The sequence below is a fragment of the Mangrovibacter phragmitis genome, from assembly GCF_001655675.1.
Classification (GTDB): Bacteria; Pseudomonadota; Gammaproteobacteria; order Enterobacterales; family Enterobacteriaceae; genus Mangrovibacter; species Mangrovibacter phragmitis.
Window position 1 is genome coordinate 57672 of the sequence record NZ_LYRP01000004.1, and the last position, 57671, is coordinate 115342.

Below are 57671 nucleotides of genomic sequence, written 5' to 3' on the forward strand. Positions count from 1 at the left end.
CGGAAAGATCATTATTGGCGTAACGGAAACGCTGCGCTTTGCACAAACGCACACCATCAATGATAGAGGCATGATTCAGCGCATCAGAAATAATGGCATCTTCCTGCCCCAGCAAGGTTTCGAACAACCCTCCATTCGCATCAAAACAGGAAGAATAGAGAATGGCATCTTCCATTCCGAGGAATCCAGCCAGTTTCTTCTCCAGTTGCTTGTGGTTGTCTTGCGTACCACAAATGAAACGCACGGACGCCATACCAAAACCATGGGTATCCATCCCACTTTTCGCAGCGTCAACCAATGCCGGGTGATTCGCTAATCCAAGATAATTGTTTGCACAAAAGTTAATGACCTGGCTACCACCCGCCAGAGTGATATCAGCCTGCTGCGCAGAAGTGATAATACGCTCTTCTTTAAATAAGCCTTCTTTACGTGCCGTTTCCAGGTTCGCTGCTAACTGTTGGTAAAAATCCCCTCGCATCACCATTCTCCAGAGATGAAAAAATTTGGCATATATTACCGAAACCTGGCACTTTAAACGAGATGACACAACAGTGTTTACGCACTTTGCAGCATAAATCACGTCTTAATGAAATCCGGAATTACTGCCAGTTGAAAAAATGGAAACCACTGCGCAAACAGCAAACTAAACGCAATATATGCGCATAATTGAAGGACACTGACTGATGTAATGATATGATTAGTGCAATTTGTGTGGGCGCGTAGCGCAGCTCCACTTCAAAACAGGTAAAGGTTACGCATATGATTATTGTCACTGGTGGCGCCGGTTTTATCGGCAGCAATATTGTTAAGGCTTTGAACGATAAGGGCTATCGCGACATCTTAGTGGTAGATAACCTGAAAGATGGTACGAAATTCGCCAATCTGGTGGATTTGGATATTGCCGATTATATGGACAAAGAAGACTTCCTTATCCAAATCATGGCTGGGGAAGAATTTGGCGAAGTAGAAGCGGTGTTCCATGAAGGTGCCTGCTCATCCACCACTGAGTGGGATGGCAAGTACATGATGGATAACAACTATCAGTATTCAAAAGAATTACTGCACTACTGCCTGGAACGTGAAATTCCCTTCCTTTACGCTTCATCCGCAGCGACCTATGGTGGCCGCACATCTGATTTCATTGAGTCGCGTGAATATGAACAGCCGCTAAATGTTTACGGCTACTCTAAGTTCCTGTTTGACGAGTATGTTCGCCAAATTTTGCCTGAGGCTGATTCTCAAATCGTTGGATTCCGTTATTTCAATGTTTACGGTCCACGTGAAAGCCACAAGGGCAGCATGGCAAGCGTAGCCTTTCATCTGAACACGCAACTGAATAAGGGTGAAAACCCGAAACTGTTTGAAGGTAGCGATAACTTCCGTCGCGACTTTATCTATGTTGGCGATGTTGCCGCTGTTAACTTGTGGTTCTGGGAAAATGGCGTTTCTGGCATTTTCAACTGTGGCACAGGCCGCGCAGAATCATTCCAGGCGGTTGCCGATGCAACTCTGGCATGGCACAAACAAGGCAGCATTGAATACATTCCGTTCCCGGACAAACTTAAAGGCCGTTACCAGGCTTTTACGCAAGCCGATCTATCCAATCTGCGCGCTGCTGGTTATGACAAACCCTTTAAGACTGTCGCGGAAGGGGTAACCGAATATATGGCCTGGTTAAACCGTCAGGCATAATGGTTATCAGGGCATGAAAATTTTGGTAACAGGTCCATCCTGGGTCGGCGATATGATGATGTCGCAAAGCCTTTATCGCACGTTGAAGGCACGCTACCCACAGGCCGTGATCGATGTGATGGCACCAGCATGGTGCCGTCCACTTTTATCACGCATGCCTGAGGTGAATGAGGCAATCCCCATGCCTCTTGGTCATGGTGCTCTGGAAATTGGCGAACGGCGTAAATTGGGTTTAAGCCTGCGCAACAAGGGCTATGACCGCGCTTATGTGCTACCTAATTCGTTTAAATCAGCGTTAGTGCCGTTCTTTGCCAATATTCCTCAACGTACTGGTTGGCGTGGAGAAATGCGTTACGGAGTATTGAATGATATCCGCTCCCTGGATAAACAAGCATGGCCGTTAATGGTGCAACGCTACGTTGCTCTGGCTTATGAAAAAAGTGCCATGCATTCAGCACAAGACTTGCCTCAGCCCTTGTTATGGCCGCAACTTCAGGTCAATGACGGTGAAAAGGCACAGGTCAGGGCCCAATTTAATCTGGAAAATGAACGCCCTGTCGTTGGTTTTTGTCCGGGAGCTGAATTTGGCCCGGCGAAACGCTGGCCACATTATCACTACGCAACCCTGGCCGGTAAACTCATCGACGAAGGCAAGCAGGTTGTTTTGTTCGGTTCGGTAAAAGACCACGAAGCTGGGCAGCAAATACGGGAAGCCCTGAACGATGAACAACGCCAGTATTGCCGTAACCTCGCGGGTGAAACAGCATTAGAACAAGCTGTTGTGTTACTGGCAGGCTGTGAGTCCGTTGTCACTAACGATTCAGGCTTAATGCATGTTGCCGCCGCCCTGAATCGTCCGCTGGTTGCATTGTATGGCCCCAGTAGCCCGGACTTCACACCACCATTGTCTCACAAAGCACGGGTTATAAGGTTGATTTCCGGTTACCACAAGGTGCGTAAAGGCGAAGGCGAACAAGGTTATCACCAGAGTCTGATAGATATTGCGCCCGAACGCGTGCTGGCTGAATTAAACGATTTACTCAAGGAACAGGAAGACTAAATGCAGGTATTGATTGTCAAGACATCATCAATGGGCGATGTGCTGCATACATTACCTGCACTGACAGATGCCTGCGACGCAATACCGGGTATCCGTTTCGACTGGGTGGTGGAAGAAGGTTTTGCCCAAATCCCAGGGTGGCATACCAGTGTGAATCGGGTTATTCCTGTGGCTATCCGCCGCTGGCGTAAAGCCTGGTTTTCATCTGCTGTTACTGAAGAACGTCATGCGTTCCATAAACAAATCCAGTCTGTTCAATATGATGCAGTTATTGATGCCCAGGGGCTTCTAAAGAGCGCCGCACTGGTTACCCGTCTTGCCCGTGGTCCCAGACATGGGATGGACTGGCGTAGCGCCCGTGAACCTCTGGCCTGCCTGTTTTACCAACACCGCCATACCATTGCCCGCCAACAGCATGCGGTGGAAAGAACGCGTGAGTTGTTTGCCAAAAGCCTTAATTATGAGAAACCGCATCACCAGGGTGACTACGCGATTGCACAGCACTTCCAGACACAGACAGTGAGGGATACAGAGCAGTATATTGTTTGTCTGCATGCCACAACGCGAGATGATAAGCACTGGCCTGAGTTACGCTGGCTTGAGTTTATCCAGTTGATGCGCGGCACTGGATGCAAAATTAAACTACCATGGGGTGCAGAGCATGAAAGGTTGAGAGCTGAAAAATTAGCCCAGGGAAACCCACATGTTGAAGTCCTCCCAAAATTATCACTGGAGGAGGTCGCTAAAGTTCTGGCGGGAGCATGCGCCGTTGTGTCTGTCGATACCGGGCTTAGCCATCTAACTGCGGCTCTCGATCGCCCCAATATCACACTTTTTGGCCCAACAGACCCTGCTTTAATTGGGGGATACGGAAAAAATCAGCATCAAATAATTAGCAAAACCAGAGAGATGGCTGATATTTCTGCATCGCAGGTACTCCGTACCCTATGGGAACTTCATCTACCTTTTTTCGTGAAACCATAATAGATGAGCTACGTATTCCTTTTTATTCTGCTTATACCTGTAAAACTGTTTAAGAAGCTGTTTTATAAACCCACAGGCAAAACACTCATCATCCAAACCGCGAAAATTGGTGATTTCGTCAATATGACGCCATTACTGGCATGGTGCGGGAAAAGTGATGTACTGATTAGCTCTGTGATAGCACCACTGGCACAACGCGACAATACTATAGATACACTCTATTTTATTGAGCAAAAAAAACAGTCACTGGCCGCTAAATTACGCTTTGCCGTTTATCTTATGAACCGCTACGAACATGTGTATTTACTACACCCAAATAGTGTTAATTTATTCTTTGCAGCGGTCTGTAACGCACCTGATAAACAGTTTTTATCTATTTATACGCGCCGTTGGTATCACGGGATTTTCTATACCACAGCTAAAGGTGTGGTTGAACACACCAAAATGTCGCTGACAGTGACAAATTACCTCAAACTGGCAGACAGATCCCTGACCTGGCAAGATGCGCCCAAACACGCGACACGCCCACTTTACCATCCCGCAAATCACGCGCCTGAATTTGACTTAACAGGTGCAGTAAAAATAGGTCTGAGTATTTCAGCAGGCAACAAAGCAAAAACTATTCCCCCCGCTACCTGGTCGCTCATTTTCGATAAACTGGCAGGAATGCCATGCGTTTATTACATTTTTGGTGCCAGCAATGAACAACCCTGGCTTGACGACCTGATGCGTCATACGGAAAGTAAGCCCAATCTGGTTAACATGATTGGTAAAATTGACCTTGAAGATGTTCCATGGGCTATTTCACAAATGGACTGCTACATTGCCTCCGATTCCGGCAATGTCTATATTGCGGATGCAGTAGGCACACCAGTTATTTTGTTATATGGTCCTTGTTGCCCTCACGAGCAACGTCCATTGGGTAACGTTTTGCTTATTGGGGATGATTCCAATATAAAATCTTTTGTGTTTGAAACACGCTACTACTTTGATAAACCTCGTGAAGAGCTGTTTGCACTGAGTAGAGATGATTTGGACGCCATTGAGAATTTTGTTGCAAGTTGTACTTCTAATGAACATCACACCCGCTATTCACATTCATGAGTAGAGATATGGCACCCTTTCTGAGCATTATTATTGCCGCGCATAATGGTGAAAAGACATTATCAGAAACACTGCAAAGTTTACTGGATGCCAGCCGTACGGTTGCAAACGAAGTGGAAATTATTCTTGTAAATGATGGCTCATCTGACGGAACACAGGAAATTATTGATAATTTCGCGCCTCCTGGTATATCGGTATTATCACTTCATGTAGAATTCTGCAATATCGGGAAAACCCGTCAGGCGGCTATTGAAAAGGCTTCAGGCAAGTATATTACGATGCTTGACAGTGATGATTTATTAATCAAAAATAGCCTTGATGATATTGTTCCTTTTCTCAGAAAACATTCTCCTGATATGTTTTTAACCCATCTGGAAGAAATTCGGGATCCGGCAAAAATAACACATTTCTGGCCTGGATTGTCTCCTGTTGCATTGTCCCGGGATGAGACAATACGGCGTTTTCTGATTCATAAAGACTTCCAGGCACACCTTATTGGGCAGTTTATTCTTCGTTCCCATTACCTGGCTGAACCAATAGCCCCCATGACTTGCTATGAGGATTTTTTTGTGTTCCCCGCTATAGTCATGCGCTCTCAAAACATCTGGTTTCAAAAGCAAGGACATTATTACTACATTAAGCGGGAAAATAGTCTGTCCAATGATCTCGATAATGTTAAAATCCAAAATCTGATTATCTGTACAGAAAAGATGCAGAACATCTTCCCTGGCAAATTTCATTGTCTGGTTCTTTGCCACTGGCTGGATATCCTGGTTAAACAAAAGCAATGGCTAACAGAAGCACAAACTGAAGCCGTTTCACGTCAGGTGCAATCTCTCTTTTCTTTCAGTTTTTTTCTGTCACCCAATGTCAGGTTCAGCTACAAGAAAAAGGCCCTAAAATATTTATGGAAAAACTGAATAAATCTCTGTTATTTATGATTTATTTTCTTAGTGTAGCCTCGGTATCGGTTGCACTTATCAGCTCCGGGTATCAGCGTAATCTGTTCTATATAGCTATTTATTGCAGCCTGTTAGGATTGATACTCAACTTTCGAAAAGTAAAATTTTCTTTTTCCAGCATCTCTTTCCCGATAATTATCCTGGGTCTGGTTAAAATTTGTTGGTATCTTCTCTTCCAACAAAAACATGGAGATTTAAATTTTTATAATGATTACCTTGATGGTGGCAAAAAACTACTTCTTGGTGGTTTTTTAGTATTTTATGCTGAGCAGTTTATAAAAGAATTAAGGACTGTACAGTATAAAAACATAGGATTAGCCATTCTTTTCTGTGGTTTTGTATCTGCAACTGCTTATGGCTTCTTTCAGGCGTTTAACCATATTAACCGGGTAGAAATGGGGATTAACCGCCCAACAATTGCCGCTTATGTCTATTCCACTTTTTCAGTTTTTATTATTTTTGCATTATATACACTACGTAGCAAAATTGGGTATATAATTGCAGGCGCCACTATTATAGTTTCTTATTGTCTCATAATCCTCACTGGCACCCGGGCGGCTATGATTTGCTATTTATTCATGGTTGCATGCCTGACATTATACCACTTTAGAAAAATTCATATTAAATCACTGCTTATCGTCAGTGTTCTTGTTGCTGTTTGTTTTGCAGCATTGTACAAGCCTTATATTAAACCCAAAATAGACCAAACGCTGAACGAAGTGAGTGATTATCAGGAAGGCAACGATAATACCTCACTGGGTGCCCGATTCTCTATGTGGGCAGTTGGTGTACATGCATTTGTAGAGCACCCTGCAGGTCAGTCCATGGGAACGCGCGCAGACACCACTATAGCGTATGTAAAACAATACCCACACTACCAGTCTTCACTCCATTACCTGAGTATTCACTTGCACAATGAGTTTATTGACAGCCTGTCATTACAGGGATTAATGGGCGGGTTATCATTACTTTTTTTCTACGTAATGCTGATTTACACCGGTATAAGGAGACAGTTGCCTGTTTTATTATTCAGCGCTGGCTTTATGATTTTGTATGGCATTACTGATGTGCTGTTAATCAGTTCAGAAGCTATTCAATTCTACATTATTATTATTTCGTTAGGGCTACTTTTCCCCCGGGAAACGCCTAATCCTGTTCAACCGGTAGCAAATTCTCATCTCGATATACAATAGCTCTCAGATCTACAGACAATCCGCATACTGATAGTGCGGATTGTCATACTGCAAGTATATATTCCACTATACAGGGCATGCAGTAGCACGTTTTCGGTTGGCGTAAAATTCAGCCAGTGTCATCCCTTGTGTGCGTTCAGCGAGCCAGCCAAATAATTCTTCCAGGTCGTGATACAATTTGTTAATAGAAGCTTCATCCTTAAATGTCGGGCTACCTCCAGGCATAAACTCAGATGAATGCAGCATGAATTCAACATAATCATTTCCCTGTGCAAGGGTATCACATGCTACCATTTTCATCGTTTCAAGATTTTTCCCATCAGGGCGTAACCAGTAAACCGAAGGACTACGTCTCCTTCCACGCAAGTTATCATACCCTTGTTTCAAAATATTCAGCCAGGCAGAATGCTTATATTGAATACTCATTGGCACTTCCAGCAATGAAGACTCGCCCGCCTGGTGTATCTGTTGAGGATCAATAAAATAAGCGCTGGTTGGGAAGTTTCGGTAATTAGTCCCACCCTGCCCATTTGGGGCACCCGGAGTAAAACGCCAGTCAACCCGAGGAGTAACCGAACAGTCCACCTGGTATCCTGACTCGATCAAAAGCTGAGCATAACGTGAATCAAAAGCCCACCGCCCTGCACGATGGCTGAGCATTTTGGTCTGGAAGGTGTCTTCCAGCAACCGGGTCATAAACAAGACTTTTTCCCGTAAAACTGAATCGGGAAATTCAATAAGATAGGGTTGATAACGCCAGTCATCTCCAGTGAGATCATAATCCGGTGGACTGTTCCAGGCATGCAGGTGCATCCCCACTTCCCCCTGCCCACGAGCAATCACATCGGAAGCGAATTCAATGTAGACAGGATCAACCGCCATTTCATAGTTAGTCAGCCAGACGGGTTTAAAACCAAATTTCTCGCAAAGAGACTGAAAACGCGGCAGAAATTTGGCATTCTCCGTAGTGATTTGATGATGATTTTGCCAAAGGTTATCCCCTTCAGTATCAATGGTGATGATAAATGCCGGTTTTTTCATAACAGTGCAGGAGTCCATTGAAAGTATGTTGCTAATGTTACGCACAAGTGTTGTTAACGCCAACAATACTCGATTGATAGAGGGGAATGATAGCCACACCAGGCCACGTCTATTAGAATTGGCACAAGTAAACTACAGAAAGATATTATGAGCACATCGATTTCTTCATTTGTGGGCAAGCCAGATATCCGCGTTCTGGTCATTAAACTCCGCCACCATGGCGATATGCTGCTGATGTCACCCGTGCTGGAAACCCTTCGGGCTCAATGGCCGCAAGCAACTATTGATGTTCTGCTGTATGAAGAAACCCGGGAGATGCTCTCCGCTCTGCCATCTATAAATCACATCTATGGCATTGACCGGAAGTGGAAAAAGCTGGGGACTCGCCAACATCTTACCAAAGAATGGCAACTGCTAAAGCAACTGCGTAAGCAGCATTATGATCTGGTACTCAACCTGGCAGACCAGTGGCGTAGCGCTCTGGTTACAAGATTCACCGGCGCGCCAGTACGTATTGGTTTCGGCTTCAACAAGCGCAAAGGGCATATCTGGTCCTGTTGCCATACCCAGTTGGCCTCCGTTTCCGGGCACCAGAAAATGCACACTGTAGAGCAGAATTTGTCCATTTTTGCACCTTTTGCTATTCCCACAGTCAGTGATGTCAAAATGGCCTGGCCCCCAACCGCCTGGCAGGCCGTCGAGAATAAACTAAAAGCGCTGAATGTTTCAGCGCCGTATATCATTATCCAGCCGACCTCTCGTTGGTTTTTCAAATGCTGGAGTGAAGAAAAAATGGCGCAAACCATTTGCGAACTACAACAACAAGGTTTCCCTATTATTCTCACTTCAGGGCCAGATGAAAAAGAACGGGCAATGATCGCTGAAATCCAGGCAAACTGCCCTGTTGAAGGCGTTTACTCCCTTGCCGGTGAATTAACCTTGCAGCAATTAGCCGCATTGATTGACCATGCAAAATTATTCATTGGGGTCGATTCGGTTCCCATGCATATGGCTGCTGCCTTACATACCCCATGTATCGCGCTATTTGGCCCTTCCAAACTGCAATTCTGGCGCCCCTGGCAAGCAACAGGAGAGGTCATTTGGGCTGGCGACTACGGTCCATTGCCAGACCCTGATGCCATAGATACACACACCAGCGAACGCTATCTGGATGCCATTCCTGCAGAGGCCGTTATTAATGCAGCAAGGAAATATCTCTGATGAAACCATACCGTTTAGCCATAGTCAGGCAAAAATATCGCCCGGATGGTGGCGCTGAGCGTTTCGTTTCCAGAGCGCTGGAAGCGTTGGAAGGCGAGAATCTGGAGTTAAATGTTATCACCCGGGAATGGCAGGGTGAACGAAATGAAAACTGGCACATTCACATTTGCAACCCTGCCAAATTGGGACGCATTAGCCGTGAGCGAGGGTTTGCCCGTTCGGCCAGAGAACTATGGCTGAAGGAAAAATTTGATCTGGTACAAAGCCATGAGCGAATTGCCGGTTGTGATATTTACCGGGCTGGCGATGGCGTACATCAACGCTGGTTAACCCTTCGCGCACAAACATTACCAGCCTGGCGGCGCGCATTATTGATGAACGATCGGTATCACCGTTATGTTGTTGCTGCCGAGCGAGCGATGTATCAGTCACCGCAACTGCGTGCCGTTATTTGTAATGCTGAAATGGTGAAACGGGAGATCATAGAAACTTTTGGTTTTCCGGAAGAAAAAATACACGTCATCTATAATGCTATTGATTCCTCCCGGTTTTTACCTGCGACACCAGACGAGCGCCAGGCATTGCGGGATAATTTAGCGATACCTCACCAGGCTGTCGTACTGGTTTTTGTTGGGTCCGGATTTGATCGTAAAGGGTTAGCCAGTGCTATCAAGGCCATAGCCCCAACTAACCGTTATTTGCTCATTGTTGGGCAAGATAAAAATGAACAACAGTACCGGAAACTTGCTCAGTCTCTGGGATGCCTGGAGCGAATTCGGTTTATGGGCGTACAAAAACAAACATTACCGTTTTACCAGGCCGCTGATGGGTTGTTATTACCAACAAAATATGACCCATTCCCAAATGTCATTCTCGAAGCAATGGCGTGTGGTTTACCTGTCATAACCACCCCAACATGTGGTGGTTCTGAATTTATCGTAGATCAGGAAAGTGGGTTTATTTGTGGTGCACTGGATATCAACCAGCTAACACAAGCTGTAAGTGCGATACCATCATTGAATAACGACAACAAAATGGGGGAACTTGCACGTGTCCGGGTTAAAAATGAGACACCGGCAAGGCTTTCGCAGCAATTAATTACGCTGTATAAAAATTTACTGGAATGATGATGCGTATCCTGATGATTATCGATGGGCTACCCGGTGGTGGGGCCGAAAAAACAGTGCTGACGCTGGCCCGAGGATTACTGGAAATGGGGCACCGTGTCTCCATTTTTTCACTGCGCGACGTTTGTGATTACACCATTCCTGACGGCGTTGATTTTCACATTATCCAGGATACCTGCCGCACACCCTGGCGTAAACTAACTGAGCTAAAGCGGCGCGCTCAGCTACTGGATGATGCTTACCAGACAGCAGAGCAAATAGGCGGGGAATTTGATCTTATCTGCTCTCATCTGCACAAAACAGACCGTATCGTTTCCTATACGAAAGTGATTCCACGCCATAAACTTTGGTTCTGCATCCACGGCATGTTTTCGTTTTCTTATCTGGCGCACAAGCGGGGTTTCTCGCGCTGGCTGAAAATGACAAAAATCTGCCGGGTGTATCGGGGGGCGCAAATTGTGGCTGTTTCGCAGGCCGTACTGGATGATTTGACAGAAAATCTGGCGATTAAACCATCCCGCAAGTGCGTCATTTATAACCCTTTTGATATCGCGCATATTCAGGCGCTGGCCCTGCAACCTTGTGAGTTTTCCGGCCAGGAATATTTGATTCACGTAGGGCGTTTTCATGAGCTTAAACGCCATGACAGGTTAATACGTGCCTATGCTAAAAGTGGTATTCAGGCTCCATTGGTATTAATGGGGAAAGGCTCCCCAGACAGAATCGAGTATCTTAAATCACTGGCGGTCAATGCCGGTGTTGGAGACAGGGTGCTATTTAAATCGTTTGAAACTAACCCCTATCCATGGATTAAACATGCCAAAGAGCTCGTGTTAAGCTCAGATTGCGAAGGGTTTGGCAATGTACTGGTTGAAGCGATTATCTGCCAGACACCTCCGGTCAGTACCGACTGCCCTGGTGGGCCTTCTGAGATATTAACTGGTGAATTATCCCGGGGGCTGGCACAAATGAATGATGCCGATCTTGCCAGGGCAATGAGGGATATCTGGGAAACACCTCCCAGAATCAATACAGATACGATTGAGAATTATAGTATCCGAACCATTTGCCAGCACTACCTTACACTGGCACAACGTTAAATCAGGTATTTTATGCACCACGCTACATGCCCACAACTCAGTGTTGTGGTCGCCGTCTACAATGGCGCCGCTTTTTTGGAACAATTTTTCCAGTGTCTTTCGGCACAATCTATTGATGATATGGAAGTTATCATGGTGAATGATGGTTCAACTGATAACTCTGTGGATATTATTCACCAGTGGCAGCCACAGTTTGCCAACATGAAAATTATTGATCAGGCAAACCAGGGCGTATCTGTAGCACGTAATACTGGCCTGGCAGAGGCAACAGGGCTTTACTTGTCATTCCCGGATATTGACGATTACTTTCGCCCGGGTATGTACCGCCGTATGCTGGATATGGCACAGACAGGAAATTTAGATGTTGTTACCTGCAATGGTAACTATATCTGGGAAAATAATAAAAAACCGAGCAGGCCAATTTTCCCAAAAGACAAATTGCAGTCAACCGGCGTGCTCACCGGAGCCCAATGGCTAAAACAAGCTCTCGACTCCCGGAAGTTCCTGCATGTTACCTGGCTTAACCTCTACCGCCATGATTTCATTCGTGCGCATCATTTCTCTTTTGAGCCCGGCCTGCGCCACCAGGATATTCCATGGACAACAGAGGTACTGCTGGCGGCGGATCGTGTGCAGTATACTGACGAGCAATTTTATGATTATTACATTCACTCAGCGTCGGTTTCGCATATGCCGGACAACGATGACACACTGATCCGCTCAGCCCGCCATTACATGAAAATTTTGCAGATGCTGGATGAAATTAATCAGCGCTACCCGGAAAAAGTGCAACATATTCCAGCTTGCCGCTGGCAAATTGCCAAAGAAGGGCTGGGTATTCTGCATACCTTCTTCAATATGAAGGACCCACAAAAACAACGAATGATAGTGCAAGAATTTTTCGATACGGGTGTGTGGAAACTGGTGTGGCGCAACGCACACAGCCTACGGCTACGCTGGCGCTTAGGCCGTCGCTATTTCCGGTTACGTAAAATTTTACAGTCACCGGCCTGATTCGCATAATTACTGAGCATTGCCAGGGCATCAGCCCATCACTCGTAGCCCTGGCGTTATTCGTAATAGCGTCAATAAAAATAGCTTTAACCAGGGTAAATGCTTAGAATTTGCCCCGGCAATAAATGAAAAACCGGATATTAGTTTGGAATTACTATATACCTTTCTACTCTACCTTATTCAGCCATTTGTTTGGCTAAGGCTTCTGCTACGCAGCCGTAAAGCCCCGGCGTACCGGAAACGCTGGGCCGAACGCTATGGTTTTTGCAGTGGGAAAGTCGCCCCAGAAGGTATCCTGCTGCATTCAGTTTCCGTGGGTGAGACACTGGCAGCCATCCCGCTGGTGCGTGCTCTGCGCCACCGTTACCCAGCCTTACCCATTACCGTTACCACCATGACGCCAACCGGGTCTGAACGGGTTATGTCTGCATTTGGCAAAGATGTCCACCATGTGTACCTGCCTTATGATTTACCCGGTTCAATGAACCGCTTTCTGGATACAGTTCGTCCCAGGCTGGTCATTGTGATGGAAACAGAGTTGTGGCCGAATATGATTTCTGCCCTGCACGCACGCAAAATTCCCCTTGTGGTGGCGAATGCCCGTATGTCGGAACGCTCAGCAAAAGGTTATGGTAAGCTCAGTGGCTTCATTCGGCGGGTTCTTGGCAAAATTACCCTGATAGCGGCACAGAACGACGAAGACGGTAACCGTTTTTTGGAATTAGGCCTCAAACGCAGCCATCTTGCCATTACCGGTAGCCTGAAATTCGATATTTCCGTTACACCAGAACTGGCTGCCAGGGCAGTCACACTACGCCGCCAGTGGGCTCCACGCCGCCGGGTGTGGATAGCAACCAGCACCCACGATGGCGAAGAACAAATTATTCTGGAAGCACATCGTCAATTACTGGCAAGTTTTCCAGGCCTACTGTTAATCCTGGTGCCCCGCCACCCGGAACGTTTCCGCGATGCCGAAGAAATGACGCAAAAAGCCGGGTTCAGTTACACACTACGCAGCACGGGTGAGATCCCGTCAGGCAGCACTCAGGTAGTGATTGGTGACACCATGGGCGAACTGATGCTGCTCTATGGTATTGCCGACCTGGCTTTTGTGGGTGGTAGCCTGGTGGAACGTGGTGGGCATAACCCGCTGGAGCCTGCAGCACACGCAATTCCAGTGCTGATGGGTCCACATACCTTTAATTTCAAGGATATTTGTGCCAGGTTACAGCAGGCAGATGGCCTGATAACCGTCACCGATGCTGCATCACTGGTCAAAACGGTCTCCGGCTTGCTGAACGACGAAGACTATCGTCTGTGGTACGGCCGACATGCCGTTGAAGTGCTGTATCAAAACCAGGGTGCATTACAACGCCTGTTGCAACTCCTTCAACCTTATCTTCCTCAGCGGAGCCACTAATGGCATACCGGTTATCCGTTGTTATGATTGCCCGTAATGCGGCAGATACGCTGGAAGAGTGCCTGAAATCAGTAGACTGGGCTGATGAAGTGATTCTGCTGGATTCAGGCAGTACCGACAGCACCATGGCGATTGCCGCCGCTCACGGTGCTGTTGTGCATTCATCACCCGACTGGCAAGGGTTTGGCATTCAACGCCAGCGCGCCCAGGGTTACGCTACGGGCGACTACGTTTTGATGATCGATACCGATGAGCGCGTTACACCTGAATTAAAATCAGCAATTCAGTCGGTGCTGAATAACCCGCCCGATGAAACAGTGTATGTCATCAACCGGCGTAACTTGTTTTTGGGGCGTTTTATGCGCCATAGTGGATGGTATCCAGACCGTGTAACCCGCCTGTATGCCAGGGAGAAGTACCAGTACAACGGCAACCAGGTACATGAGTCACTGGATGCTCCCGGTGCGCCGCAAACCCGATTGCAGGGTGACTTTATCCACCTCACCTGCCGCGACCTGGGTGCCTTTCAGGCCAAACAACTGCAGTACGCCACCACCTGGGCCCATGAACGGCATCAACAAGGTAAGCAAACCTCTGTCATCAGTATTTTCACCCATACAATTGGGGCATTTGTGAAGACGTTACTGCTGCGGGGAGGTGTTCTGGATGGAAAACAAGGCTGGATACTTGCAGTTGTTAACGCACAGTATACCTTTAACAAGTATGCTGAATTATGGGCTATTAACCACGGTTACACGGAAAAACAGCCATGAGTGTACGCGCGATATACCCCGGCACATTTGACCCAATAACCAATGGTCATATCGACATTATCACCCGGGCATCCAGGATGTTCGACACATTGATCCTGGCTATTGCCGCAAGCCCCGGTAAAAAACCGTTGTTTTCACTGGCTGAACGTGAAGCACTGGCAAAAGACGCTACTGCTCATCTGTCCAATGTCCAGGTAATGGGGTTCAGTGAATTAATGGCAGAATTCGCCCGCCTGCAAAATGCTCAGGTACTGGTGAGAGGCGTTCGCGCTGTGGCTGATTTCGAATATGAAATGCAACTCGCTCATATGAACAGCCACCTGATGCCCGGGCTTGAAAGCATTTTCCTGATGCCATCGCGTGACTGGTCTTTTATCTCTTCATCACTGGTCAAAGAAGTGGCGAGGCATCATGGCGATGTCAGTGCTTTTCTGCCTCCCAATGTGCATCAGGCATTGTTAGCAAAGATAAACACTAACAACCCGGCTCCCTGAGGGTTTAATGCTGGCAACACGGGCACCAAAAAGTTGTACGTTGCCCGTGTTTACCACTTTTAATCGCTGTCCCGCACTGGCGGCATAATTCCCCTGCCCGGCCATAAACCTGCAATTCCTGAGCAAAATACCCGGGCTTACCGTCCGTTTGCAGGAAATCGCGCAGTGTTGTTCCGCCCTGCTCAATTGAGTGGGCCAGTACCGCTTTAATTGCCTGAGTCAGACGTTTCGCATCCTCTGGCGATAACGAATGTGCCACCCTGTCCGGGTGTATACCCGCAGCAAAGAGTGATTCACTGGCATAAATATTCCCTACTCCCACTACGAGCTTGTTGTCCATCAACCAGGGCTTTACCGCGATTTTTTTACTTCGGCTTTTCTGATACAGGTATTCAGCATTAAACACCTCTGTGAGCGGCTCAGGCCCTAAATGAGCCAACACAGGGTGCCCTTCCAGCTCTGAAGCCCATAACCACGCGCCAAACCGGCGGGGGTCGGTATAACGCAGGCACTTACCGTTAGATAAAATGACATCAACGTGGTCATGTTTTTCTGGTGGCGCATCCTGCGGCAAGACACGCAAGCTGCCAGACATACCAAGATGGACGATTATCCAGCCCGTAGGGAGCTCCAGTAGCAGGTACTTCGCCCTGCGCTGCACACTCAGTACAGGCACATCACTCAGGCGATAAATTTCATCAGAAACCGGCCAGCGCAGGCGTCCATTGCGAACTTCAACAAACTGAATCGTCGCGCCCACTAAATGGGGTTCAATTCCACGTCGGCTGGTTTCAACTTCTGGTAATTCGGGCATGGCATCCTCTTTGGTCTTTCAGTTTTACCTTGTGGCGGCAAAACCTGTTCACAAACGCATCTGGCAAACAGACACCAACATGTAAGCCAGCACCATGATGATATGGGGATTGAAGGTGGGAAATTCCAGGCATAAAAAAACGGCCCCGAAGGACCGTTTCTCACAAAGCCACTAAAATTATTTAATTTTAGCTTCTTTGTATACAACGTGCTTACGAACAACCGGATCGTATTTGTTCAGTTCCAGTTTTTCGGGTTTAGTACGTTTGTTCTTCGTGGTGGTATAGAAATGACCAGTACCAGCAGAAGAAACCAGCTTGATCTTCTCGCGAACACCTTTAGCCATGATTTAATTCCTCTTAGTACTTCTCGCCACGGGCACGCAGATCAGACAGAACTGATTCGATGCCTTTTTTATCAATTACACGCATACCTTTAGCAGATACACGCAGGGTTACAAAACGCTTCTCGCTCTCTACCCAAAAACGGTGAGAGTGCAGGTTCGGCAGAAAACGGCGTTTAGTCGCGTTCAGTGCGTGTGAACGGTTGTTACCGGTCACCGGACGCTTGCCAGTAACTTGGCAGACTCGGGACATGTCTATTCTCCAAAAATCAAATTAGCTCGAGCTTCGTAAAGGGTATCGGCAGCCTCGTCAGGCCTGTGCTGGCCTGGTCTTCCGGTTCAATGTGAACTCGTGATGCCAGGCCCAATTGCCAAACCCGAGATTCTCAAAGGTGGCGTAGTATACGCTGACTCAGGGATGTGCTCAAGTCCCGAACAAATAAAGATCCCGGAGGATCGCGTAAATTGCCCTAAATCCACCCTCTTTCTGCGAAAGAAACGGTCTCTCCACGCCCAATAACCAGATGGTCAAGCACACGAATATCCATAAATTGGCAGCTTTCTACCAACCTTTGGGTGATTAACTGGTCAGCGCGGCTGGGTTCGGCCCGGCCCGATGGGTGATTATGAGCGAAAATAACACTCGCTGCATTAAGTTTAATGGCCTGGCGCACCACTTCGCGCGGATAAACCTCAACATGGGTGAGTGTTCCGGAAAACATTCTCTGATGTTCAATCACTCTGTTATGGTTATCCAAAAACAACACCATGAAAATTTCCCGCTCCTCTGATGCCAGCTCATTTTGTAAAAACTGCCGGACAACATGAGGATTATTCAGCGTATCCATTTCCGCCAGAGCGGATGCGTGAAAGCGGCAGGCCAACTCAGTAATCGCATTCAGTTCGGCATATTTCGCCACCCCAATTCCGCCCACCTTGCGAATTTGAGCCAAATCAGCGCTTAATAAAGCCCTGAGAGAACCAAAATGAACCAGTAACTGGTGTGCCAACGTCAGCACATGCACACCACGCTTGCCAGTACGTAAAAATAATGCCAGAAGTTCTACATCCGTCAGCGCTTTCGCACCATATTTCATGAGTTTCTCTCGCGGGGGAAGCCCTGCCACATTCTCCATCACACCTCCTGTTGCCACGCCTGCACGTCAAACCGGTGCCACAATGCCACCAGCATCTCTTCCTGGCGAATGGACAATACGCTGGCTGCGAGCCTGTACGCAGAGAATCAAGGGCAGTAAAACCTCGTTTGCATGATTTGTGGTAACATGCCGCATCTTATTTTCATACAGACGGGAACATCACCATGGGCTTGTCCGGTAAAAAAATTGTCCTGGGTATTAGTGGCGGCATTGCTGCCTATAAAACCCCTGAACTGGTACGCAGGTTGCGCGACCATGGCGCAGAAGTGCGTGTTGTTATGACCGAAGCGGCAAAAGCGTTCATCACCCCACTCACTCTGCAGGCCGTATCCGGGCACCCGGTATCAGAAAGCTTGCTGGATACTGCAGCAGAAGCAGCAATGGGGCATATTGAGCTGGGCAAGTGGGCAGACCTGGTGATTCTGGCTCCGGCCACAGCTGATTTAATTGCCCGGGTGACTGCCGGCATGGCAAATGACCTGGTCAGCACAATGTGCCTGGCGACACCCGCCCCTGTTGCCGTCGTCCCGGCCATGAACCAGCAGATGTTCCGGGCCACAGCTACCCAACAAAATATTGAACGCCTGGCCGAACGTGGGTTACTTATTTGGGGCCCGGATAGTGGTAGCCAGGCCTGTGGCGATGTAGGGCCAGGCAGAATGCTTGACCCACTGGTAATAGTTGAAATGGCAGAGCAACATTTCAGCCACAGCCAGGACCTGAAAGATCTGAATATCATGATAACAGCAGGCCCAACGCGTGAACCCCTGGATCCCGTAAGGTATATTACCAATCACAGTTCCGGGAAAATGGGTTTTGCTCTGGCTGCTGCCGCAGCAAAAAGAGGGGCCAATGTCACTCTGGTCAGCGGGCCGGTATCACTCCCCACTCCGCAAGGCGTACTGCGTGTTGACGTAACAACCGCGCAGGAAATGAATGCGATTGTGCAGCAATCCGTGCAAAAGCAGGCAATTTTCATTGGCTGTGCCGCCGTCGCCGATTTCCGCGCCGAACAAATCGCTGCGGAGAAAATAAAAAAACAAAGTGATGAAGACGGGTTGATCATAAAAATGGTAAAAAACCCGGATATTATTGCTGGCGTGGCCGGGTTAACGGAAAACCGCCCTTATGTTGTCGGGTTTGCTGCCGAAACAAGTAATGTGGAAGAATATGCCCGGCAAAAACAAACCCGCAAACACCTGGATTTAATCTGCGCAAATGACGTTTCTGTTGCAGGCCAGGGGTTTAATAGTGATATGAATGCGTTGCACCTCTTCTGGCAAGATGGGGATAAAGCGCTGGCGTTAACCAGCAAAACCCAGCTTGGTCAATTGTTACTGGACGAGATCATTACCCGTTATGATGAAAAAAATCGACGTTAAGATTCTGGACCCGCGTGTTGGCCAGCAATTTCCCTTGCCAACTTACGCCACCTCTGGCTCCGCCGGGCTCGATCTGCGCGCCTGTCTTGATGAGGCTTTCGACCTCGCCCCCGGGCAAACCACACTGGTGCCGACCGGGCTGGCTATCCATATTGCAGACCCTTCGCTGGCGGCAGTAATTTTACCGCGCTCCGGGCTTGGTCATAAACACGGTGTTGTGCTGGGTAACCTGGTTGGCCTGATTGATTCCGATTATCAGGGGCAGTTAATGGTATCGGTATGGAACCGTGGGCAAACCACTTTTACTGTCGAGCCCGGTGAGCGCCTGGCACAAATGGTTTTTGTACCGGTCGTACAGGCTGAATTTAATATTGTTGAAGATTTTGCCACTACGGATCGTGGAGAAGGCGGTTTCGGCCATTCTGGCCGCCAATAATAATCCAGGGACAGCCCCGCCAGACATCAGTAATTCGATGATGGCCCCGCAGGAAAATCAGCCTGCGGGTCAGGATTAATGTGTGGGCATTACCTGGTCATTGCTTATTTCAGGGGTATTTTAGAACATGGCAGAAAAACAAACGGCGAAAAGGAATCGTCGCGACGAAATACTGCAGGCGCTGGCCCAAATGCTTGAATCAAGTGATGGCAGCCAACGTATTACCACAGCAAAACTGGCTGCCACGGTGGGTGTTTCTGAAGCCGCACTTTACCGCCATTTTCCCAGCAAAACGCGCATGTTCGATAGCCTTATCGAATTTATCGAAGACAGCCTTATCACTCGTATCAACCTGATATTGAAAGATGAAAAGGATACCACCGCGCGTTTAAGGCTGATCGTGCTGCTTATTTTGGGGTTTGGCGAACGCAACCCAGGGTTAACCCGCATTCTTACCGGCCATGCATTAATGTTTGAACAGGACCGGTTACAGGGGCGTATTAATCAATTGTTTGAACGTATTGAAGCCCAACTGCGCCAGGTGATGCGGGAACGGAAAATGCGTGAAGGAGAAAGCTACACAGTAGATGAAACGCTGTTAGCCAGCCAGTTACTGGCTTTTTGCGAAGGCATGCTGTCACGCTTTGTACGCAGCGAATTTCGTTACCACCCAACAGATGATTTCGAAGCGCGCTGGCCGTTGCTGGCCGCTCAGTTGAATTAAAAAAAGGGCCCTGAAGGCCCTTTTTACTGGTGAGGTTTACACCCCATATTGTTCGCGATATTCACGAACCGACGCCAGGTGTTGAGCCATTTCTGGCTTTTCTTCCAGCCAACTGATGACGTCTTTCAGGGTAATAATGGAAATGACTTTGCAGTGGTAATCGCGCTCCACTTCCTGAATAGCCGAAATATCGCTACGCCCACGTTCCTGGCGGTCCAGCGATATCAGCACCCCGGCAAGGGACGCACCATTCGCCTGAATAATCTCCATTGATTCACGAATAGCTGTACCTGCAGTTATCACATCATCTACCAGCATTACCCGGCCTTGCAGAGCGCTGCCAACCAGGTTTCCCCCTTCACCATGGTCTTTTGCTTCTTTGCGGTTAAAGCAGTAAGGCACATCCCGCTCATGGTGTTCCGCCAATGCGACAGCAGTGGTTGTCGCAATAGGGATCCCTTTATAAGCCGGGCCAAACAGCAGGTCAAAATCAATACCGGAGTCCACCAGCGCCTCAGCATAGAAACGCCCCAAAAGTGCCAGATCACGCCCGGTATTAAACAGCCCCGCATTGAAGAAATAAGGGCTGATACGCCCGGATTTCAGGGTAAACTCACCAAACTTCAATACCTGCTTGTTAAGCGCAAATTCAATAAACTGGCGCTGATACGGTTTCATGGATTCGCTCCTTACTGTAGCAATTCTGTTCATGCACGCAGGTGGGACATCTCTGCCACAATGCGCCAACCCGCGGGCAAAAAAAAGGCGACTCACAGGCCGCCTGAAAATTAATTTTCTAACGCCGCCTTCTGCGACGCGATGATAGATTCGATTCCCCCACGAGCCAAAGCCAGCAACGTGAGAAGCTCTTCATGGCTGAACGGCTCGCCTTCAGCTGTGCCCTGCACTTCAATCATGCGCCCGTCTTCCATCATGACCACGTTCATGTCAGTTTCGGCAACTGAATCTTCCACATACTCCAGGTCACAAACTGCTTCACCATTCACGATACCTACCGATACTGCGGCAACCATCCCTTTCATTGGGTTAGCTTTCAGTTTGCCGTTTGCCACCATAGCGTTCAGGGCATCTGCCAGCGCCACACAGGCACCAGAAATAGAGGCAGTGCGTGTTCCACCATCAGCCTGCAGGACATCGCAGTCCAGCGTGATGGTGTATTCACCCAGCGCTTTCAGGTCTATTGCGGCACGCAATGCACGGGCGATAAGGCGCTGGATTTCCATAGTGCGCCCACCCTGCTTGCCCTTGGCTGCTTCACGCGCGTTACGGGTGTGAGTGGCACGCGGCAACATACCGTATTCTGCGGTTACCCAACCCTGGCCCTGGCCTTTCAGAAAGCGGGGGACGCCTTCTTCTACCGTGGCGGTACACAGTACTTTGGTATCGCCAAAAGCCACCAGAACAGAGCCTTCAGCGTGTTTGGTGTAATGGCGAGTAAGAGTGACGGGGCGTACTTGTGTGTTACTACGGCCTGCTGGACGCATGAGTCTTCTCCGGTCAGAAACGAATGTGGCTGCGCATTATACGGACTTCGCGACCTTATTCCTATCCTGATGGGAGCATGCTGGCTATAATCCCCTCATCCATTTATAAAATTGGTTACTGATATGATCCGTAGCATGACCGCCTACGCCCGGCGTGAAATTAAAGGCGATTGGGGCTCAGCCTCCTGGGAACTGCGCTCAGTCAACCAGCGCTACCTCGAAACCTACCTGCGCCTCCCGGAACAATTTCGCAGTCTTGAACCCGTGGTGCGCGAGCGTATTCGTGCACGCCTGACCCGCGGCAAAATCGAATGCACCCTGCGTTTTGAGCCAGACAGCCATGCTCAGAGTGAGCTGATTCTCAATGAGGAACTGGCAAAACAACTGGTGCAGGCCGGTAACTGGGTAAAAATGCAGAGTGATGAAGGTGAAATCAACCCACTGGATATTCTGCGCTGGCCGGGCGTGATGTCTGCCAAAGAGCAGGATCTTGATGCCATTACCAGTGAAATCATGGGTGGGCTGGAATCCGCACTGGATGACTTTATCGTTGCCCGTGAAACCGAAGGCCAGGCGCTTAAAGTATTAATTGAGCAACGCCTGGAAGGTGTCAGCAAGGAAGTCAGCAAAGTGCGAGCACAAATGCCGGATATTCTGAAATGGCAGCGTGAACGCCTGGTGAGCAAACTGGAAGAAGCGTCCGTACAGTTAGAAAACAACCGTCTTGAGCAGGAACTGGTTCTGATGGCACAACGGATTGATGTGGCTGAAGAGCTGGATCGCCTGGATGCCCACGTTAAAGAAACCTACAACATCCTGAAGAAGAAAGAAGCGGTTGGCCGCCGGCTGGACTTTATGATGCAGGAATTCAACCGTGAGTCGAATACGCTGGCATCAAAATCTATCAATGCCGAAGTGACCAACTCGGCCATTGAGCTGAAAGTGTTAATCGAGCAGATGCGCGAGCAGATTCAAAACATCGAGTAAGTTCTCTCAAAACCCACTGAATTACACAAGCCCATGTTATATGGGCTTTTTTATTGTAAACACGGTAATCTCCCCGAAAAACCAGTGCATGCATAAGTGGAATTTTCTCCTAATCTGAATGCAGGGGGATTACCGTGACAACTAACCTCTAGCAGTTTAGGTCTAATCCAACTCAATATCCTGTTACTGCAGATGTAGTTCTAAGGCTTCACAACTTGCTGTTTCGGCGACAAAATTCAACTTCAACTCGCAAAACACTATGCAAGCAGTGGTATTATCGAATCCAGTTCTTAAAACCAGACAGTTAGTCCAAGTGTACGCTCATGAGTCGCTGCCATCTCGCCCGCATGATGGGTGAACAAAAGAAGCGTATTGTAGACGTTGCCAGAGAAACAGGACTTAGCCGCGCGACAATTATTATCCTCTACAGAGAAACAGCTCAAAAGGTGGATTTAGTTACGATAGAGAAACTCTGTCTTTTGTTCGATTGTGGCATTGGTGACCTACTGAAACTTCAAGCGTCAAATTCACCAGCATAGAATGAAAATCCAAGAAAGGAATTCCCGAATGCCGATAACTGAGTACCATGCAAAATATTTTGCTCACGAACTGAGTAAGCGAGGTTCACCCACTTCTATAGAAAAACTGGCGGGAACGTTGATGGATGCCAGGGTCGATCTCAACCCCCATCAAGTAGAGGCAGCGCTATTTGCTTTCAAATCACCGTTGTCCAATGGTGCGATTTTGGCTGATGAGGTAGGTCTAGGGAAGACCATTGAGGCCGGTCTTGTTCTGTCGCAAAAGTGGGCAGAAGGCAAGAAGCGCATGTTAATAGTCGTACCCGCTAGCTTGCGCAAGCAATGGAGCCAAGAACTGGCAGAGAAGTTCTTTCTTCCATCACAAATTTTGGAAGCAAAATCATTCAATGCAGCCATCAAAGCTGGCAACTTAAACCCGTTCGAAGCAAACGAAATTCTAATTTGTTCTTACCCTTTTGCAGCCAGACATGCAGAAAAGCTCATGTTGGTGCGCTGGGACTTGGTAGTTCTCGATGAAGCCCACCGCCTGCGCAATGTCTACAAGACACAGAATAAGACTGCGCGGGCCTTGCGCACGGCATTGACCAATGTGCCCAAAGTATTATTGACAGCCACCCCGTTACAAAACAGCCTGATGGAGCTTTATGGCCTTGTTAGCTTCATAGATGAATATGCTTTTGGTGATGAAAAATCCTTCCGCAGCCAATATTCTCGGATGACGTCTCCGGAACAATTCGGTGAGCTGAAAGGTCGATTACAGCCATTTTGTCACCGCACTTTGCGTCGCCAAGTGATGGAATACGTCAAGTACACAAACCGGCAACCCATCACGCAAGAATTCAGGCCCAGTGACGACGAGCAAGCCCTGTATGATATGGTCTCAGATTATTTACAGCGTCCTTCCCTTTTTGCACTGCCAAACGCTCAGCGAAAACTGATGACGCTAGTGCTTCGCAAGCTGCTTGCCTCTTCGACCTTTGCAATTGCAGGGGCACTGGATTCGCTAGCGAATAAGTTACAACGCCAATTGAAAGACAATGAGCAATTGGTCAATCGACTCGAAGGGCTGGAAGCAGACTTTGAAACGCTAGAAGAATATGAAGATGAGCTAGAGATAGAAGAGGAACAACAGCCCCTGTCTGCCGACGACATTGCTGCGATTGAAGAAGAAATCGCAGATCTGGCCGCATTTCGTGAACTAGCCGTTTCTATATCCGAGAACGCAAAAGGAATGGCATTAATTGACGGCCTAAAGGCCGGGTTTGATAAAGCAACCGACCTCGGTGCCGAGCAAAAAGCCATTATTTTTACAGAGTCTCGCCGCACACAAGATTACTTAGTTCGATTGCTCAGCGAAAACGGATACGCCGATAAGCTGGTGTTGTTTAACGGTTCTAATACCGATGAGCAATCAAAGGCGATCTATAAGGCGTGGATAGAACGGAATCAAGGTTCAGACAAGATAACAGGTTCTCGAACAGCCGATATGAGAGCCGCATTGGTTGAGCACTTTCGCAATACCGCGCAAATCATGATTGCCACTGAAGCCGCAGCAGAAGGTATTAACTTACAGTTCTGCTCATTGCTGGTGAACTACGATATGCCGTGGAATCCCCAGCGAATTGAACAGCGTATTGGCCGTTGTCACCGGTATGGACAAAAACATGATGTGGTGGTGATTAACTTCCTCAACAAAGCCAATGCAGCCGATCAACGTGTTTATGAACTACTCGATGAGAAATTTAATTTGTTTAGCGGTGTCTTTGGCGCTAGCGACGGTGTACTGGGAGCTATTGAATCCGGGATAGATTTCGAGCAACGCATTGTTGAAATTTATCAAACTTGTCGAGAACCAGGGCAAATCGCTTTCCAGTTTGAAGAACTACGTAAAGAGCTGGACGAGCAAATCAACCAAGCGATGGACGATACAAGACAAAAACTGCTGGAAAACTTTGATGCTGAGGTACATGACAAGCTCAAAGTTAACCTTCAGGAGAGTAAGGCTTATCTCGATAAATACAGCCAATGGCTATGGGAAATAACTCGCTTTGTACTTGCCGAACATGCAGATTTCAGTCTGGCAGAGCAAAGTAAAAATTATCGATTTGAATTAACCCAACTTCCAAATGGCGCGAATCCAGCGATTCCCCTTGGAATTTATGAGATTGGCAAAGATATTGAAGAGGCCCACGTCTATCGATTAGGTCACCCTCTTGCCAAGCAGGTAGTTCAACAACTCACTGAAGTAAATACCCCAGCGGCGTCTTTGCAATTCGACCTAACAAATCATCCACAGCAAGTAAACGCCTTACAAGCAATGGTTGGACAGACTGGCATACTGTCTTTACACAAGCTGGCTATTACTGGCGCAGATACCGAAGAGCATTTGGTCTTTGTCGGCGTCACCGATGAAGGTGAAATGCTGAATGCAGATCAAATGCGCAGGTTGTTTAGTCTCAATGCAATTAATTTGGGGCCAGCAGAAATTGCCGATACGTCTGAACAATACGAAGCGCAAAAACAACAGATTCTAGGGGATGTTGAAGGTCGTTATGCTGCTTATTTCGAACAAGAGATGGAAAAACTCGACCACTGGGCTGACGATAAGCGCAACGGTTTGAAATTCAACCTAAAAGACTTGGACACACAGATAAAAGATTTGAAGCGGCAGATCAGGGGCTCAAAAAATTTACCAGAAAAGCTGGCGTTTCAGCGCAAAGCGCAAAAGCTGGAAAAACAGCGGGACGAAGCGTGGCGAGAGTACGATGAACAAGCTCGTGAGGTTGAACAGAAAAAAGATAGCCTGCTCGACATTATCGAGCAGAAGCTGCAAATGAACACAACTGAACAACATGTGTTCAGTATAAGATGGAGCTTGATCTAATATGAAAGCCACCGAAGCGAAACTATTAGAATTTCTTAAAAAATCGCCTCAATTTGTTATTCCAATTTATCAGCGCACTTACTCTTGGAAAGAAAAAGAGTGCCAACAATTGTGGGATGACATTATTCGCAGCGGCAACAATGATGATATTAATGCCCATTTTATGGGATCTGTTGTCTATGTTGAAAAAGGTCTGTATTCCGTCTCATCACAAACACCGCTTTTGGTGATTGACGGTCAGCAACGCTTAACAACAATAACCCTTTTAATTGCTGCATTAACCGAAGTCATTGGTGATCAAGAACCATTGGAAGATTTCAGCCAAGCAAAATTAAAAGGCTATTACTTAACTAACCCACTTGAAAGCGGCGAGAAATTTTACAAGCTGGTATTGTCACAAACCGACGATCTGTCGTTAAAAGCCATCATCAAAGGGCTGGAGCAGCCGAACGAGAGATCAATACGAGTAGTTGAAAATTTTGAGTTTTTTAAATCAAAACTGCAAAAGATGGGCGATTTAAAACCGGTATGCAGCGGCTTAGCTAAATTGATGGTGGTCGATATTTCATTAAATCGCGAACAAGATAACCCTCAGCTCATTTTTGAGAGCATGAACTCAACGGGCAAAGAATTGAGCCAAGCAGATCTGATCCGTAACTACATACTGATGGGCCTAGAGCCAGAGCGTCAGACACACCTGTATGAACAATACTGGCGGCCAATGGAGTTAGCGTTTGGACAACAGGCATATAGTGACTACTTTGACAGCTTTATGCGTCACTTCCTTACCGTTAAAACACGTGAGATCCCCAAAATTGGCGATGTGTATGACGTGTTTAAGGAATATTCAAGACGACCAGTAGTTGCAAGCAAAGGTGTAGATGAACTAGTTAAAGAAATCAGAAACTATGCGGTGTATTTCTGCGCTTTCGCCTTAGGCAAAGAGAAGGACGAACAGTTAAAGCTGGCATTTAAAGACTTACGAGAACTGAAAGTTGATGTGGCTTATCCACTTTTGCTTGAGTTGTATTCAGACTACTCGTCTGAACTCTTGAGCCGCAGCGAATTTTTGTCTGCTGTGCGTATAATCGAAAGCTATGTTTTCAGACGCGCCATTTGCGAGATCCCAACCAACTCCATGAACAAAACCTTTGCTCGGATGGGGATGGGCCTTAAAAAGGATCGCTACCTCGAAAGCATACAAGCTTCCTTCCTGTTATTACCATCCTACCGCCGTTTTCCAAACGATGAGGAGTTCCATAGGAAAATTCAAACCAAAGATATCTACAACTTCCGCAACAAAAGCTACTGGTTACGGCGGATGGAAAACTTTGGCCGTAAAGAACGCGTTTTGGTCGATGATTACACCATTGAGCACATCATGCCGCAGGCAGACAATAACCCAGAAAAATTGCCACAGGTGTGGCGAGCTGAGCTAGGCGATGACTGGCAACGTATTTGGGAGACTTACCGTCATACCCTCGGAAACTTAACCTTAACTGGGTACAATTCGGAATACAGCAACAGTGCGTTTATCGCCAAGTGTGAGCATGAATTTGGTTTCAAATTCAGCCCTCTCAAGATGAACGAGGGGATTGCTGCCGAGCCTATATGGAACGAAGATGCAATAACAAAACGCGCTAACAGACTGGCCCACAAGGCAACTGAGGTATGGGTAGATGTCGCATTACCCAATGATATTATCGACGCCTACAGACCAACAAATGACCAAACAAGTGAATACAGCTTGGCAGATCATCCACATTTGATGACGGGTAAAATGGCTGAAATTTATCAGGTTTTCCGTAAGGCGGTGCTGGATCTGGACCCATGCGTAACAGAAGAAGTGAAAAAACTCTATGTCGCCTTTAAAGCCGAGACCAATTTTGTCGATGTAGTGCCACAGGCGAAACGCCTACGTTTATCGTTGAATATGCCGTTTGCCGAGATAGATGACCCCCGTGGTCTCTGTAAAGATGTAACCAATCTAGGCCGTTGGGGTAACGGTGATGTTGAGGTAGGCCTCGATAATCTAGACGATCTATCTCATGTCATGGCTTTGGTTACTCAAGCATTCGAACGCCAAATGGGATCTGACGTGAGCCTAATAGATTAATTTTTAGAATTTAAAAGAGTGAAAACAAGATGACACATAAGCCAGAAGTGATGAGTGGGGAAAGCCTAGATATTGCCGCTCAACGTCGTGATCAACTAAAACAATTATTCCCCGGTGTGTTTACCGAAACCAAAGATACTGGCGGCAACGTTGTGTCATCCATTGACTTTGAACGCCTTAAGGCCGAATTAGGGACCTTCTCTGATATCTACGAGGGAAGACGCGAGCGTTATGGTATGGAATGGCCGGGAAAGCGAGACTGCATGAAAGTGATCCAGGAGCCAAGCCGAGCAACCTTAAAACCCTGTTCGGACGAGTCTGTGGACTGGGATACCACCAAAAACCTATTTATTGAAGGTGACAACCTTGAAGTACTAAAGCTTTTGCAAAAGAGCTATTACGGCAAGGTGAAAATGATCTATATCGACCCGCCGTACAATACTGGCAACGAGTTTATCTATCCAGATAATTATCAGGAAACCTTAGATACCTATTTAGATTATGCCGGAATGCTGGATGATAAGGGTAGAAAGTTTGCAAACAATACGGCATCAGAGGGACGTTACCATACTAAATGGTTAAATATGATGTTCCCACGATTGTTCACGGCTAAAAATCTGCTCAGAGATGACGGAATCATTGTAATTTCCATTGATGACAATGAAGTTACTAATCTAAGGAACTTGTGCAACGATGTATTTGGTGAGGAAAATTTTGCGGCCACACTAGTATGGGACAGGAATAGAAAAAATGATGCAAAGTATTTTTCTGTTGGTCATGAGTACATGCTGGTGTACTTCAAAAATGCTGGTTACTTGCAAGAACAAGGAAAAATATTTAGAGCACCAAAAGAAGGCGTTGACGAGCTTAGAGAGTTGTTTGAAGAATGGAGAGTAAAAAACAACGAAAATTGGGACTCCGTGCGTGAGGAATTGTTGAACTATTACTCTACCATTTCCGATGACGACCCGCGTAAGCCTATAAAAAGATTCAGAAAAGTTGATGAAAATGGACCATATCGGGATGACGGAAATATAAATTGGCCGGGAGGAAATGGACCAAAGTATGAGATTTTACATCCCAAGACTAAACGCCCTTGCAAACTTCCAACTAGCGGATGGAGATATCCAAATTCCTTAAGATTTTGGGAAGAGTTTGAGAGAGGACGAATTGTCTTCGGACCGGATGAAACGACAGTTCCGAGGATAAGAACCAACTTATTTGAAAACCAAGATCAAGTGATGACAAGTGTTCATTACAGTTATGCGCAAACAGCAACAAACGAATTCGTCGAGTTATTTAATGGAAATAGAGTATTTGACAATCCAAAGCCTGTTAGTGACTTATTTCAATTAGTTAGATATTTAACTGAGGACGAAGATATAGTCATGGACTTTTTCGCAGGTAGTGCGACAACTGCTCACGCTACAATGAAAATCAATGCACAAAATGGTGAAAAAAGGAAATTTATACTTGTCCAACTTCCTGAAAAATGTGACGAAAAATCTATTCCTTACTCTCTCGGATATAAGAAAATTTCAGATATAAGTGCCGATAGAATTCGGAAAGCGGCTAAAAGGCTTAGTGAAGATTTTCCGCAGTCAAAATTTGATAAGGGGTTTCGGTATTTCAAACTTAGTGAGTCAAACTTTAAGGGATGGAGAGCAACACGCGAGGAGAATGTTTCGCAACTTCAAATAGCACTAGAACTAGCAGTGAATAATGTTGTTGTTGATGCTTCCCAAACAGACATTTTGTACGAGATTTTACTTAAAGCAGGATTTGAACCGACTGAATCAATTAAAAAGTTAGTTTTGTGTGGAAAATGTGTATTTTCAGTTGCTCACGATGCACTACTAATATGCCTTGAAGATCAGCTTACTACCGAACTCATCGACGCAGTAATTTCATTAGAACCAATGCAATTCATCTGCTTGGATAAAGGTTTCCAAGGTAATGATCAGCTAAAAGCCAACACTGCACAGGCGTTTAAAGCCCGCTCGCAAGATAGCGAAGCCGAAATGGTCTTCAAAGTTGTTTAAGGGGGGATTATGTCTTTATTAAAACTTAAATTTAATGCCACCCTCGACTATCAAAAACATGCTGTTAAGGCAGTTGTTGATCTTTTTGAAGAGCAGCCTTTAGCGCAGGATGCGTTTACTGTTTCAGTTGGACAACAGACCGGGGGCAGTCAGCTTTCATTGGACGGTGACGGATTTAGCGGTATCGTTGCCGTTTCAAACCAATTAGTACTCACACAGGAACTTCTGCTCAGAAACCTGCGTAAAGTACAGGAAATCAACAATGTTGTTCTCGCCGATGAACTGCTCAGTACCTCGCTTGACTTAGAGCTGGAAGATGAAAAAGGCACTTATAAGCTTAAAAAGCAGGTGCCGCATTTCTCGGTCGAGATGGAAACCGGCACGGGTAAAACTTACGTTTACCTGCGTACCTTATTTGAACTCAATAAAACCTATGGGTTTACCAAGTTCATCATCGTAGTGCCGAGTGTGCCGATCCGCGAAGGGGTGCTGAAAAGCATTCATATTATGCGAGAGCACTTTCGAGAGCTTTACGACCATGTTCCATTCGACCATTTTGTCTATGACCCGTCCAAACTAGGACAGGTGCGCCAGTTTGGTTCGAGTAACAAAATCCAGATCATGGTGATCAATATTCAGGCTTTTGAGAAAGAGCAAAATATTATCAACCGTGAGCAAGACAAGCTGAGTGGCAACAAACCCATCGACTTTATTCGTGCAGCTAACCCGATAGTCATTATCGACGAACCTCAGTCGGTTGAAGGCGATACTAGAAAAGACCAAACCAAGCGTTCTGAAGCCCTGCACAACCTGAATCCGCTTTGTACCTTGCGTTATTCTGCAACGCACAAGAACCCTTATAACTTGCTGTATAGCTTGGGGCCGATAGAAGCCTATGATCTTAAGTTGGTGAAACGCATTGAAGTCGCCAGCATGGTTGAAGAGCAAAGCTTCAACAATACATTCGTCGCTTTAAAAGAAGTGGATAACAAAAACGGCATTAAAGCTAAGCTACAAATTAATGTGCAGGATAAAACCGGACCAAAGAAAAAGCTGGTTACCGTTAAGCAAGATGATGATTTGCATCTTAAATCTAACTTTAGACAGGAATATCAGTTTGGTTGGCACATTAGAAACATTAGTTGTGAGCCGGGGATCGAACATGTTGAGTTCGCAAATGGTCAAGTATTACGATTGGGTGAGCAACTCGGTGGCTTAGACGGTGAGCTGATGCGAGCGCAGATTTATGAAACCGTAGAGCAGCATCTAAAGAAAGAACTTGCAGTTAAAGGTAAAGGCATCAAAGTCCTTTCTCTGTTTTTTATCGATAAAGTATCCAACTACCGCGAATACAATGACGACGGCACAACCAGTTTAGGCAAGCTGGGGCTTTGGTTTGAAGAAGCATACAACGAACTAACACAGAAACCCTTGTATCGTGGACTGTTAAATTTTCCTGTAGCAGAGGTTCACAACGGCTATTTTTCGCAAGACAAAAAAGGCATAGCTAAGGACACCACGGGCAAGACTAAAGACGATGAAGATACCTATTCATTGATCATGCGCGATAAGGAACGCTTGCTGTCTCTTGACGAGCCTCTGCGTTTTATCTTCTCCCACACAGCTTTACGCGAAGGTTGGGATAACCCCAATGTGTTCCAAATTTGTACGTTAAACGAAACCAAAAGCACTGATAGAAAACGTCAGGAAATTGGCCGAGGCTTACGTTTGCCTGTAAACCAAAACGGCGAACGTGTTCATGATGCTTCGGTGAACAGACTAACCGTGATAGCTAACGAATCATACGATGATTTCGCTAAGCAACTGCAGACTGAGTATGAGGAAGACTACGGCATAGGCTTTGGTAAATTGGGTATCAATGCATTTGCTAAGTTGGCTAATCCTGACGCTAGTCAATTTGTGAATATTGGACAAGAAGCCTCAGAAGCGATTTTTAACTCGTTACAAAAAAATGGCTATCTGGATGCAGAAGGTAGGGTGACGGATAAATTCGATCCTAAGAATCCTCACTTCATTCTCGACCTCCCACCAGAATGGGCACACATGCGACCACAGGTCACGGATGAAATAAATAAATACGTGTTTAAGAATAGAATTGTTAATGCGCGGGACAAACGCACGCTAACACTTCGTAAAAACGTTACGCTAGACCCGACATTCAGAGAGCTTTGGGAGCGCATAAGCCAGCGAACTCGATTCCGCGTGACCTTTGATACCGATGAGCTGGTTAAAGCGGCAGCTAAAGCCATTGCGGAAATGCCGCCAATTCACCGCTCACGGATAACAACTGAAGTCTATCGATTAGATACCAACAAGGCCGGGATCGAAGGGGAGCAAATTTCTGGCGGCGTGCGAGAAATAAGCCAGTCACCGGATTTGCCCGATCTATTGGCTTATCTGCAAAACAGTACTGAGCTGACTCGCCACACTTTAGTAGAGATACTCAAAAGCAGTGGCAGGTTAAAGGACTTTCTTGAGAATCCGCAAGTGTTTATTAACCAAGTTACCCAGTGTATTCAGGATGTTTTGCATCACGTGACAGTGCAAGGTATCGAGTATGAAAAGGTCGGTGGTAGTGTTTATGAAATGCACAACATCGAACAAGAGGCCGAACGCGGGATAACCCGCTACTTGAATAATCTGTACGAAGTGCAAAACCAAGATAAGACACTATTTGATTTCGTTGAGTACGATTCAGAAGTTGAACGTGAGTTTGCTAAAGCTTGTGATAATGACGAGCGGATCAAGTTTTACTGCAAACTACCCGCCAGCTTTAAGATAGATACCCCCGTTGGTCCCTATAACCCTGACTGGGCATTGGTGACAGAGGGTGAAGAAAAACTGTATCTGGTACGAGAAACCAAAAGTACACGTAACCGCAAAGAACTACGCGAGTCCGAGCAAGATAAAATTGCCTGCGGCGAGAAGCATTTTGCTGCAATCGGCGTGAATTACGATGTGGTCACGAATTTAGCAGAAGCATTGCATGGCTAATTAACTTTACAATGAAGGTGGGTTATTTTGTTTCCCACTTTCCCAGCTTTCCCACCTTAATAGGTATGAGGAGGGAAAGCTCAATGTTCTTTCTGCACAAACCAATTAAACAACTCTCTTATGGGTAGTAAATTGGGTAATAAATATAGAAAAATCACCTTACTAAAACTTAAACAATTGTTTTTATTTAACAAATTTTTTAAGTTTACAAGCAGATCCAGAATATCGAATAATATCTCAGCTAAAAATAAGAAGCCCATATCACTATGGGCTTCTTATTTAAGCTAATGGCAAATGCAGGGTTAACCGGCGATTGCCATACCGACTGTCATATGCAGGCCATAGAACACGCCGCGGCTAATCAGTTCACCTACCAGCACCAGAACAAAAGCCAGTGACAAGACAGGCACGGCAGGGTAATACCCTTTTAACTGTGGTACCACCCAACACACCAGCGCGGCGGCCAGCAACAGCAGGCTCCATGCCATCAGTGCACCATATTGCGGAACTAACGCCTGAGCTTGTTGCACGGAACTGTGAATCGTTGCCAGTTCACTCCCCTGCATTACCGCCACCACCGCACTCCCCAGCAAAGCAACCAGGGAAACCGCAGGCAACAGGCGCATACCCCAGCCTTCAACCCCCACTATGCGCAGCAGCAGATAGCCAAGTAATGGTCCACCCATCAACATAGTCAGGAAAAAGCGTAACCCAGTCCATATTGAATACCAGGTTGGCACTGTATCTATCGTGTTGTAAACCCTTACCATCATCCAGACAAACACCACACCCAGCACCATGGTTACCACCAGCCATAATGTTCGCAGCGGCTGAGAAAGCTTATTAACGACCGCCAGTAACCAGCCAATACCGCCAATAGCAAAAAAGAGTGAGCCACTGGCTATTTCATTACTCAGAGCCGAAGCGCCTATCCGGTTTAACGAGTTAAATGCCCGCATGGGTGAGCCCAGGTGCATCATGGAGGCAATAAACCCGATTCCCATCAATACCCACAGGCCCAACATTGCGAGAGTGACTCTCTTCTGCCGTTCTGCGCCGGGACTGGTACACAGCAGCACCAGTGCCATAACAATGAAACCACCTGCCACACACTGCCCCAGCACAGTAAACAGCATCAGTGGCCATTCACTCCATCCGTTACCCATTTTACACCTCCTTCGGGTTTGCCAGATAACCGCTGGTATCCCCCGTAGGGCGGCTGTTGGCGTTAGGTTTTATGACAATACTCGGTTTCGTAAAGTGTGCAGACGGCAATGGTGCAACTGCCGCCAGCTCACCATATTTCTTACGCAGTTCCTCAATTGGCCCAAAATCCAGCGCCCTGAGTGGGCAAGATTCGACACAAATCGGCTTTTTGCCTTGTGCAACACGGGAATAACAGCCATCACACTTGGTCATATGCCCTTTGGCGGCATTGTATTGCGGTGCCCCATAAGGACATGCCATATGGCAGTAACGGCAGCCAATACATACATCTTCATTGACCACGACAAAGCCATCTTCCCGCTTGTGCATCGCGCCACTGGGGCACACTTTCGTACAGGCCGGATCCTCGCAATGGTTACAGGCAATAGATAAATAGTAAGCAAACACATTTTGATGCCAGACACCGTTATCTTCCTGCCAGTCACCTCCCGCATATTCATAAATGCGACGAAAACTCACATCCGGCGTTAAGTCTTTGTAATCTTTACAGGCCAGCTCACAGGTTTTGCAACCGGTGCACCGACTGGAATCAATAAAAAATCCATACTGGGTTGTCATCGGTTACTCCTTACAACTTTTCAACCTGGACGAGGTTAGTGTGTGACGGGTTGCCTTTTGCCAGTGGTGACGGGCGTTGGGTTGTCAGTACGTTGATGCTGCCAGCCTGATCGACCCTTTGGCTATCCGGGGAGTACCAGGCTCCCTCACCCAGAGCGACAACACCGGGTAAAATACGTGGCGTCACTTTTGCCTCAATGTGAACCTCTCCCCGGCCATTAAAAATCCGCACGCGATCACCGTTAGCGATGCCGCGAGCCTGAGCATCCCTGGGGTTAATCCACATCTCCTGGCGGCAGGCGGCTTTTAAAACGTCCACATTGCCGTAGGTTGAGTGTGTGCGGGCTTTGTAATGAAAACCGGTTAATTGCAACGGCCACTGTTTTGCTAATGGGTCGTCATAGTTTTCAAACCCGGCACTGTAAACAGGCAGCGGGTCGACCACATCGCCTTTATCCAGTTGCCAGGTCGCGGCGATCTCAGCCAGTTGTGCGGAGTAAATTTCAATTTTCCCGGAAGGTGTGGTGAGCGGATTGGCCACAGGGTTCTCACGAAAAGCTTTGTACGCAACGTGATGCCCTTCAGGATCACGCTGTTTAAAAATCCCCTGTTCACGGAAAGTTTCGAAAGACGGCAAATCAGGAATCGCTTTGCGCGACAGCTCATGGAGATGGCGCATCCACTCTTCCTGAGTACGCCCTTCGGTAAATTTCTCTTCCACACCCAGGCGTTTTGCCAGGGCGCTGGTCATCTCATAAATAGTTTTGCATTCAAAACGCGGCTTAATGACCTGGTCATTAAAAATCACATAGGACATATTTCCGCAAGAGGCATCCAGCGCGAAATCCATCTGTTCAGACGCGGTACAATCTGGCAATAAAATATCGGCATATTTTGCCGAGGCAGTCATATGGCAATCAATCACCACAATCATTTCACACTTCTTCTCATCCTGAAGAATTTCGTGAGTGCGGTTAATTTGCGAGTGCTGGTTCACCAGGCAGTTACCGGCATAGTTCCAAATCATCTTGATGGGAACATCCAGTTTGTCTTTCCCGCGCACACCATCACGAATGGCCGTCATTTCAGGTCCGCGCTCAATCGCATCGGTCCACATAAACATTGAAATGCTGGTTTGCACCGGATTATCAAGCGTTGGCATCCGTTCGAATGGCACTTCATAAGACCCTTCGCGAGCACCACTGTTGCCCCCGGAAATACCCACGTTACCGGTCAAAATCGGCAGCATGGCGATAGCCCGGGAAACCAGTTCCCCATTGGAGTGGCGTTGTGGCCCCCATCCTTGAGAAATAAAAGCCGGTTTTACTGAACCGATCTCTCGTGCCAGTTGAATGATACGCGAGGCCGGAATACCGGTGATGGGTGCCGCCCAGTCAGGTGTTTTCGCCACGCCGTCGTTGCCTTGCCCAAGTATATAGGCTTTGTAATGGCTGTTTGCGGGCGCACCAGGTGGCAATGTTTTTTCGTCATAACCAACACAGTATTTATCAAGGAATGCCTGGTCGACGAGGTTCTCAGTAATCAAAACCCAGGCAATTGCCGTAGCCAACGCACCGTCAGTCCCAGGCCGGACAGGGATCCACTCATCTTCACGCCCGGCGCCTGTATCATTATAGCGCGGGTCGATAATAATCATTCGCGCATTAGATTTCTGGCGGGCCTGTTCAACATAGTAGGTCACCCCGCCACCACTCATGCGCGTTTCGCCCGGGTTGTTACCAAACAATACGACCAGTTTGCTGTTTTCGATGTCAGACGGGCTGTTACCATCTGCCCAACCACCGTAGGTGTAGTTCAGCCCGGCTGCAATTTGGGCTGTTGAATAATCACCGTAATGGTTCAGGTAGCCACCCACGCAGTTCATCAGGCGGGCAATCAGTGTTTTTCCTGGTGGCCAGGAGCGGGTCATCGTGCCGCCCAACGTCCCGGTACCATAATTAAGGTAGATAGATTCGTTACCGTAGTCTTTAATCAGGCGCTGTGTGTTGCTGGCGATAATGTCATAAGCTTCATCCCAGCTAATGCGCTTAAATTTCCCTTCCCCCCGTTTGCCCACTCGTTTCATTGGGTACTTCAGACGGTCAGGGTTATAAACCCGGCGACGCATAGATCGGCCACGCAGGCAAGCCCGAACCTGGTGCAAACCATCGTAATCATCATTGCCAGTGTTGTCGGTTTCCACATAACGGATTTCACCGTTAACAACATGCATACGTAGCGGGCAACGGCTACCACAGTTAACAGTACAGGCACTCCAGATTACCTTTTCCTGAGAGCCTGCCGGAGCAATTACATCTGCGGCACAAACCAGACGGGAAAAGGGCAAAGAAAATGCGCTACCAGCCAGTGCCAGGCCACCAATTGCAGTCCCTTTCATTAGGCCTCGTCGGCTGACTTCTGCTTCCAGCAAAGCATCAGGGGTTTTATGGCTCATAAATACTCACCTTGCTTATTTTCGTCATTGATGCAATTCAAGCGCTATATAAGAATTTATATAATGGTTTGAATTATCAGTTTATTTCTTTTTCAGTGTGAGTATTACGCTGCCCGGGGAATCAATAGTTTGCTTATTATCAATCCTGCCGTTGAAACCCGTAGATAAGGTGTAATTCTGAGATCCCGGGCAGAAAAATCAGGCTTTAAAAATAGTTAGCAATGGTGATAACGAATATCACTCTCAATTATTTTTAATCTTTTTCGCATTATGGCTGGGCGGATTTACTGGCAAGCTTTTGGCATATAGAAAATCTTAATTTATCAATTTGCCTGTAAGCTCACTGAGTTGACTTAACGATACCAGGGTACTGGTCGTTCGGGATGATTGGTGTGTTGTGGTCGGTTTGACTTATTCAGGCTCAGAACATCAATTAACTCTGAATTATTTACCAGATTTTTCCCCGGCCACATTCCCTGGCTCACTGCATAATAATAGTTACATTGTTGCCACACAAACCTATACAGTCGCGTCGCCTTTTTATCAGTGCTTTTGTTATCATTAACCCTCTGCAGGCTGTGAAAATTAAATAATGCGCACTGTCTACCCTGTCCCTTGCCATCCTGACGGCCCGTTTTAAGAAACGTAGCTGTCATGCGTGTCGCCTGAAATGACAACAATAATTTATTAGCTTTTGATATAAGAGGAAAAATATGGACTGGGAAACCTGGCGCTTTGTTATCGGGGTCACACTGCCCAACCTGCTGCTACTCCTTGCTGGCATCATATTGCGTCGTGCAGGGCTGATGAACGATACATTCATTGATGGTGCCTCAAAAATTGTCTTTGTTGTTGCGCTGCCCTGCTTACTGTTTTTCAGTATCGCCACACAAAAAATCTCTCTGGCACAGAATATGCCTCTGGCTTTGTACGGGCTGCTGGGGACGACATTATCCTGGTTGTTCCTTGAGCTTATTGCACCTTTATTGGTAAAAGAGCGCAAGGAGCGGGGTATCTTTGTTCAGGGCGGGTTTCGCGCCAATACCGCGATTGTCGGCCTGGCTTATGCGTCAATGGCCTATGGCAAAGCTGGTATAGCTACAGGCTCACTCTATATGGCGACAACAGTTATTCTGTTTAACCTTTTATCCGTCATTTCATTAACCCGCACTTTGCAGGGGAACGGGAAAAAAGCGCCGTCACTGGCTTCAGTTTTAAGCGGTGTTGTAAAAAACCCGCTGATTATCAGTCTGGTGCTTGGGCTGGCCTGGAATGCTACTGGCCTTTCTATCCCACATCCTGTATTTCAGACTGGTGAACTGATTTCCGCGACAGCACTGCCACTGGCCATGATGTGTGCCGGTGCGTCACTGGACCTGCGTAGTATGTTTAGATCATCCAATACGGCGTTATATGCCAGTCTGGCGCGTGTCGTGGTGGTTCCGACAGGATTAACCTTCGGTGGGTGGCTCTGTGGCTTTGAGGGAACAACACTCGGCGTCATCTTCCTGTTTTCCGCCACGCCTGCCGCGGCCGCCAGTTACGTAATGACTCGGGCAATGGGTGGGAATGCCGTACTTGCCGCCAATATTATTGGTTTGACCATGGTTGGTTCAATTGTCACAACATCTCTGGGCTTGTTTATTTTAAGAACCCTGCACCTGGGTTAACCGGGTTCTTTCAGCCAAAAGTGAAGGACGAGTCATTTTATCCTGTTAGCCACACATACTTATCATGGTATAACCATTCTGGTATATATCACTCAGAGTCGTGAATGAAGATGGTGTTTCCCCTTTCACAACAATTAGGTGCTTTTTTAAAAGAACGGCGCCAAAGCCTGGATGCCCGTGCACTGGGGTATCTCTCTCAACGCCGCCGGACTCTGGGGCTGCGCCGGGAAGAAGTCGCTCAGCGTGCCAGTATTAGCGTAACCTGGTATACCTGGCTTGAGCAGGGCCGGGGCGGCGCACCTTCAGTTCCCGTGCTCGAACGCCTGAGTCAGGCACTGTTGCTGACAGACACCGAACGTGAGCATCTGTTTTTATTGGGTGTTGGTCACCCACCTCAGACAAAACACCAGGAAAATCAGGTAATACCCACCCATCTTCAGCATGTACTGAATACGCTTAACCCTTGCCCCGCGCTGATAAAAAATCTTACCTGGGACGTACTGGCATGGAATGACGCAGCCCGCCTGGTATTGACGGATTACACACGCCTTGAGCCTGAGCAACGGAATATTTTGCGGCTTATCTTCTCGCATGAACCGGTACGCCAGCATCAGGCGGACTGGGAAGCAGTGGCCCGTATGGTGGTTGGTGCGTTTCGGGCTGATATTGCCCGCGTTGGCGAAAGCCAACGTATACAACATCTGGTTCAGGAGCTTTCTGCTAAAAGTGCATTTTTTGCAACCCTTTGGGAAACACACAACGTACAGGACTTAAGTGAAGGGATTAAATACCTGCACCGCTCAGACTGTGGGACTCTCGCGCTGAATTACTCATCTTTTGGCATTCATGCGCGACCAGATTTAAGCCTGCTGGTATACAGCCCTGCAACAGATGAAGATGCCAGCAAAATAGCAACAATATTCTCTGGTGCTCACAAAGCTATTTGAATAAATACCCTTGCTCAAGTACCCAAAAAACGCTTACAACCAGGACATATCAATGGTTTTCACCATCGCAGAGCAAAAACTTGCGGTAAAGGGAAGACATCCAGTACGAAGCAATCTTCTAACTTAGTGTTGCCAGCACATTGCACAGCCATACTGTTAACATGGTGAAATGTGAAACCATCCATGAACGTGCAATCGTCCACGCAGAAATCGTTATGTAAGGCAAACCGCTGCCAAATATACGTGTTTGTGAAGACCAGAAAACCGGCTCTGGCAAAGCAATGCCTGCATTCCCCGGAACTGAAACATGTTAGATGAAAATGTTGGTATCTTTAACAGCGACGACGTGCTGTAGACTATGCAGATTCGTTATCAAGGTGAAGTAGATACCATCTTTATTCCTGGTGTACGCTACCACCCTCTGGATCTGTCACAAACACCAGAATACAACCGTGGATTCTGCAAACGGGTATGTCCTGCACGGCTATCTATGGCAGCACAGTTCCGTTTGAAATCGCATTTTGAACGTTCGAAATTTAAAGAAGTGGATATGAAATGCTTTCTGTCAGATTTCGAATAAGGAGTTATTGAATGACCACACAACGTATCATCATCGGGATCAGTGGCGCATCCGGTTTCCAGTATGGCGTAAAAGCCCTTGAGTTACTGCAAGGGAAAGGTCTTGAAGTGCACCTTGTTGTTTCCAAAGGTGCAGAAAGGACCTGCGAACTGGAAACGGATTACGAACTGGACAAGGTGATGGCGCTGGCGGATGTTGTGCATCCCATCGGCAATCTTGGGGCGTCAATATCCAGTGGTTCATTCAAAACCCTGGGTATGCTGGTTGCGCCCTGTTCTATGCGTTCCCTTGGAGCTATCGCCCACTGCCTGACTGATAATCTACTGACCCGGGCAGCAGATGTGGTGTTAAAAGAGCGTCGTCGCCTTGTTCTTCTCACGAGGGAAACCCCGCTCAACCTTGGGCACCTGCGTAATATGCAGGCAGTTACGGAAATGGGCGGGGTTATTTTCCCGCCTGTCCCGGCACTCTACCAGCGCCCACAAACAACCGATGAAATTATCACGCACAGTGTGGCCCGGGTTCTGGACTTATTTGATCTGGATGTGAAAAATATTCCGCGCTGGGGTGAAGGTAACCTTCATCATAATAAATAAAACACAGTAAACCCCCTTCAGGGATGTACTACAGGATAAGAAACAACAATGCTAATCGGTCCTTTTGTTAATGGAGCTGCAATTATAATTGGCGGCCTGGCAGGAGCCTCAGCTGGTCGAATTCTTCCGGAACGTGTCCGAACCGCACTACCTTTAACCTTTGGGCTATGCTCCGTTGGGTTGGGCATAAAATTGGTCATTGAAGTGAAATATATGCCCGCTGTTGTTCTGGCTATGGTCATCGGCGCTGTACTTGGCGAATTGTTCTATGTTGAAAAAGGGATTGGTAAAGTAGCTGGCCTGACCCGCGGTATTGTCAACCGCTTTTTACCCCCGGTTACAGGACTAACCCACGAAGAATTTACTGAGAAATTTGTTGCCATCCTGGTGCTATTTTGTGCCAGTGGCACGGGTATATTTGGTGCTATGCACGAAGGGATGACAGGTGATCCATCAATCCTGTATATCAAAACGATACTGGATCTGTTCACCTCTGCAATTTTCGCCGCCATGCTGGGTTATGCCGTATTGACCATTGCGATTCCACAGATCATTACTCAGATTCTGCTGGCAATGCTGGCTGTCTTTATTTTACCAATAACTACACCAGAGATGATGGCTGACTTCTCCTGTGCTGGCGGCCTTATCATGATTGCGACAGGTCTGCGTATCTGCAATATCAAGCTGTTTCCTGTAGCAAACATGCTACCGGGCCTCTTACTGGTGATGCCGTTCTCCTACCTTTGGGCATCCTTAGTCGCATAAAACGTTAAGCATGGTTCAGGGTTTCAGGGCCATGCTATTTCCGTCAGAATGTGGCAGACCGACCCGATTGTTGCCCATCAGTTATACTTCACATTTCCAGATATCCCTGGCCTGATACGAGATTTTTATGATTCAACAAGAACATGTGGTGCTGCTCAATGCCCAAGGCAAACCAAAAGGAGTCATGGAGAAGTACGCCGCGCATAATGAGAACACCCCGCTTCACCTGGCTTTTTCTTGTTGGATATTTAATGCACAAGGGCAATATTTACTGACCCGCAGAGCATTAGCCAAAAAGGCCTGGCCTGGTGTGTGGACTAATTCTGTTTGCGGTCACCCTCAATGGGAAGAAACGCAGGAAGAGGCGATTCACCGCCGTTGCCTGTACGAAACAGGGGTGAATGTTGAAAACATAACGCCCGTCAGCCCACACTTTCGTTATTGTGAAACAGATGCCAGCGGGATTATGGAAAATGAGATTTGCCCGGTATATGCAGCCCTGGCCGTTAATAAAGTTCAACCTCATCCTGAAGAAGTGATGGATTACCACTGGTTCCAGTTGGATGATGTCATTGCATCCGTGCGTCATACACCATGGGTATTTTCCCCCTGGATGGTACAACTTGTTTCCGATTCCAGTGCCCTCAGTGCCCTGAACACTTTTGTGAAAAATATTATCAGTTCTCAGCGGTAAAAATGCCGGGCAAACCACCCGGCTGTACAATAACAAGTAGCAGTTATATAAGCGGCTTAACACGACCGCAAGCCGTAGCGGTGGCAGAATGCGATGAAACGCAATTAATTCTGTTGGTTAAGAAGTTTAGGTTTGATGTATTTTCCACAAATAATAGAAGAATGAATTAATCGCCCTTAAAGATATATCTAAAAAATATCATCTGTGAATCCAGCGATACCTTCCTCACCCAGCCAACCCACAAGGTGGCTGACCTCGGGTGAATGTACGACACGCAGAATCTCTTTCGCTCGCCCTGGCCCAATCCCGGCAAGGCGCTGCCAGTCGGCCTGGGTACGCAGTGCAACCTGAGCCCAGTGTTCATCAGCAAAAGACCGAAAATAGTGTTCCGGGAGTGGAACACCCAGTGCTCTGACCCAACGGACAAAAGGTTGCTGGCGAGCCTGCAATAACTGTTGCCACAGATTGACGGTATGGGCGGCTGAGATACCCGGCGTTCGTGCCAGGGCTTCTTCATTTAATTGTAGCCAGGAAAAAATATGCTCAAATTGGTGATGTTCAGTAAGAGCACGCCATCGCCCCGGCCCAAAACCTTTCAGGTCAAGTGCCTGAGGTTGTGCTAACCCGTTCAGCCGGGCAAGGAATTGCTCCTTGCAATACTCAGGCTGAGGAGAAAAACAACTTAACGTATGAAAACGTGTTGAATCGGGTGGGTCTGGTTTGATTCGTTCAGCCACACGCCATAACACATCATCCAGACGGGGGATTCCCTGTCCAGCCAGGCTGATTACAACCTGATCCCCTGGCGCGATGTCCCATTCCTGCCAGCGCTGGACGGACCCAAGGCTAACCTTTTTCACCTGCTTATCATCTATTTGCACCGGATGAAGGGTTGCCACAACGGTCACTTTGCCTGTACGCCCAACAGTAAAATGGATCCGTTTCACCTCAGCAATTTGTTGTTGAGGGGGGTATTTCCAGGCAACCAGCCAGCTATTCTCACCGGGACGCCAGTATTCTGCCGGCGCGGCATGTTCTGCTCTAATAATGATGCCATCGGTAGCAAAAGGTAAGGGAGAACGGAACCATGTGTCACGCCAGTGCGCAACATCAGCTACGGACGCCACCGGCTGTGACCAGCCAGATGTCAAAGTGAACCCAGCCTCAGATAACACAGAAAATTGCCGGGACAACTCTTGCGGGCCATCCGGCCAGGCCCAGATAAAAAGACCAATACGGCTAAGGTGTAACCCGGGTGCCTTACGCATCATCGCACCCGCGACATAAGCCCTGGCATTCAAACTACCATCACGTTGTTGCACATGCCCAGGCACCCCAGCCTGCAAAAAAAGCTCACCCTGCAGCACAGCATTGGCCAGCAAACCTTGCGTTTTTTGGGGCAAACCGGTGAGAAACGGGATCCGGTCGCTCCAGTCTTCTCCCTGCAACCCATCCCCACGGCTAAGCAGCCGGGTGGGTTTTCCATCCTGATAAACCAGTGTAATGGCCACACCATCTACTTTAGGTTGTACCCACAACGCCGTTTTTCCTGACATCCAGCGCGCCACAGCAGCCATGTCTGATAACTTTTTAACCCCTGTATGAGCAACAGGATGCCAGTGCTTCCCAGGCCTAGCCTGAATGGCATCATTTCCTGCTGCCGCATACTGAAAGCAACGCTGCCAAAACGCCAGGCGGCTACGAATCTGGTCATAAAGTTCATCGTCAATTTCACTCACACCGTTTTGCCAGTATGCGGTATCCCACGCGGATACCTGAGCAGACAACGCGGATATTTCATGGCCTGCGCGCAGGGGTGACCAGTTCGGGCACTGGGCCTGCACGAAAGAAATGCACAGCAACTGAATGAGTAATAAAACTATTTTCATACTCACCTCCTGAGTCCGTGCACTGTACGCGACAGAAAAGAGTGCGAATATGTTGAAAAGATACGTTTGCGAAACATGCCGAAAACAAACTGGTGTGTTGCATTCTGCACAACAAAAATCAGGAATCCCGAACGAAAAATAAAGAAATTACAGCCTGAAAACAGACAAAAGCTACGTAATGGCGGGAGGTTGTGTATAATAAGCGCGTATTACTCACTTCTTTATTTCGAATCGAATACTCATGGCTCAAGGCACGCTTTATATTGTTTCCGCGCCAAGTGGTGCGGGGAAATCCAGTCTCATTCAGGCGTTACTGAAAACTCAGCCACTGTATGACACACAGGTTTCCGTTTCTCATACCACCCGTTCTGCGCGCCCGGGCGAAATTCATGGTGAACACTACTATTTTGTTAACCATGACGAGTTTCGACAAATGATTGCAGAAGACGCTTTTCTGGAACATGCGGAAGTCTTTGGGAATTACTACGGCACGTCTCGCCACACTATTGAACAAGTCCTGTCGACGGGTGTGGATGTTTTTCTGGATATCGACTGGCAAGGTGCCCAGCAAATCCGCAACAAAATGCCGCAAGCGCGCAGTATTTTCATTCTTCCACCATCAAAAGTGGAACTGGACCGCCGCTTGCGTGGCCGTGGTCAGGATAGTGAAGACGTCATTACCCGCCGGATGGCTCAGGCTGTTGCGGAAATGAGCCACTATGCCGAGTATGATTACCTTATTGTGAATGATGACTTTGATACCGCCCTGGGCGATTTAAAGACTATCATTCGGGCTGAACGCCTGCGTATGGGGCGACAAAAGCAACGTCATGATGCTTTAATCAGCAAACTATTGGCAGACTGAACCCGGATTCAGTATCATGCCCAGTCATTTCTTCACCTGTGGAGCACTTTAAATATGGCACGCGTAACTGTTCAGGACGCTGTAGAGAAAATTGGTAACCGTTTTGACCTGGTACTGGTCGCTGCGCGTCGCGCCCGCCAAATGCAGGCAGGCGGCAAAGATCCGCTGGTACCGGAAGAAAACGATAAACCCACCGTTATCGCACTGCGTGAAATCGAAGAAGGTTTGATTAACAACCAAATCCTCGATGTGCGTGAACGCCAGGAACAGCAAGAGCAGGAAGCCGCTGAATTGCAGGCTGTTACCGCGATTGCTGAAGGTCGTCGTTAATAACTCTGTAGGCACCCCTTGTACCTGTTTGAAAGCCTTAATCAACTGATTCGACATTACTTGCCTGAGGACCAAATTAAGCGCCTCAGGCAGGCATATCTTGTTGCGCGTGATGCTCACGAGGGGCAAACTCGTTCAAGTGGTGAACCCTATATAACGCACCCTGTCGCTGTAGCTTGTATTCTGGCCGAAATGAAACTCGACCACGAAACACTCATGGCGGCACTGCTGCACGATGTTATCGAAGATACTCCGGCAACCTACCAGGATATGGAACAGTTGTTTGGGAAAACTGTTGCCGAACTGGTCGAAGGGGTATCAAAACTCGATAAACTGAAATTCCGCGATAAGAAAGAAGCGCAGGCTGAAAACTTTCGCAAAATGATCATGGCGATGGTGCAGGATATCCGCGTCATTCTGATCAAGCTTGCAGATCGTACCCACAACATGCGCACGCTGGGATCTTTACGCCCGGATAAACGCCGCCGTATTGCACGGGAAACGCTGGAAATATACAGCCCACTGGCTCACCGCTTAGGTATTCATCACCTGAAAACTGAGCTGGAAGAGTTAGGTTTCGAAGCACTCTACCCTAACCGTTATCGGGTCATCAAAGAAGTGGTAAAAGCGGCGCGCGGTAACCGCAAAGAGATGATCCAGAAAATCCTTTCTGAAATTGAAGGGCGGTTGCAAGAGGCAGGTATAGCCTGTCGCGTCAGTGGCCGGGAAAAGCACCTTTATTCGATTTACTGCAAAATGGTGCTGAAAGAGCAACGCTTTCATTCCATCATGGATATCTATGCTTTTCGCGTAATCGTTAAAGATGTGGACACCTGTTACCGTGTTTTGGGGCAGATGCACAGCCTGTATAAACCCCGTCCGGGCCGGGTTAAAGACTACATAGCTATACCAAAAGCCAACGGATACCAGTCATTGCATACCTCAATGATTGGCCCCCATGGTGTACCCGTTGAAGTCCAGATCCGTACAGAAGATATGGACCAAATGGCGGAGATGGGGGTAGCTGCGCACTGGGCCTATAAAGGCCATGGTGAAAGCAGTACTACCGCGCAAATTCGGGCTCAGCGCTGGATGCAAAGCCTGCTCGAATTACAACAAAGCGCCGGTAACTCGTTTGAATTTATCGAAAGTGTGAAATCTGATCTGTTCCCGGATGAGATTTACGTTTTCACCCCGGAAGGGCGTATTGTTGAGCTCCCTGCCGGTGCCACCCCCGTCGATTTTGCCTATGCGGTACACACAGACATTGGTCATGCCTGTGTCGGTGCCCGTGTAGACCGCCAGCCTTATCCACTTTCCCAACCGCTTTCCAGCGGGCAAACTGTGGAAATCATCACAGCACCGGGGGCTCGTCCTAATGCCGCATGGCTGAACTTTGTGGTCAGTTCGCGGGCACGGGCTAAAATCCGCCAGGCGCTCAAGAACCTCAAGCGTGATGACTCTGTAAGCCTGGGCCGCCGCCTGTTAAGCCATGCATTAGGTGGGAGCCGTAAGCTTGCTGAGATCCCGGCAGAGAATCTGCAACGGGAACTGGAACGCATGAAGCTCGGGTCTCTGGATGACCTGTTGGCAGAGATTGGCCTCGGTAACGCCATGAGTGTTGTGGTGGCAAAAAATCTGACTCACGGTGAAAACAGTGTACAGCATCAAGCGCCATCCGCTGAAAACCGGGCTCACCTGCCAATAAAAGGCGCTGATGGTGTGATGGTGACATTTGCAAAATGCTGCCGTCCAATTCCTGGCGACCCAATTATTGCACATGTCAGTCCGGGGAAAGGGCTGGTTATTCACCATGAATCCTGCCGTAACATCAAGGGATACCAGAAAGAGCCAGAAAAATTCATGGCTGTTGAGTGGGATAAGGAAACCGAGCAAGAATTTATCACCGAAATCAAGGTGGATATGTTCAACCACCAGGGCGCTCTGGCTAACCTGACCGCTGCGATTAATGCTTCTGGTTCTAATATTCAAAGCCTGAATACTGAAGAGAAAGATGGGCGGGTGTACAGTGCATTTATTCGCCTGACAGCCCGGGATCGCGTACATCTGGCTAATATTATGCGCAAAATCCGCGTCATGCCGGACGTCATTAAAGTTAACCGCAACAGAAATTAAGCGTTTATGAATCCACAACGTTATGCGCGTATCTGCGAAATGCTCGCCCGCCGCCAGCCAGACCTGACTGTGTGCATGGAGCAGGTCCATAAACCGCATAACGTATCGGCTATCATTCGTACTGCAGATGCCGTGGGCGTACAGGAAGTTCATGCCGTATGGCCTGGGCACAAGTTGCGTACCACGGTGTCTACAGCAGCCGGAAGTAATAGCTGGGTAGATGTTAAAACGCACCGCACTATCCAAAACGCTGTCACAACGCTCAAAGCGCGTGGCATGCAGATCCTCGCCACTCATCTTTCAGATAGCGCCGTTGATTTTCGGGAAATCGACTACACTCGCCCTACCTGCATTCTTATGGGCCAGGAAAAAACAGGCATTACTCAGGAAGCGCTGGCACTGGCTGATCAGGACATTATCATTCCGATGACTGGCATGGTGCAGTCGTTAAATGTTTCTGTTGCATCGGCACTCATTCTGTATGAAGCACAACGCCAGCGCCAAAACGCAGGTATGTATGCACGGGAAAACAGTATGTTGCCAGACAGCGTTCAGCAACGGCTTTTGTTTGAAGGTGGTTACCCGGTGCTGGCTAAAGTCGCCAAACGCAAAGGCCTGCCCTACCCGCTGATTAACCATGCCGGGGAAATAGAGGCAGAGGCCAGTTGGTGGGCCAGAATGCAGTCAGCGGAATAATGCCATGAAAGGCCGCCTGCTGGATGCCATCCCTCTCAGTACACTGACTGGTGTAGGTGCCAGCCAGAGCAATAAACTGGCAAAAATCGGCCTTCATACCATCCAGGATCTCCTGCTACATCTCCCGTTACGCTACGAAGACCGCACGCAACTCTATGCAATAGGGGATTTGCTGCCAGGTGTTTACGCAACCGTTGAGGGGGAAGTACTGAACTGCACCGTGCAATTTGGCAGGCGTCGCATGATGGTATGCCAGATAAGCGATGGTAGCGGTATTCTGACCATGCGGTTTTTCAATTTTAATGCAGCAATGAAAAACAGCCTGGCAACAGGGCGGCGAGTACTGGCTTATGGCGAAGCAAAGCGCGGTAACCACGGGACAGAGATGATTCACCCGGAGTATCGTTTACAGGATGATGCCAGTGCGCCTGCATTACAGGAAACGCTGACCCCGGTTTACCCCACAACAGAAGGTGTGCGCCAGGCTACGCTACGTAAACTCACCGACCAGGCGCTGGAACTGCTGGACAGCTGCGCCATTGCAGAGCTATTGCCACAAGAGCTGGCACAGGGAATGCTGAGCCTTCAGCAGGCATTGCACACACTCCACCGCCCCCCGCCTTCATTACAACTGGCTGACCTGGAAGCCGGGCAACATCCGGCTCAGCGCCGCCTGATTATGGAAGAGTTACTGGCGCATAACCTGAGTATGCTGGCGTTAAGGGCAGGAGCACGGCGTTATCACGCACGCCCTTTGCCTGAAGATGATGCACTCAAGCATAACTTTCTCACCCAGCTCCCTTTTGCTCCCACAGGCGCGCAGCAACGCGTTGTGGCGGAAATTGAGCAGGATATGGCACAGGATACACCGATGATGCGTCTGGTTCAGGGCGATGTCGGGTCAGGGAAGACGCTGGTTTCCGCCCTTGCAGCGTTACGTGCGATTGCCGATGGGTGCCAGGTGGCATTAATGGCACCCACTGAATTACTGGCTGAACAGCATGCAGCTAACTTTGCAGCCTGGTTTGAACCACTCGGGATTCAGGTGGGCTGGCTGGCGGGAAAACAGAAGGGTAAAGCACGTCAGGCTCAACAGGAAGCCATCGCCAGCGGCCAGGTACAAATGATTGTTGGCACCCATGCTATTTTCCAGGAACAGGTTGAGTTTCATAACCTGGCTCTGGTAATTATTGATGAACAGCACCGCTTTGGGGTCCACCAGCGCCTGGCTTTGTGGGAAAAAGGTGAGAAACAAGGCTTCCACCCACACCAGTTAATTATGACCGCAACCCCTATACCCCGCACACTTGCGATGACAGCCTATGCAGATCTGGATACCTCGGTAATTGATGAATTACCACCGGGCAGAACACCTGTGACAACGGTTGCCATTCCTGATTCTCGCCGCCCGGATATTATTGAGCGCGTTCGCCATGCCTGTGCACAAGAAGGGCGTCAGGCTTACTGGGTGTGTACGTTGATTGAAGAATCTGAGCTACTGGAAGCCCAGGCAGCGGAAGCGACATGGGAGGAGCTAAAAAACACGTTGCCAGATTTATCTGTTGGTCTGGTTCATGGCCGCATGAAACCGCAAGAAAAGCAGGCGGTCATGCAGGATTTTAAATCCGGGAAACTGCATCTGCTAGTTGCTACCACGGTAATTGAAGTTGGGGTTGATGTTCCCAACGCCAGTCTGATGATCATTGAAAACCCGGAGCGCCTTGGGCTGGCCCAGTTACACCAGTTACGAGGGCGTGTTGGCCGTGGTGCGGTAGCCTCACATTGTGTCCTGCTCTACAAATCACCGTTATCCAAAACGGCGCAAATGCGTTTGCAGGTGCTGCGCGACAGTAACGATGGGTTTGTGATTGCTCAAAAAGACCTGGAAATTCGAGGACCGGGGGAATTACTGGGCACCAGGCAAACCGGGAATGCCGAGTTTAAAGTCGCAGACCTGTTACGCGACCAGAGAATGATACCGGAAGTACAACGCGTAGCGCGCCACATTCATGAAAAATACCCCCAACAGGCACTCGCTCTCATTGAGCGCTGGATGCCAGAAACTGAGCGTTATTCTAATGCCTGATACCCCACGGTTATCAAAACCGCAGGGTATTGTTTAACATGCAATGTGTTATGCACCAAAAATTGGCAGTAATAAATAGAGCTTAATGACCAGCGCATTCACAATATCAATGAAGAATGCACCCACCATGGGAACCACCAGAAACGCCATATGTGATGGCCCGAAACGGTCAGTAATTGCCTGCATATTCGCAATAGCCGTTGGCGTTGCCCCCAGGCCAAATCCACAATGCCCGGCAGCCAGTACAGACGCATCATAGTTCTTGCCCATCAATCGCCATGTCACGAAGATAGCATACAGCGCCATGGACAGTGCCTGCACCGCCAGAATCGCCAGCATCGGCAATGCCAGAGAAGCCAGTTCCCATAATTTCAGGCTCATTAATGCCATGGCAAGAAACAAGGAAAGACTGACGTTACCGAGAACTGATACCGCTCGATCAAATACCTGGTAGAAACCAATAGCAGACAGAGTATTACTGAGGATGACACCGACAAACAACACGCAAACAAATGTAGGCAGTTCAAGTACTGTCCCTTGCAACAGCTGAGCGACAATGCGCCCCAGTGTCAAGCAAATGGCAATCATGGCAATGGTTTCCACCAGTACCAGTGAAGTGATCATGCGGCCAATATCTGGCTTTTCGAATGCAGTGGGTACAGCGTTATCATCCGGAGTACCGTCCGGTGTGGATGAATGTTTGACCAGATAACGTGCGACCGGGCCACCAATCAGCCCACCCAGCACCAAACCAAATGTTGCGCAGGCCATTGCCACTTCAGTCGCATTTTCAAACCCGTAACGCTCGGTAAATAGTTTACTCCACGCAGCACCTGTACCATGCCCACCAGACAGCGTAATCGACCCGGCCAACAATCCCATTAACGGGTCAAGCCCCAACACCTTTGCCATACCAATACCGATGGCGTTCTGCATTAGTAACAGACCGACAACAACAATCAAAAATGTACCAAGGACTTTGCCGCCCGAGCGCAGACTGGCGATATTGGCATTCAACCCAATAGTGGCAAAAAAAGCCAGCATTAACGGGTCTTTCAACGACATATCAAACTCAACTTCCCAGTCAGTTGTGAGTTTGAGCAATAGCAATGCCAGAGCGACCAGTAAGCCACCCGCGACGGGTTCAGGAATAGTGTATTTTTTCAGGATTGGTACGGTTTGAACCAGTTTGCGCCCCAGCAATAGGACAAGGGTCGCCGCGACCAGCGTAGATAAGGTATCGAGATGAAACATATTGAAATACTCCATGTGCGCATCAGTTGCTGCACGCTATCGTCCTGTAATAAGAAATATCACCAAAAAGTGGATAGACGCATCATTCTAACTAAAAAACAGCCAGAGATTAGCATAAAAACCAGATTTGCCGTTATTAACATCGTTGTTACAAAAAGCAACCGTTTGCTTTTACCATTTAGTCCGATAAAATCACCGCTTTTCCACCATGAGATATCCCAATAATGTCCGCCAGCCATTCAGAAGCAGAAAGTGCGCAAACGGTTGCCCAGCCATTGCGTAACAGTGAACTTATTTATCACCTGGAAGACAGGCCGCCTTTGCCGCAAACCTTGTTTGCTGCCTGCCAGCACTTGTTGGCCATGTTTGTCGCGGTAATCACTCCTGCACTATTAATCTGCCAGGCGCTGGGGTTACCAGCTGCGGATACTCAACACATCATTAGCATGTCGCTATTTGCTTCCGGTGTGGCATCTATCATTCAAATTAAAGCCTGGGGACCAGTCGGTTCAGGTTTATTATCCATTCAGGGAACCAGCTTTAACTTCGTATCTCCATTAATTATGGGAGGCCTGGCACTGAAAAATGGCGGTGCGGATATCCCTACAATGATGGCGGCGCTGTTTGGCACATTGATGCTGGCAAGCTGTACCGAAATGGTACTGTCGCGCGTTCTGCACCTTGCCCGGCGCATTATCACACCACTGGTTTCCGGCGTAGTGGTCATGATTATCGGGTTATCACTGATTCAGGTCGGCCTGACGTCTATTGGTGGTGGTTACGCTGCCATGAACGACCACAGCTTTGGCTCCCCTAAAAACCTGTTACTGGCTGGGATAGTTCTGGCCGTCATTATTCTGCTTAACCGCCAGCGTAACCCTTATTTACGGGTTGCATCGCTGGTGATTGCCATGGCAATCGGCTACCTTGCTGCAGGGCTTATGGACATGCTGCCCGACAACACCACAGCCGCTAACCAGTCGCTGATTATGGTTCCAACGCCGCTTTATTACGGCCTCGGCTTTGACTGGAATCTGTTGGTTCCGCTGATGTTGGTATTTATGGTGACCTCGCTGGAAACAATTGGTGATATTACGGCCACATCGGATGTCTCAGAACAACCGGTGTCCGGGCCGTTATACATGAAGCGCCTGAAAGGTGGTGTCCTGGCAAATGGCCTGAACTCAATGGTTTCCGCTATTTTCAATACCTTCCCGAACTCCTGCTTTGGGCAAAACAACGGAGTGATTCAGTTAACCGGTGTAGCAAGCCGCTATGTCGGTTTTGTGGTTGCACTGATGCTCATCATTTTGGGCCTGTTTCCAGCTGTGAGTGGATTTGTACAACATATTCCTGAACCTGTTCTGGGGGGTGCCACCATTGTGATGTTTGGCACCATAGCCGCTTCAGGTGTCCGAATTGTGTCTCGTGAACCGTTAAACCGCCGTGCCATTCTGATAATTGCATTGTCGCTGGCGGTGGGTTTGGGCGTTTCTCAGCAGCCGTTGATTCTACAGTTTGCGCCTGACTGGCTGAAAAATATGCTCTCTTCCGGGATTGCCGCAGGTGGGATCACCGCTATCCTGCTTAACCTGATTTTCCCGCAAGAAAAAGAAAAACAATAACGGCTGTGTTATTCGGTAAGCCCGGTTGCAAAACCGGGCTAATACCAACATGTTTTCCCGGCATTCTGCCTGTTTTCTCGCCATTCCTTGCTTACGGATGTAACTCCTCACATATCCACCCTTGAGGTCTGTATATTTTTAAGGCATAACACCCGAATGATATCTGCGCAGGATGGAAGACTATGAAATTCGCAGGAAAGTTAATTTTCGCACTGCTGCTCGTCGTCTTTGCGGTGCTGGTTGCAGGGTATTTTGTGGTGCAAACCCCGTGGGGCACCGGAAAAATTGTCCGCTGGGTGAATAACAACACAGGTTATGATTTAAAAATTCAGTCTGTTTCGCACTCCTGGCGTTCCCCGGACCATGTCATGTTGTCTGGTGTTACTTTTGGCAGAAAGGGCCATTCAGCCACCCTGGTGGCAAAGCAGGTGGATATTGGCCTGAGTGCACGGCAGTTTTCAGAGCCTCTGCATGTGGATACCATCCTGTTAGAGGGCGGTACCCTGAACTTATTACCTTCTGCCGCACCACTACCTTTTCAGGCTGAGCGGTTACAACTCACCAACATGGCTATTAACAGCCCGGAGACTGGCTGGGATCTCACCGCACAGCGGGTAAGTGGTGGGCTGGTGCCCTGGAAACCTGAACCCGGCAGTATTCTGGGGCGAAACACCCAAATACAGCTCAGTGCCGGTTCGTTGTCACTGAATGGTATCCCGGCTACAAATGTACTGATACAGGGCAAAATCGCTCAGCAGGAAGTTATTCTGCAAACCGTGGGCGCTGATATCGCACGCGGAGCATTAACAGCCAGTGCCCGGCGCAATTCTGACGGTAGTTGGGAAATTGAGATGCTACGGCTTAATGATATTCGCCTGCAAACGGCTAAATCACTGGTGGATTTTCTGGCCCCGTTAACCACCCCACCTTCATTAATGATTGACCGACTGGAAGTGACCGGCGCTCGCATGGAAGGGCCACAATGGGCAATTACCGATTTGAACTTCAGTCTGCGCAACCTGACCCTGGCAAAAGGCGAGTGGAGCAGCAGTGACGGGCAAATATCCCTGAATGCCAGCGATATTATTTATGGGCCGTTCCAGTTCACAGACCCAATTTTTAATGCAGATTTGTCTGCAGATGGCATCAAAATCCGCCAGTTTTCGTCACGCTGGGAGCGCGGGATGATTCGTGCCGACGGGCAGTGGTTGCGACAATCTCATACTCTGGCACTGAATGAGGTTGCCGTTGCCGGGCTGGAATACACACTACCCGCACAGTGGAAAACCTGGTGGCAAACCGCTTTGCCAGACTGGCTTCGGACGCTGACTGTTGGGCGTTTTTCCGCCAGCCGTAATTTACTGATTGATATTAATCCCGATTTTCCCTTCCAGTTTACCTCACTGGATGGTGATGGCACTGGCCTTACACTGGTAAAAGATAATCAGTGGGGAATCTGGCAGGGTAAGCTGAACTTTGCCGCCGCAGGGGCAACCTTCAATAAAGTAGATGTCCGGCGACCATCTGTCAGTTTGACGGCCACACCTGATAATATTGCAGTAACAGAGCTCAGCGCGTTTACAGATAAAGGGTTGCTTGATGCTAAAGCGCAGGTAAGCCAGACAGCAGAACGGGCAATCTCGTTACAGCTTTCAGGGAAAGGGGTTCCCCTGAATATTCTGCATAACTGGGGTTGGCCAGACGTTCCGCTTTCTGGCAATGGTAACCTGCAATTGTCACTGCAAGGTCGTTTACAGGCCGGGTTACCCCTTGCGCCCGGCATGAATGGCACACTACACCTGACAGACAGCAAAGGCGAGCAGGCTCAGCAAACCATGCATCAGGGAACCGTCACGGGGAGTTAACCCTTACTCCTCCTCATTCCCACCCGCTTCCAGCGCACCGAACGGTTGCGCCGGAAGCACCATATACACCCCTTCGAATACTGCTCCCAGATGGTCATCGCCAAATAATTTAACCTGCAACTGTACGCGTGATTTGCGCCCACGGGCCAGGCGGTCAAGATCACCACTGAGTGTTTCAAGGCTGGCCTCAGCCCCCGGTTTACCGGCGATCGGCTTGCTGTAGCGAATGTGTGCATCAGCCAAAATAATGGTTCCGCCTAAATGGCGCTCACGTAGCATCAGCCAGATAAGCCCCCAACCAGTCAGTGTTGCCAGCGAGAATAAGCTCCCGGCAAATAAGGTATGATGCGGGTTTTGGTTACCTGTTTCCGGCATGGTGGTAATAAACTTCTGCCCGGTATACTGCAAAATGCGCACACCCATTTTCTCACTCAATGGAATGTGCTGATACCAGGCCTGCTGAAGCTGACCACACCAGTCGGCACGGTGCAAAATATCATCCAGTGTCTGGATGGGTTTTATCATCAGAAAATGGCGTACCGGTGTAGTCTGAGGCGTGGTTATTTCCCCCTGGTTCACGAAGCCCAGTTTGGCAAAGAACTCAACGGCATCTTCACGGGCACTACAAACCACACGTTTTACACCTTCCTGCCGGGCAACAGATTCCAGTGTCATCGCCACCAGTGTCCCCAGGCCTTTATCCTGAACGGAGGGATCAACAGCCATAAAGCGAATCGCTGCTTCATTATCAGCATTCACATACAGCCGGCCAACTGCGACAGGATTGCCTTCTTCATCCACAACCATTTGATGGTGCGCCATTGCATCCCAGGCATCACGTTCAGAGCCTTTTGGCTGGTGCAAAGGTTTGCGCAGCATCTCCCAGCGAAATTGGTAGTAGCGTTCAAGTTCTTCTTCTGTTTGTGGTACGCGCAGGTGATACATATGCGTATTCTCTCTTGTCGCCCGATATCGTTGCAGGGCCAGGTGGTTCATGTTTGCAACCAGAACGTTACCGGGCCGTCATTCACCAAAGACACCTTCATATCCGCAGCAAAACGCCCGGTTTCCGTTGCGACTCCCTGCATACGGCAACGCTCAACAAAATATTCGTAAAATGCATTCGCCATGTCTGGTGGTGCACCACGAGAAAACCCCGGACGCATGCCACGGCTGGTATCTGCCGGCAATGTAAACTGAGAAACCACCAGAACGCTGCCACCAGCCTGCTGAACATTCAGGTTCATTTTGTCATTTTCGTCCTGAAAAATGCGGTAACCAAGCACACGCTCACACAAACGATCTGCTTTCTGGTGGGTATCTTCTTTTTCGACACCTAATAACACTAAAAGTCCGGGACCAATCTGACCAGTAATCATGTCATCCACCTTTACGCAGGCTTCAGACACACGTTGTATTAAAGCAATCATGATGAATTCTTATTGGATGAATGGAGACAATCAAGTCAGGTAACCGGGTTGTGTTCAGCAAACCAGGCAGGAATACGTTTACGATCATCGACTAATACACTGGTTATACCCAATTGCTGAGCCGCATTAATATTCTCATGGTTGTCATCAAAAAATACGGCATCACTGGCTGCCACACCTTCCTGGCTCAGAACATATTGATAAATCTCAGGTTCAGGTTTACGCATCCCGATTTCATGAGAAAGGTAGACATGTGAAGCAGCATCATCCACTTCAGGCCAGCGCTCACGCCAGAACAACGTATGCAACAGGTTGGTATTAGACAACACCACCACTCGCTGTTGCTGCGAGCGCAATGAGCGCATGATATCGATAACCTCAGGGCGCAAACCCACAAATACAGCCTGCCAGCCTTCAGTAAATTGCTCCGGGCTCAGGGGTAAACACAGTTCATGTGACATATTCTGAATAAACACATCATCACTAATTTCCCCACGCTCATGGCGCTGAAAACTCTCCCCCATATGAAAACGCTCCTTTACTCTGGCCAGCGGTACATGGGTATAGTGGCTCCAGGTGCCAAGCACACGGTTAAAGTCGATATCGATAATGACATTCCCAAGGTCAAAGATATAAAGCATTGCATCTTCTCCAGTGAGGCCATGGAGAATTAACTGTAGCGGTAATCGCTTGATTTGACTATCCGGCAGGTAACAAGAAGGCATAAAAAAACCCCGCCAAAAAAGACGGGGTTCTGTACCAGCGAAAGAAAAACGTGATTATTCTTTCGGACCGCGAGTGGCGCGACGGCGATCGTTTTCAGTCAGATGACGTTTACGCAGACGAACAGAAGTTGGCGTTACTTCTACCAGTTC

51 protein-coding genes and 1 pseudogene (2 of these 52 cut by a window edge) are annotated in these 57671 nt (G+C 48.1%); 35 read left to right on the forward strand and 17 right to left on the reverse strand.

From position 1 onward, the window contains the following. Positions 1 to 478, reverse strand: partial view of a glycine C-acetyltransferase gene (gene kbl / locus A9B99_RS07345; RefSeq protein WP_064596169.1) — the 5' end (the start) only. The gene continues 719 nt to the left of window position 1, outside the view; the window shows 478 of its 1197 coding nt (coding positions 1-478); its start codon is at positions 476 to 478; the stop codon falls past the left edge of the window. Positions 479 to 759: 281 nt separating this feature from the next. On the opposite strand from kbl, the gene rfaD reads away from it, so the two are divergent. The 6 genes from rfaD to A9B99_RS07375 are packed head-to-tail and all read left to right on the forward strand — an operon-like array spanning position 760 to position 6995. Continuing rightward, the gene (rfaD, locus tag A9B99_RS07350) at positions 760 to 1692 is read left to right on the forward strand and encodes an ADP-glyceromanno-heptose 6-epimerase (RefSeq protein WP_036115751.1); all 933 of its coding nucleotides are present in this window, start codon (positions 760 to 762) and stop codon (positions 1690 to 1692) included. Positions 1693 to 1705: 13 nt separating this feature from the next. Continuing rightward, positions 1706 to 2752, forward strand: coding sequence for an ADP-heptose--LPS heptosyltransferase RfaF (gene rfaF / locus A9B99_RS07355; protein WP_064596170.1), 1047 nt, complete (start codon positions 1706 to 1708; stop codon positions 2750 to 2752). Continuing rightward, a complete protein-coding gene (gene rfaC / locus A9B99_RS07360; RefSeq protein ID WP_064596171.1) occupies positions 2753 to 3736 on the forward strand; it encodes a lipopolysaccharide heptosyltransferase RfaC in 984 nt (327 codons plus the stop codon). Between the two features lie 3 nt (positions 3737 to 3739). Continuing rightward, complete coding sequence (locus A9B99_RS07365; protein ID WP_064596173.1) at positions 3740 to 4840, forward strand: glycosyltransferase family 9 protein; 1101 nt, start codon at positions 3740 to 3742, stop codon at positions 4838 to 4840. A gap of 8 nt (positions 4841 to 4848) precedes the next feature. Then, positions 4849 to 5760: a glycosyltransferase family 2 protein gene (locus tag A9B99_RS07370; protein ID WP_082917837.1), complete on the forward strand. Its 912-nt coding sequence runs from the start codon at positions 4849 to 4851 to the stop codon at positions 5758 to 5760. After that, a complete protein-coding gene (locus A9B99_RS07375) occupies positions 5748 to 6995 on the forward strand; it encodes an O-antigen ligase family protein (protein ID WP_064596177.1) in 1248 nt (415 codons plus the stop codon). Before A9B99_RS07370 ends, A9B99_RS07375 begins: the two co-directional genes overlap by 13 nt. Positions 6996 to 7061: 66 nt before the next feature. Here A9B99_RS07375 and A9B99_RS07380 read toward each other — a convergent pair whose 3' ends face one another. After that, entirely contained in the window at positions 7062 to 8036 is a 975-nt protein-coding gene (locus A9B99_RS07380; RefSeq protein WP_064596179.1) for a polysaccharide deacetylase family protein, read from the reverse strand. Between the two features lie 147 nt (positions 8037 to 8183). Between A9B99_RS07380 and rfaQ the strand changes: the two genes are divergently transcribed. The 7 genes from rfaQ to coaD all read left to right on the forward strand — a co-directional run bounded on the left by rfaQ (position 8184) and on the right by coaD (position 15185). Beyond that, complete coding sequence (rfaQ, locus tag A9B99_RS07385) at positions 8184 to 9257, forward strand: putative lipopolysaccharide heptosyltransferase III (RefSeq protein ID WP_064596182.1); 1074 nt, start codon at positions 8184 to 8186, stop codon at positions 9255 to 9257. Then, positions 9257 to 10384 carry a glycosyltransferase family 4 protein gene (locus A9B99_RS07390; RefSeq protein ID WP_064596183.1) on the forward strand — a complete coding sequence of 376 codons (1128 nt, stop codon included), beginning with the start codon at positions 9257 to 9259 and terminating at the stop codon, positions 10382 to 10384. Before rfaQ ends, A9B99_RS07390 begins: the two co-directional genes overlap by 1 nt. 2 nt (positions 10385 to 10386) lie before the next feature. Then, the gene (locus A9B99_RS07395; protein ID WP_064596185.1) at positions 10387 to 11484 is read left to right on the forward strand and encodes a glycosyltransferase; all 1098 of its coding nucleotides are present in this window, start codon (positions 10387 to 10389) and stop codon (positions 11482 to 11484) included. A 12-nt stretch (positions 11485 to 11496) separates the two neighbouring features. Further along, positions 11497 to 12498, forward strand: coding sequence for a glycosyltransferase (locus tag A9B99_RS07400; protein ID WP_064596187.1), 1002 nt, complete (start codon positions 11497 to 11499; stop codon positions 12496 to 12498). A 145-nt stretch (positions 12499 to 12643) separates the two neighbouring features. Further along, entirely contained in the window at positions 12644 to 13918 is a 1275-nt protein-coding gene (waaA, locus tag A9B99_RS07405; protein ID WP_064596189.1) for a lipid IV(A) 3-deoxy-D-manno-octulosonic acid transferase, read from the forward strand. Next, entirely contained in the window at positions 13918 to 14691 is a 774-nt protein-coding gene (locus tag A9B99_RS07410) for a glycosyltransferase family 2 protein (RefSeq protein WP_064596191.1), read from the forward strand. The genes waaA and A9B99_RS07410 overlap by 1 nt, the downstream gene beginning before the upstream one ends. Then, positions 14688 to 15185, forward strand: coding sequence for a pantetheine-phosphate adenylyltransferase (coaD, locus tag A9B99_RS07415; protein ID WP_064596193.1), 498 nt, complete (start codon positions 14688 to 14690; stop codon positions 15183 to 15185). Before A9B99_RS07410 ends, coaD begins: the two co-directional genes overlap by 4 nt. A 4-nt stretch (positions 15186 to 15189) precedes the next feature. Here the strand turns inward: coaD and mutM are convergent, their stop codons facing one another. The 4 genes from mutM to radC form a co-directional block, all read right to left on the reverse strand. Further along, positions 15190 to 15999, reverse strand: coding sequence for a bifunctional DNA-formamidopyrimidine glycosylase/DNA-(apurinic or apyrimidinic site) lyase (gene mutM, locus A9B99_RS07420; RefSeq protein WP_064596199.1), 810 nt, complete (start codon positions 15997 to 15999; stop codon positions 15190 to 15192). A gap of 177 nt (positions 16000 to 16176) precedes the next feature. Next, entirely contained in the window at positions 16177 to 16344 is a 168-nt protein-coding gene (gene rpmG, locus A9B99_RS07425; RefSeq protein WP_036115707.1) for a 50S ribosomal protein L33, read from the reverse strand. Between the two features lie 13 nt (positions 16345 to 16357). Continuing rightward, positions 16358 to 16594 (reverse strand): 50S ribosomal protein L28, encoded by a 237-nt coding sequence (gene rpmB, locus A9B99_RS07430; protein ID WP_036115703.1) that lies wholly within the window; start codon positions 16592 to 16594, stop codon positions 16358 to 16360. Positions 16595 to 16811: 217 nt separating this feature from the next. After that, positions 16812 to 17477: a RadC family protein gene (radC, locus tag A9B99_RS07435; RefSeq protein WP_064596201.1), complete on the reverse strand. Its 666-nt coding sequence runs from the start codon at positions 17475 to 17477 to the stop codon at positions 16812 to 16814. A gap of 185 nt (positions 17478 to 17662) precedes the next feature. On the opposite strand from radC, the gene coaBC reads away from it, so the two are divergent. The 3 genes from coaBC to slmA all read left to right on the forward strand — a co-directional run bounded on the left by coaBC (position 17663) and on the right by slmA (position 20040). Next, positions 17663 to 18880 (forward strand): bifunctional phosphopantothenoylcysteine decarboxylase/phosphopantothenate--cysteine ligase CoaBC, encoded by a 1218-nt coding sequence (coaBC, locus tag A9B99_RS07440; RefSeq protein ID WP_064596203.1) that lies wholly within the window; start codon positions 17663 to 17665, stop codon positions 18878 to 18880. Further along, entirely contained in the window at positions 18858 to 19316 is a 459-nt protein-coding gene (gene dut, locus A9B99_RS07445) for a dUTP diphosphatase (protein WP_064596207.1), read from the forward strand. Before coaBC ends, dut begins: the two co-directional genes overlap by 23 nt. A gap of 127 nt (positions 19317 to 19443) precedes the next feature. Next, positions 19444 to 20040: a nucleoid occlusion factor SlmA gene (gene slmA, locus A9B99_RS07450; RefSeq protein ID WP_036115693.1), complete on the forward strand. Its 597-nt coding sequence runs from the start codon at positions 19444 to 19446 to the stop codon at positions 20038 to 20040. Between the two features lie 36 nt (positions 20041 to 20076). Here the strand turns inward: slmA and pyrE are convergent, their stop codons facing one another. After that, positions 20077 to 20718 (reverse strand): orotate phosphoribosyltransferase, encoded by a 642-nt coding sequence (gene pyrE / locus A9B99_RS07455; RefSeq protein WP_064596209.1) that lies wholly within the window; start codon positions 20716 to 20718, stop codon positions 20077 to 20079. Between the two features lie 110 nt (positions 20719 to 20828). Continuing rightward, positions 20829 to 21545 (reverse strand): ribonuclease PH, encoded by a 717-nt coding sequence (rph, locus tag A9B99_RS07460; protein WP_064596211.1) that lies wholly within the window; start codon positions 21543 to 21545, stop codon positions 20829 to 20831. A gap of 123 nt (positions 21546 to 21668) precedes the next feature. Here rph and A9B99_RS07465 point away from each other — a divergent pair, with 123 nt between their 5' ends. The 6 genes from A9B99_RS07465 to A9B99_RS07485 all read left to right on the forward strand — a co-directional run bounded on the left by A9B99_RS07465 (position 21669) and on the right by A9B99_RS07485 (position 33128). Beyond that, a complete protein-coding gene (locus A9B99_RS07465) occupies positions 21669 to 22532 on the forward strand; it encodes a YicC/YloC family endoribonuclease (RefSeq protein ID WP_064596213.1) in 864 nt (287 codons plus the stop codon). A gap of 347 nt (positions 22533 to 22879) precedes the next feature. Beyond that, the gene (locus A9B99_RS23115; protein ID WP_462677334.1) at positions 22880 to 23071 is read left to right on the forward strand and encodes a helix-turn-helix domain-containing protein; all 192 of its coding nucleotides are present in this window, start codon (positions 22880 to 22882) and stop codon (positions 23069 to 23071) included. 28 nt (positions 23072 to 23099) lie between these two features. Continuing rightward, positions 23100 to 25955 carry an SNF2-related protein gene (locus A9B99_RS07470; RefSeq protein WP_064596215.1) on the forward strand — a complete coding sequence of 952 codons (2856 nt, stop codon included), beginning with the start codon at positions 23100 to 23102 and terminating at the stop codon, positions 25953 to 25955. A 1-nt stretch (position 25956) separates the two neighbouring features. Next, positions 25957 to 28071 (forward strand): DUF262 and DUF1524 domain-containing protein, encoded by a 2115-nt coding sequence (locus tag A9B99_RS07475; RefSeq protein WP_064596217.1) that lies wholly within the window; start codon positions 25957 to 25959, stop codon positions 28069 to 28071. A 29-nt stretch (positions 28072 to 28100) separates the two neighbouring features. Beyond that, entirely contained in the window at positions 28101 to 30113 is a 2013-nt protein-coding gene (locus tag A9B99_RS07480; protein WP_064596219.1) for a site-specific DNA-methyltransferase, read from the forward strand. A gap of 9 nt (positions 30114 to 30122) precedes the next feature. Beyond that, a complete protein-coding gene (locus A9B99_RS07485; RefSeq protein WP_064596220.1) occupies positions 30123 to 33128 on the forward strand; it encodes a restriction endonuclease in 3006 nt (1001 codons plus the stop codon). Positions 33129 to 33430: 302 nt separating this feature from the next. Here A9B99_RS07485 and A9B99_RS07490 read toward each other — a convergent pair whose 3' ends face one another. Genes A9B99_RS07490 through dmsA form a run of 3 tightly spaced genes read right to left on the reverse strand, consistent with a single transcriptional unit; the run spans position 33431 to position 37368 of the window. Next, positions 33431 to 34294 (reverse strand): DmsC/YnfH family molybdoenzyme membrane anchor subunit, encoded by an 864-nt coding sequence (locus A9B99_RS07490; RefSeq protein WP_064596222.1) that lies wholly within the window; start codon positions 34292 to 34294, stop codon positions 33431 to 33433. Position 34295: 1 nt separating this feature from the next. Beyond that, complete coding sequence (locus A9B99_RS07495) at positions 34296 to 34913, reverse strand: DMSO/selenate family reductase complex B subunit (protein WP_064596224.1); 618 nt, start codon at positions 34911 to 34913, stop codon at positions 34296 to 34298. Between the two features lie 10 nt (positions 34914 to 34923). After that, on the reverse strand, positions 34924 to 37368 hold the full coding sequence (gene dmsA, locus A9B99_RS07500; RefSeq protein ID WP_064596225.1) for a dimethylsulfoxide reductase subunit A: 2445 nt from the start codon (positions 37366 to 37368) through the stop codon (positions 34924 to 34926). Positions 37369 to 38081: 713 nt separating this feature from the next. Between dmsA and A9B99_RS07510 the strand changes: the two genes are divergently transcribed. The 6 genes and pseudogenes from A9B99_RS07510 to idi all read left to right on the forward strand — a co-directional run bounded on the left by A9B99_RS07510 (position 38082) and on the right by idi (position 42620). After that, a complete protein-coding gene (locus A9B99_RS07510) occupies positions 38082 to 39038 on the forward strand; it encodes an AEC family transporter (RefSeq protein WP_064596227.1) in 957 nt (318 codons plus the stop codon). 110 nt (positions 39039 to 39148) lie between these two features. Continuing rightward, the gene (locus A9B99_RS07515; RefSeq protein WP_064596288.1) at positions 39149 to 39985 is read left to right on the forward strand and encodes a helix-turn-helix transcriptional regulator; all 837 of its coding nucleotides are present in this window, start codon (positions 39149 to 39151) and stop codon (positions 39983 to 39985) included. Positions 39986 to 40107: 122 nt separating this feature from the next. Further along, positions 40108 to 40565: pseudogene (locus A9B99_RS24140) on the forward strand (hypothetical protein); the annotation flags it as partial. Positions 40566 to 40576: 11 nt separating this feature from the next. Then, complete coding sequence (locus A9B99_RS07525) at positions 40577 to 41161, forward strand: UbiX family flavin prenyltransferase (protein WP_064596232.1); 585 nt, start codon at positions 40577 to 40579, stop codon at positions 41159 to 41161. Positions 41162 to 41209: 48 nt separating this feature from the next. Continuing rightward, positions 41210 to 41926, forward strand: coding sequence for a DUF554 domain-containing protein (locus A9B99_RS07530; RefSeq protein WP_064596234.1), 717 nt, complete (start codon positions 41210 to 41212; stop codon positions 41924 to 41926). A gap of 127 nt (positions 41927 to 42053) precedes the next feature. Continuing rightward, a complete protein-coding gene (gene idi, locus A9B99_RS07535; protein WP_369937474.1) occupies positions 42054 to 42620 on the forward strand; it encodes an isopentenyl-diphosphate Delta-isomerase in 567 nt (188 codons plus the stop codon). A gap of 188 nt (positions 42621 to 42808) precedes the next feature. Here the strand turns inward: idi and ligB are convergent, their stop codons facing one another. Then, positions 42809 to 44509 carry an NAD-dependent DNA ligase LigB gene (gene ligB, locus A9B99_RS07540; RefSeq protein ID WP_064596236.1) on the reverse strand — a complete coding sequence of 567 codons (1701 nt, stop codon included), beginning with the start codon at positions 44507 to 44509 and terminating at the stop codon, positions 42809 to 42811. 241 nt (positions 44510 to 44750) lie between these two features. On the opposite strand from ligB, the gene gmk reads away from it, so the two are divergent. The 5 genes from gmk to recG are packed head-to-tail and all read left to right on the forward strand — an operon-like array spanning position 44751 to position 50622. Further along, entirely contained in the window at positions 44751 to 45374 is a 624-nt protein-coding gene (gmk, locus tag A9B99_RS07545; RefSeq protein ID WP_064596238.1) for a guanylate kinase, read from the forward strand. A gap of 54 nt (positions 45375 to 45428) precedes the next feature. Beyond that, positions 45429 to 45704: a DNA-directed RNA polymerase subunit omega gene (rpoZ, locus tag A9B99_RS07550; protein WP_036115651.1), complete on the forward strand. Its 276-nt coding sequence runs from the start codon at positions 45429 to 45431 to the stop codon at positions 45702 to 45704. Between the two features lie 18 nt (positions 45705 to 45722). Then, entirely contained in the window at positions 45723 to 47840 is a 2118-nt protein-coding gene (gene spoT / locus A9B99_RS07555; protein ID WP_064596240.1) for a bifunctional GTP diphosphokinase/guanosine-3',5'-bis pyrophosphate 3'-pyrophosphohydrolase, read from the forward strand. Positions 47841 to 47846: 6 nt separating this feature from the next. Further along, positions 47847 to 48536 carry a tRNA (guanosine(18)-2'-O)-methyltransferase TrmH gene (gene trmH / locus A9B99_RS07560; protein ID WP_064596242.1) on the forward strand — a complete coding sequence of 230 codons (690 nt, stop codon included), beginning with the start codon at positions 47847 to 47849 and terminating at the stop codon, positions 48534 to 48536. 4 nt (positions 48537 to 48540) lie between these two features. Beyond that, positions 48541 to 50622: an ATP-dependent DNA helicase RecG gene (recG, locus tag A9B99_RS07565; protein WP_064596245.1), complete on the forward strand. Its 2082-nt coding sequence runs from the start codon at positions 48541 to 48543 to the stop codon at positions 50620 to 50622. Positions 50623 to 50670: 48 nt separating this feature from the next. Here the strand turns inward: recG and gltS are convergent, their stop codons facing one another. Beyond that, a complete protein-coding gene (gene gltS / locus A9B99_RS07570; RefSeq protein ID WP_064596247.1) occupies positions 50671 to 51876 on the reverse strand; it encodes a sodium/glutamate symporter in 1206 nt (401 codons plus the stop codon). Between the two features lie 224 nt (positions 51877 to 52100). On the opposite strand from gltS, the gene A9B99_RS07580 reads away from it, so the two are divergent. Continuing rightward, positions 52101 to 53501, forward strand: coding sequence for a nucleobase:cation symporter-2 family protein (locus A9B99_RS07580; RefSeq protein WP_064596249.1), 1401 nt, complete (start codon positions 52101 to 52103; stop codon positions 53499 to 53501). Positions 53502 to 53683: 182 nt separating this feature from the next. Next, positions 53684 to 55366 (forward strand): AsmA family protein, encoded by a 1683-nt coding sequence (locus A9B99_RS07585; protein ID WP_064596252.1) that lies wholly within the window; start codon positions 53684 to 53686, stop codon positions 55364 to 55366. Positions 55367 to 55369: 3 nt separating this feature from the next. Here the strand turns inward: A9B99_RS07585 and fabY are convergent, their stop codons facing one another. The 4 genes from fabY to typA all read right to left on the reverse strand — a co-directional run. Next, entirely contained in the window at positions 55370 to 56311 is a 942-nt protein-coding gene (gene fabY, locus A9B99_RS07590; protein ID WP_064596254.1) for a fatty acid biosynthesis protein FabY, read from the reverse strand. A 47-nt stretch (positions 56312 to 56358) separates the two neighbouring features. Further along, positions 56359 to 56796: a D-aminoacyl-tRNA deacylase gene (dtd, locus tag A9B99_RS07595; protein WP_064596256.1), complete on the reverse strand. Its 438-nt coding sequence runs from the start codon at positions 56794 to 56796 to the stop codon at positions 56359 to 56361. Between the two features lie 35 nt (positions 56797 to 56831). Next, entirely contained in the window at positions 56832 to 57437 is a 606-nt protein-coding gene (yihX, locus tag A9B99_RS07600; protein WP_064596260.1) for a glucose-1-phosphatase, read from the reverse strand. Between the two features lie 138 nt (positions 57438 to 57575). Beyond that, positions 57576 to 57671, reverse strand: partial view of a ribosome-dependent GTPase TypA gene (typA, locus tag A9B99_RS07605; protein WP_064596261.1) — the 3' end only. Its footprint extends 1725 nt past the window's final position; only the last 96 of its 1821 coding nucleotides appear in the window; its start codon lies off the right edge, out of view — the gene reads right to left on this strand; its stop codon occupies positions 57576 to 57578.

Excerpts from the sequence above, each read along its gene's own strand:
- rfaD (WP_036115751.1), top strand. The coding sequence starts at position 760 with ATGATTATTGTCACTGGTGGCGCCGGTTTTATCGGCAGCAATATTGTT.
- rfaF (WP_064596170.1), top strand. The coding sequence starts at position 1,706 with ATGAAAATTTTGGTAACAGGTCCATCCTGGGTCGGCGATATGATGATG.
- rfaC (WP_064596171.1), top strand. The coding sequence starts at position 2,753 with ATGCAGGTATTGATTGTCAAGACATCATCAATGGGCGATGTGCTGCAT.
- A9B99_RS07365 (WP_064596173.1), top strand. The coding sequence starts at position 3,740 with ATGAGCTACGTATTCCTTTTTATTCTGCTTATACCTGTAAAACTGTTT.
- A9B99_RS07370 (WP_082917837.1), top strand. The coding sequence starts at position 4,849 with ATGGCACCCTTTCTGAGCATTATTATTGCCGCGCATAATGGTGAAAAG.
- A9B99_RS07375 (WP_064596177.1), top strand. The coding sequence starts at position 5,748 with ATGGAAAAACTGAATAAATCTCTGTTATTTATGATTTATTTTCTTAGT.
- A9B99_RS07380 (WP_064596179.1), bottom strand. The coding sequence starts at position 8,036 with ATGAAAAAACCGGCATTTATCATCACCATTGATACTGAAGGGGATAAC.
- rfaQ (WP_064596182.1), top strand. The coding sequence starts at position 8,184 with ATGAGCACATCGATTTCTTCATTTGTGGGCAAGCCAGATATCCGCGTT.
- A9B99_RS07390 (WP_064596183.1), top strand. The coding sequence starts at position 9,257 with ATGAAACCATACCGTTTAGCCATAGTCAGGCAAAAATATCGCCCGGAT.
- A9B99_RS07395 (WP_064596185.1), top strand. The coding sequence starts at position 10,387 with ATGCGTATCCTGATGATTATCGATGGGCTACCCGGTGGTGGGGCCGAA.
- A9B99_RS07400 (WP_064596187.1), top strand. The coding sequence starts at position 11,497 with ATGCACCACGCTACATGCCCACAACTCAGTGTTGTGGTCGCCGTCTAC.
- A9B99_RS07410 (WP_064596191.1), top strand. The coding sequence starts at position 13,918 with ATGGCATACCGGTTATCCGTTGTTATGATTGCCCGTAATGCGGCAGAT.
- coaD (WP_064596193.1), top strand. The coding sequence starts at position 14,688 with ATGAGTGTACGCGCGATATACCCCGGCACATTTGACCCAATAACCAAT.
- mutM (WP_064596199.1), bottom strand. The coding sequence starts at position 15,999 with ATGCCCGAATTACCAGAAGTTGAAACCAGCCGACGTGGAATTGAACCC.
- rpmG (WP_036115707.1), bottom strand. The coding sequence starts at position 16,344 with ATGGCTAAAGGTGTTCGCGAGAAGATCAAGCTGGTTTCTTCTGCTGGT.
- rpmB (WP_036115703.1), bottom strand. The coding sequence starts at position 16,594 with ATGTCCCGAGTCTGCCAAGTTACTGGCAAGCGTCCGGTGACCGGTAAC.
- radC (WP_064596201.1), bottom strand. The coding sequence starts at position 17,477 with ATGGAGAATGTGGCAGGGCTTCCCCCGCGAGAGAAACTCATGAAATAT.
- coaBC (WP_064596203.1), top strand. The coding sequence starts at position 17,663 with ATGGGCTTGTCCGGTAAAAAAATTGTCCTGGGTATTAGTGGCGGCATT.
- dut (WP_064596207.1), top strand. The coding sequence starts at position 18,858 with ATGATGAAAAAAATCGACGTTAAGATTCTGGACCCGCGTGTTGGCCAG.
- slmA (WP_036115693.1), top strand. The coding sequence starts at position 19,444 with ATGGCAGAAAAACAAACGGCGAAAAGGAATCGTCGCGACGAAATACTG.
- pyrE (WP_064596209.1), bottom strand. The coding sequence starts at position 20,718 with ATGAAACCGTATCAGCGCCAGTTTATTGAATTTGCGCTTAACAAGCAG.
- rph (WP_064596211.1), bottom strand. The coding sequence starts at position 21,545 with ATGCGTCCAGCAGGCCGTAGTAACACACAAGTACGCCCCGTCACTCTT.
- A9B99_RS07465 (WP_064596213.1), top strand. The coding sequence starts at position 21,669 with ATGATCCGTAGCATGACCGCCTACGCCCGGCGTGAAATTAAAGGCGAT.
- A9B99_RS23115 (WP_462677334.1), top strand. The coding sequence starts at position 22,880 with ATGATGGGTGAACAAAAGAAGCGTATTGTAGACGTTGCCAGAGAAACA.
- A9B99_RS07470 (WP_064596215.1), top strand. The coding sequence starts at position 23,100 with ATGCCGATAACTGAGTACCATGCAAAATATTTTGCTCACGAACTGAGT.
- A9B99_RS07475 (WP_064596217.1), top strand. The coding sequence starts at position 25,957 with ATGAAAGCCACCGAAGCGAAACTATTAGAATTTCTTAAAAAATCGCCT.
- A9B99_RS07480 (WP_064596219.1), top strand. The coding sequence starts at position 28,101 with ATGACACATAAGCCAGAAGTGATGAGTGGGGAAAGCCTAGATATTGCC.
- A9B99_RS07485 (WP_064596220.1), top strand. The coding sequence starts at position 30,123 with ATGTCTTTATTAAAACTTAAATTTAATGCCACCCTCGACTATCAAAAA.
- A9B99_RS07490 (WP_064596222.1), bottom strand. The coding sequence starts at position 34,294 with ATGGGTAACGGATGGAGTGAATGGCCACTGATGCTGTTTACTGTGCTG.
- A9B99_RS07495 (WP_064596224.1), bottom strand. The coding sequence starts at position 34,913 with ATGACAACCCAGTATGGATTTTTTATTGATTCCAGTCGGTGCACCGGT.
- dmsA (WP_064596225.1), bottom strand. The coding sequence starts at position 37,368 with ATGAGCCATAAAACCCCTGATGCTTTGCTGGAAGCAGAAGTCAGCCGA.
- A9B99_RS07510 (WP_064596227.1), top strand. The coding sequence starts at position 38,082 with ATGGACTGGGAAACCTGGCGCTTTGTTATCGGGGTCACACTGCCCAAC.
- A9B99_RS07515 (WP_064596288.1), top strand. The coding sequence starts at position 39,149 with ATGGTGTTTCCCCTTTCACAACAATTAGGTGCTTTTTTAAAAGAACGG.
- A9B99_RS07525 (WP_064596232.1), top strand. The coding sequence starts at position 40,577 with ATGACCACACAACGTATCATCATCGGGATCAGTGGCGCATCCGGTTTC.
- A9B99_RS07530 (WP_064596234.1), top strand. The coding sequence starts at position 41,210 with ATGCTAATCGGTCCTTTTGTTAATGGAGCTGCAATTATAATTGGCGGC.
- idi (WP_369937474.1), top strand. The coding sequence starts at position 42,054 with ATGATTCAACAAGAACATGTGGTGCTGCTCAATGCCCAAGGCAAACCA.
- ligB (WP_064596236.1), bottom strand. The coding sequence starts at position 44,509 with ATGAAAATAGTTTTATTACTCATTCAGTTGCTGTGCATTTCTTTCGTG.
- gmk (WP_064596238.1), top strand. The coding sequence starts at position 44,751 with ATGGCTCAAGGCACGCTTTATATTGTTTCCGCGCCAAGTGGTGCGGGG.
- rpoZ (WP_036115651.1), top strand. The coding sequence starts at position 45,429 with ATGGCACGCGTAACTGTTCAGGACGCTGTAGAGAAAATTGGTAACCGT.
- trmH (WP_064596242.1), top strand. The coding sequence starts at position 47,847 with ATGAATCCACAACGTTATGCGCGTATCTGCGAAATGCTCGCCCGCCGC.
- recG (WP_064596245.1), top strand. The coding sequence starts at position 48,541 with ATGAAAGGCCGCCTGCTGGATGCCATCCCTCTCAGTACACTGACTGGT.
- gltS (WP_064596247.1), bottom strand. The coding sequence starts at position 51,876 with ATGTTTCATCTCGATACCTTATCTACGCTGGTCGCGGCGACCCTTGTC.
- A9B99_RS07580 (WP_064596249.1), top strand. The coding sequence starts at position 52,101 with ATGTCCGCCAGCCATTCAGAAGCAGAAAGTGCGCAAACGGTTGCCCAG.
- A9B99_RS07585 (WP_064596252.1), top strand. The coding sequence starts at position 53,684 with ATGAAATTCGCAGGAAAGTTAATTTTCGCACTGCTGCTCGTCGTCTTT.
- fabY (WP_064596254.1), bottom strand. The coding sequence starts at position 56,311 with ATGTATCACCTGCGCGTACCACAAACAGAAGAAGAACTTGAACGCTAC.
- dtd (WP_064596256.1), bottom strand. The coding sequence starts at position 56,796 with ATGATTGCTTTAATACAACGTGTGTCTGAAGCCTGCGTAAAGGTGGAT.
- yihX (WP_064596260.1), bottom strand. The coding sequence starts at position 57,437 with ATGCTTTATATCTTTGACCTTGGGAATGTCATTATCGATATCGACTTT.